Source organism: Agriterribacter sp., from assembly GCF_035445465.1.
In the GTDB taxonomy this organism is placed as follows: domain Bacteria; phylum Bacteroidota; class Bacteroidia; order Chitinophagales; family Chitinophagaceae; genus Agriterribacter.
In genome coordinates, this window is sequence record NZ_DAOMQT010000016.1 from 1 (window position 1) to 57,671 (window position 57,671).

At 42.9% G+C, this 57,671-nt stretch carries 48 protein-coding genes and 1 tRNA gene (1 of these 49 running past the window's edge); 19 read left to right on the plus strand and 30 right to left on the minus strand.

The annotated features are described in order from the left end of the window. Nucleotides 1-13: 13 nt before the first annotated feature. From PLE34_RS10190 to PLE34_RS10225, 8 genes are all read right to left on the minus strand, one after another. Nucleotides 14-733, minus strand: coding sequence for a PRTRC system protein B (locus tag PLE34_RS10190; protein WP_324556485.1), 720 nt, complete (start codon nucleotides 731-733; stop codon nucleotides 14-16). Nucleotides 734-741: 8 nt separating this feature from the next. Beyond that, entirely contained in the window at nucleotides 742-1,896 is a 1,155-nt protein-coding gene (locus PLE34_RS10195) for a hypothetical protein (RefSeq protein WP_324556487.1), read from the minus strand. A 17-nt stretch (nucleotides 1,897-1,913) separates the two neighbouring features. Then, nucleotides 1,914-2,132 carry a PRTRC system protein C gene (locus PLE34_RS10200; protein ID WP_324556489.1) on the minus strand — a complete coding sequence of 73 codons (219 nt, stop codon included), beginning with the start codon at nucleotides 2,130-2,132 and terminating at the stop codon, nucleotides 1,914-1,916. A 26-nt stretch (nucleotides 2,133-2,158) separates the two neighbouring features. After that, nucleotides 2,159-2,797: a PRTRC system protein E gene (locus tag PLE34_RS10205; RefSeq protein WP_324556491.1), complete on the minus strand. Its 639-nt coding sequence runs from the start codon at nucleotides 2,795-2,797 to the stop codon at nucleotides 2,159-2,161. 81 nt (nucleotides 2,798-2,878) lie between these two features. Then, nucleotides 2,879-3,547 carry a DUF8835 domain-containing pootine gene (locus tag PLE34_RS10210; RefSeq protein WP_324556493.1) on the minus strand — a complete coding sequence of 223 codons (669 nt, stop codon included), beginning with the start codon at nucleotides 3,545-3,547 and terminating at the stop codon, nucleotides 2,879-2,881. After that, nucleotides 3,544-4,011 (minus strand): hypothetical protein, encoded by a 468-nt coding sequence (locus PLE34_RS10215; protein ID WP_324556495.1) that lies wholly within the window; start codon nucleotides 4,009-4,011, stop codon nucleotides 3,544-3,546. Before PLE34_RS10215 ends, PLE34_RS10210 begins: the two co-directional genes overlap by 4 nt. A 68-nt stretch (nucleotides 4,012-4,079) precedes the next feature. Next, nucleotides 4,080-5,114, minus strand: coding sequence for a DUF932 domain-containing protein (locus PLE34_RS10220; RefSeq protein ID WP_324556497.1), 1,035 nt, complete (start codon nucleotides 5,112-5,114; stop codon nucleotides 4,080-4,082). Nucleotides 5,115-5,175: 61 nt separating this feature from the next. Beyond that, nucleotides 5,176-5,568 carry a single-stranded DNA-binding protein gene (locus tag PLE34_RS10225; RefSeq protein ID WP_324556500.1) on the minus strand — a complete coding sequence of 131 codons (393 nt, stop codon included), beginning with the start codon at nucleotides 5,566-5,568 and terminating at the stop codon, nucleotides 5,176-5,178. 556 nt (nucleotides 5,569-6,124) lie between these two features. On the opposite strand from PLE34_RS10225, the gene PLE34_RS10230 reads away from it, so the two are divergent. Then, the gene (locus tag PLE34_RS10230; protein WP_324556503.1) at nucleotides 6,125-7,231 is read left to right on the plus strand and encodes an IS110 family RNA-guided transposase; all 1,107 of its coding nucleotides are present in this window, start codon (nucleotides 6,125-6,127) and stop codon (nucleotides 7,229-7,231) included. A gap of 625 nt (nucleotides 7,232-7,856) precedes the next feature. Here the strand turns inward: PLE34_RS10230 and PLE34_RS10235 are convergent. Further along, nucleotides 7,857-7,997 carry a hypothetical protein gene (locus tag PLE34_RS10235; protein WP_324556506.1) on the minus strand — a complete coding sequence of 47 codons (141 nt, stop codon included), beginning with the start codon at nucleotides 7,995-7,997 and terminating at the stop codon, nucleotides 7,857-7,859. A gap of 825 nt (nucleotides 7,998-8,822) precedes the next feature. Here PLE34_RS10235 and PLE34_RS10240 point away from each other — a divergent pair. The 6 genes from PLE34_RS10240 to PLE34_RS10265 all read left to right on the plus strand — a co-directional run bounded on the left by PLE34_RS10240 (nucleotide 8,823) and on the right by PLE34_RS10265 (nucleotide 16,408). Beyond that, on the plus strand, nucleotides 8,823-10,703 hold the full coding sequence (locus PLE34_RS10240) for a hypothetical protein (protein WP_324556509.1): 1,881 nt from the start codon (nucleotides 8,823-8,825) through the stop codon (nucleotides 10,701-10,703). After that, nucleotides 10,700-11,788 (plus strand): phosphoribosyltransferase-like protein, encoded by a 1,089-nt coding sequence (locus PLE34_RS10245; protein ID WP_324556512.1) that lies wholly within the window; start codon nucleotides 10,700-10,702, stop codon nucleotides 11,786-11,788. The genes PLE34_RS10240 and PLE34_RS10245 overlap by 4 nt, the downstream gene beginning before the upstream one ends. After that, on the plus strand, nucleotides 11,778-13,646 hold the full coding sequence (locus tag PLE34_RS10250) for an ORC-CDC6 family AAA ATPase (RefSeq protein ID WP_324556514.1): 1,869 nt from the start codon (nucleotides 11,778-11,780) through the stop codon (nucleotides 13,644-13,646). Before PLE34_RS10245 ends, PLE34_RS10250 begins: the two co-directional genes overlap by 11 nt. Continuing rightward, a complete protein-coding gene (locus PLE34_RS10255; protein ID WP_324556516.1) occupies nucleotides 13,631-14,782 on the plus strand; it encodes a hypothetical protein in 1,152 nt (383 codons plus the stop codon). The genes PLE34_RS10250 and PLE34_RS10255 overlap by 16 nt, the downstream gene beginning before the upstream one ends. Nucleotides 14,783-14,786: 4 nt before the next feature. Further along, on the plus strand, nucleotides 14,787-15,827 hold the full coding sequence (locus tag PLE34_RS10260) for a carbohydrate kinase family protein (RefSeq protein WP_324556519.1): 1,041 nt from the start codon (nucleotides 14,787-14,789) through the stop codon (nucleotides 15,825-15,827). A gap of 311 nt (nucleotides 15,828-16,138) precedes the next feature. Further along, the gene (locus PLE34_RS10265) at nucleotides 16,139-16,408 is read left to right on the plus strand and encodes a helix-turn-helix domain-containing protein (protein ID WP_324556521.1); all 270 of its coding nucleotides are present in this window, start codon (nucleotides 16,139-16,141) and stop codon (nucleotides 16,406-16,408) included. Between the two features lie 342 nt (nucleotides 16,409-16,750). On the opposite strand, the gene PLE34_RS10270 is transcribed toward PLE34_RS10265, so the two are convergent. Beyond that, entirely contained in the window at nucleotides 16,751-18,139 is a 1,389-nt protein-coding gene (locus PLE34_RS10270) for a site-specific integrase (protein ID WP_324556523.1), read from the minus strand. A gap of 272 nt (nucleotides 18,140-18,411) precedes the next feature. Beyond that, nucleotides 18,412-18,496: transfer RNA gene (locus PLE34_RS10275), tRNA-Ser, on the minus strand. Between the two features lie 207 nt (nucleotides 18,497-18,703). Here PLE34_RS10275 and PLE34_RS10280 point away from each other — a divergent pair. After that, on the plus strand, nucleotides 18,704-19,036 hold the full coding sequence (locus tag PLE34_RS10280) for a hypothetical protein (protein WP_324556525.1): 333 nt from the start codon (nucleotides 18,704-18,706) through the stop codon (nucleotides 19,034-19,036). A 236-nt stretch (nucleotides 19,037-19,272) separates the two neighbouring features. Next, nucleotides 19,273-20,748: a catalase gene (locus PLE34_RS10285; protein ID WP_324556527.1), complete on the plus strand. Its 1,476-nt coding sequence runs from the start codon at nucleotides 19,273-19,275 to the stop codon at nucleotides 20,746-20,748. Between the two features lie 156 nt (nucleotides 20,749-20,904). Here PLE34_RS10285 and PLE34_RS10290 read toward each other — a convergent pair whose 3' ends face one another. Further along, nucleotides 20,905-21,324 carry a helix-turn-helix transcriptional regulator gene (locus PLE34_RS10290; protein WP_324556530.1) on the minus strand — a complete coding sequence of 140 codons (420 nt, stop codon included), beginning with the start codon at nucleotides 21,322-21,324 and terminating at the stop codon, nucleotides 20,905-20,907. 40 nt (nucleotides 21,325-21,364) lie between these two features. Here PLE34_RS10290 and PLE34_RS10295 point away from each other — a divergent pair, with 40 nt between their 5' ends. The 4 genes from PLE34_RS10295 to PLE34_RS10310 all read left to right on the plus strand — a co-directional run bounded on the left by PLE34_RS10295 (nucleotide 21,365) and on the right by PLE34_RS10310 (nucleotide 24,960). Beyond that, on the plus strand, nucleotides 21,365-21,694 hold the full coding sequence (locus PLE34_RS10295) for a RagB/SusD family nutrient uptake outer membrane protein (RefSeq protein WP_324556533.1): 330 nt from the start codon (nucleotides 21,365-21,367) through the stop codon (nucleotides 21,692-21,694). A 172-nt stretch (nucleotides 21,695-21,866) separates the two neighbouring features. Beyond that, nucleotides 21,867-22,670: a glycoside hydrolase family 16 protein gene (locus PLE34_RS10300; protein ID WP_324556535.1), complete on the plus strand. Its 804-nt coding sequence runs from the start codon at nucleotides 21,867-21,869 to the stop codon at nucleotides 22,668-22,670. Between the two features lie 173 nt (nucleotides 22,671-22,843). Beyond that, nucleotides 22,844-23,740, plus strand: coding sequence for a phytanoyl-CoA dioxygenase family protein (locus tag PLE34_RS10305; protein ID WP_324556537.1), 897 nt, complete (start codon nucleotides 22,844-22,846; stop codon nucleotides 23,738-23,740). A 32-nt stretch (nucleotides 23,741-23,772) separates the two neighbouring features. Beyond that, nucleotides 23,773-24,960, plus strand: a complete 1,188-nt coding sequence (locus PLE34_RS10310) for a M20 metallopeptidase family protein (RefSeq protein WP_324556540.1) — start codon at nucleotides 23,773-23,775, stop codon at nucleotides 24,958-24,960. 151 nt (nucleotides 24,961-25,111) lie between these two features. Here PLE34_RS10310 and PLE34_RS10315 read toward each other — a convergent pair whose 3' ends face one another. Next, nucleotides 25,112-25,576: a DUF1572 family protein gene (locus tag PLE34_RS10315; protein ID WP_324556543.1), complete on the minus strand. Its 465-nt coding sequence runs from the start codon at nucleotides 25,574-25,576 to the stop codon at nucleotides 25,112-25,114. A gap of 405 nt (nucleotides 25,577-25,981) precedes the next feature. Here PLE34_RS10315 and rpsA point away from each other — a divergent pair, with 405 nt between their 5' ends. From rpsA to PLE34_RS10330, 3 genes are all read left to right on the plus strand, one after another. Further along, complete coding sequence (gene rpsA / locus PLE34_RS10320) at nucleotides 25,982-27,925, plus strand: 30S ribosomal protein S1 (RefSeq protein WP_324556544.1); 1,944 nt, start codon at nucleotides 25,982-25,984, stop codon at nucleotides 27,923-27,925. Between the two features lie 223 nt (nucleotides 27,926-28,148). Beyond that, on the plus strand, nucleotides 28,149-28,382 hold the full coding sequence (locus tag PLE34_RS10325; RefSeq protein WP_324556546.1) for a thioredoxin family protein: 234 nt from the start codon (nucleotides 28,149-28,151) through the stop codon (nucleotides 28,380-28,382). Between the two features lie 126 nt (nucleotides 28,383-28,508). Continuing rightward, entirely contained in the window at nucleotides 28,509-29,123 is a 615-nt protein-coding gene (locus PLE34_RS10330; RefSeq protein WP_324556548.1) for a MarR family winged helix-turn-helix transcriptional regulator, read from the plus strand. A gap of 223 nt (nucleotides 29,124-29,346) precedes the next feature. Here the strand turns inward: PLE34_RS10330 and PLE34_RS10335 are convergent, their stop codons facing one another. The 5 genes from PLE34_RS10335 to PLE34_RS10355 form a co-directional block, all read right to left on the minus strand. After that, complete coding sequence (locus tag PLE34_RS10335; RefSeq protein WP_324556549.1) at nucleotides 29,347-31,305, minus strand: M1 family metallopeptidase; 1,959 nt, start codon at nucleotides 31,303-31,305, stop codon at nucleotides 29,347-29,349. A gap of 45 nt (nucleotides 31,306-31,350) precedes the next feature. Continuing rightward, a complete protein-coding gene (locus PLE34_RS10340) occupies nucleotides 31,351-32,103 on the minus strand; it encodes a hypothetical protein (protein ID WP_324556550.1) in 753 nt (250 codons plus the stop codon). A 39-nt stretch (nucleotides 32,104-32,142) separates the two neighbouring features. Then, on the minus strand, nucleotides 32,143-32,502 hold the full coding sequence (folB, locus tag PLE34_RS10345; protein WP_324556551.1) for a dihydroneopterin aldolase: 360 nt from the start codon (nucleotides 32,500-32,502) through the stop codon (nucleotides 32,143-32,145). Between the two features lie 138 nt (nucleotides 32,503-32,640). Further along, nucleotides 32,641-33,588 (minus strand): thioredoxin-disulfide reductase, encoded by a 948-nt coding sequence (trxB, locus tag PLE34_RS10350; RefSeq protein WP_324556552.1) that lies wholly within the window; start codon nucleotides 33,586-33,588, stop codon nucleotides 32,641-32,643. A gap of 255 nt (nucleotides 33,589-33,843) precedes the next feature. Then, nucleotides 33,844-34,701 carry a sigma-70 family RNA polymerase sigma factor gene (locus tag PLE34_RS10355; protein WP_152266679.1) on the minus strand — a complete coding sequence of 286 codons (858 nt, stop codon included), beginning with the start codon at nucleotides 34,699-34,701 and terminating at the stop codon, nucleotides 33,844-33,846. A 443-nt stretch (nucleotides 34,702-35,144) separates the two neighbouring features. Between PLE34_RS10355 and PLE34_RS10360 the strand changes: the two genes are divergently transcribed. Further along, nucleotides 35,145-36,167, plus strand: a complete 1,023-nt coding sequence (locus tag PLE34_RS10360) for a threonine aldolase family protein (protein WP_324556553.1) — start codon at nucleotides 35,145-35,147, stop codon at nucleotides 36,165-36,167. Between the two features lie 212 nt (nucleotides 36,168-36,379). On the opposite strand, the gene PLE34_RS10365 is transcribed toward PLE34_RS10360, so the two are convergent. From PLE34_RS10365 to PLE34_RS10390, 6 genes are all read right to left on the minus strand, one after another. Beyond that, nucleotides 36,380-36,505 carry a type II toxin-antitoxin system RelE/ParE family toxin gene (locus PLE34_RS10365; RefSeq protein ID WP_324556630.1) on the minus strand — a complete coding sequence of 42 codons (126 nt, stop codon included), beginning with the start codon at nucleotides 36,503-36,505 and terminating at the stop codon, nucleotides 36,380-36,382. Next, the gene (locus tag PLE34_RS10370) at nucleotides 36,484-36,681 is read right to left on the minus strand and encodes a type II toxin-antitoxin system ParD family antitoxin (protein ID WP_324556554.1); all 198 of its coding nucleotides are present in this window, start codon (nucleotides 36,679-36,681) and stop codon (nucleotides 36,484-36,486) included. Before PLE34_RS10370 ends, PLE34_RS10365 begins: the two co-directional genes overlap by 22 nt. Before the next feature lie 209 nt (nucleotides 36,682-36,890). Continuing rightward, nucleotides 36,891-39,281, minus strand: coding sequence for a hypothetical protein (locus PLE34_RS10375; RefSeq protein WP_324556555.1), 2,391 nt, complete (start codon nucleotides 39,279-39,281; stop codon nucleotides 36,891-36,893). Nucleotides 39,282-39,456: 175 nt separating this feature from the next. Next, nucleotides 39,457-40,611, minus strand: coding sequence for a DUF4249 domain-containing protein (locus PLE34_RS10380; protein WP_324556556.1), 1,155 nt, complete (start codon nucleotides 40,609-40,611; stop codon nucleotides 39,457-39,459). Between the two features lie 41 nt (nucleotides 40,612-40,652). Next, nucleotides 40,653-43,430, minus strand: a complete 2,778-nt coding sequence (locus PLE34_RS10385; protein WP_324556558.1) for a TonB-dependent receptor — start codon at nucleotides 43,428-43,430, stop codon at nucleotides 40,653-40,655. Nucleotide 43,431: 1 nt separating this feature from the next. Next, complete coding sequence (locus tag PLE34_RS10390; protein ID WP_324556559.1) at nucleotides 43,432-44,199, minus strand: hypothetical protein; 768 nt, start codon at nucleotides 44,197-44,199, stop codon at nucleotides 43,432-43,434. Nucleotides 44,200-44,389: 190 nt separating this feature from the next. Between PLE34_RS10390 and PLE34_RS10395 the strand changes: the two genes are divergently transcribed. Both PLE34_RS10395 and PLE34_RS10400 read left to right on the plus strand, forming a co-directional pair. After that, the gene (locus PLE34_RS10395; RefSeq protein ID WP_324556560.1) at nucleotides 44,390-45,196 is read left to right on the plus strand and encodes a sulfite exporter TauE/SafE family protein; all 807 of its coding nucleotides are present in this window, start codon (nucleotides 44,390-44,392) and stop codon (nucleotides 45,194-45,196) included. 215 nt (nucleotides 45,197-45,411) lie between these two features. Continuing rightward, nucleotides 45,412-46,827 carry an MBL fold metallo-hydrolase gene (locus PLE34_RS10400; RefSeq protein ID WP_324556561.1) on the plus strand — a complete coding sequence of 472 codons (1,416 nt, stop codon included), beginning with the start codon at nucleotides 45,412-45,414 and terminating at the stop codon, nucleotides 46,825-46,827. A 122-nt stretch (nucleotides 46,828-46,949) separates the two neighbouring features. Here the strand turns inward: PLE34_RS10400 and bshC are convergent, their stop codons facing one another. The 6 genes from bshC to PLE34_RS10430 form a co-directional block, all read right to left on the minus strand. Continuing rightward, nucleotides 46,950-48,545 carry a bacillithiol biosynthesis cysteine-adding enzyme BshC gene (gene bshC / locus PLE34_RS10405; protein ID WP_324556562.1) on the minus strand — a complete coding sequence of 532 codons (1,596 nt, stop codon included), beginning with the start codon at nucleotides 48,543-48,545 and terminating at the stop codon, nucleotides 46,950-46,952. 411 nt (nucleotides 48,546-48,956) lie between these two features. Beyond that, a complete protein-coding gene (gene uxuA / locus PLE34_RS10410; protein WP_324556563.1) occupies nucleotides 48,957-50,156 on the minus strand; it encodes a mannonate dehydratase in 1,200 nt (399 codons plus the stop codon). A 284-nt stretch (nucleotides 50,157-50,440) separates the two neighbouring features. Continuing rightward, on the minus strand, nucleotides 50,441-52,264 hold the full coding sequence (locus tag PLE34_RS10415) for a RagB/SusD family nutrient uptake outer membrane protein (RefSeq protein ID WP_324556564.1): 1,824 nt from the start codon (nucleotides 52,262-52,264) through the stop codon (nucleotides 50,441-50,443). 91 nt (nucleotides 52,265-52,355) lie between these two features. Then, nucleotides 52,356-55,514, minus strand: a complete 3,159-nt coding sequence (locus tag PLE34_RS10420) for a SusC/RagA family TonB-linked outer membrane protein (protein WP_324556565.1) — start codon at nucleotides 55,512-55,514, stop codon at nucleotides 52,356-52,358. 234 nt (nucleotides 55,515-55,748) lie between these two features. Then, on the minus strand, nucleotides 55,749-56,513 hold the full coding sequence (locus PLE34_RS10425; protein ID WP_324556566.1) for an SDR family NAD(P)-dependent oxidoreductase: 765 nt from the start codon (nucleotides 56,511-56,513) through the stop codon (nucleotides 55,749-55,751). 140 nt (nucleotides 56,514-56,653) lie between these two features. Further along, nucleotides 56,654-57,671 carry the 3' portion of a putative oxidoreductase C-terminal domain-containing protein gene (locus PLE34_RS10430; protein ID WP_324556568.1) on the minus strand. The gene runs 371 nt beyond the window's last position, so only the last 1,018 of its 1,389 coding nucleotides appear in the window; its start codon lies off the right edge, out of view; its stop codon occupies nucleotides 56,654-56,656.

Sequence of the window (57,671 nt, forward strand, 5' to 3'; positions counted from 1 at the left end):
ATTCTATCACTATTCATGGCAGTAAGTTTTTAAGTGTCCGGTTTGCCTTTTTCAATACCTCTTTCGGAAAGGTTTTTTCGGTGCAAATAAGTTCTTTCCAAAGACTTACACAGTTGCCCTTAACCGGGTTATGGTTTTGCATCAGGTGACTGAAATAACTATCAAAAAAATAGCTTTCCCATGCTGCCGTAAATTCCTCAACTGATGCGGAGCTTTTAATATTGACGCTTACTGTTCCCATGCATACATTGCCATTTTCATACACGTTAAAAAATGGAGCGTAGTACAATTTTGTTTTTTCTGTTGGTCTCCTGTCAGACAAAAGGGCAAAAACAATAAGTTTGTTCCTATCTGCATACCAAAGCAGGGCGGGTATTTCCGCAATACCGTTGGGTATTTCAAGACTTTCAGTAAAGAACATTTTTATTTTTTTTGATTTGCTGTACCACAATACTGAACCATTTTCCTCCGGATTAATATGCAGGATATTGGTCGCTAAAATACCTTCAGGCTTTAAAAAAGCTTTACGCTTTTCCTTGCCTGTATTGAGTGCCTTTGCTAATATATTAGCTTCTCTTACGGTTAAGGGGTGAGCATTGACAGGATTGCCATTGCTGTCCATGTCAAAATGCTCTACATAAGTATCGCTTCCGGTTCCTTTGGTTTGGTAAACAACCAAAGCCGATACAGGATGATAAAGCGCTGCGAAGCTGTTGGTAATATCGTTCATCATACTTGTGTTTAAAAATTGTTCAGTAAATACGCCAGTTCTTCCAAAAGAGCAAAGAGGCGGTTTTCAAAATCAAGGGTATTGGATGCTATCTCTTTTCCCTTAAATACCTTAGTAATAATCGGCTCCTCCATTTGTCCATATTCCTGTAGTTCGTTGCTCACACACTCCTCAAGGTTCTCATTCAGCCATCCCTTGCCATCTGCACTAAAGGAAACATATTTGTCCATCGTTAACACATAATCTAAATCATCCTCCTCTGCTTCCCCGTTGGGCTTAGCATTCCTAAAGATGGTAGCATCAGGATATTTCTTATACAGGTCAAACGCTTCGGTTGCCAGTTCCCAACAATCATTATCAAAGCCGTCTTTGCCATTAAAGTTTATCAGGCGTTGCCGGAATACTTTTAGGTTGGCAGGATTACATATCTTTTGTTCCATACGGTTTCCTATCCATTCAGCCTGCTGTAGTTCGCTCAGGTAGCTGTTTATTTCATCTGTATAATCATCACTCAAAACCCATTCTTTCAGCATCTCATACTGCCAGTATAGAAAACTATTCTCCTGCCGGTAATAGGGTACATCTGCTATACGATACAGGTAGCTGCAAACAGATAAAAGCAACCCCGCGGCTTTTTTTCGCTGTGGGTTTTTCAGCAACCGGAACAACGGCACTACCGGAATATAATACAGGGTTGTACCTGTGCTATACCGCTCTGTGCTTGTAAGAAAGGTTTTCCTGCTGTCCTGTAACAATTTGATTTCTTCCCAATCTCTCATATTGTCCTTTAACTGTTTGCCTGCATCATCCAAGGCAAGTGCAATATTATAGGGATAACCATACTGTTTTGTCTGCATAGCCTGCAAGCCGTAATGCGCTGCCAGTTGGGAAAGGGACTGGTAAAAATCTCTTTCCGTTTTTGCTGATTTCCCGGCGGACTGTACGGTTTGCGGTTCTTTCAGTTTGGGCAGGAATGAACACCTTAGAAAACCATTGGCAGCATGGCTACCGGCAGGGATTGCTGTTTGTCCTTTTGTGTCTCGCCTGCATCCTTTGGTCTCTGCATCCAGTCTGCGAACTGCCCCAACTGTTTGTGTAACTGGCGTTGTTTTTGTTGTTGGGGTATTTTGATTGTACCTGATATGATATTGCGTTGCATAGTACATTACTTTGGATTTTTGGTTTAGCCTTTAGTACCCATCACACTTTCAAACCTGTACTGTAACCTGTCCTCGCGGATTAGGGGTGCAGATACCTTTGCGGTAGTGAGGATAGGATAAGTATTGGCATAAAAATTCATGACGGCTTCTACGCTCCATTGGGGTTCAGGGTCGGTCAACCGTATTTGTTGTCCTTTATCTTCAAAGAGAAAAACTCTTTCTAACTGTGTTGCAAGTAACATGGCATTCGGTTTAAATGGTGATTAAATTATTCTGCTTCGTTGTCATCGTCCCAATTATCCCGGTCATCATCCGGCGTTTCCTCGTTTTCCTGATTTTCATTGAGATCAGTTTCTTCAGCCTGTGCCTCCTTTGCTGCTACCTTTTCATCTGCGCCAAACAAGTCAGGAACGAACTTGCCAGATAAAAGAGATTTCCGTTTGCGGATAGTTTCAGCCTGTTCAGGAAAAACAGAAGGATCAGGCACTTTCATCCATGCGTCCTTAAACTTACCTTCCTTTTCCAGTTCATCCACTTTTTGCATGGTTTCTTTATACTTTTTCTCTCTTTCTTCTTTTGCCTTTTTTTCCTTATCGGCTTTCTCCTTCACCATTGCGGATTGCTTTTTGGCTTCTTCCAATTGTTTCATAAAGACTTCCATATTGTCCATTAAACCCGAAGCCGTTTGTATGGGATTGGTTATCTTCTCAAAAAAACCTGCGTCCAGTTCCCGGGCTGTTCCCCGAAGATTGAATGGCGGTATCAGGCGTTTTGCGCTATCTGCGCATTGTTCATTTTGAAGCATCACAGAAACAATCATGTTGCTTTCTGCTCCCTTGGAAATAGTCAGATGCAAATCACCTGTAATATTTAGTGCTGCTATCTGATTGAAAAAATTTGCGTTCATTGTTTTAAATTTTAGCTGTTCTTTAATTGCTCTTTCATTTTGCTGTATCTTTTCGTGCATTTCAGTCAGGTATGCGGCGTTTTACCCGTTCTGCCCTGCCAGTTTCTCTATACAGAAGCCGGGATATCCATCTGCGGTAAAACTGTACCCGTTGGCTTTAATTGTTTCTGTTATCGCTGCATCGCTGGTGAGGTATTCATACGCTTTTTGAAGTGCGGTAAATAAAAAGTGATTGAGCTGTTCGCATACGTCGGTTATGTCTTCTTCCAAACGGGATAATTCATCCTCAATACAATTGTAGTTCCCGCACCTGTTGTAAGAAAAGTTCAGGTCTATCGAAACATTGACAGAAGTTTCTCTGTTGGTTGGCTCTACCTTTGCCCATGTATCAATAATATCCCGCTGAATCAAGTCCAGTACTCGCCTGTCAATATTTATTACCGGAAAATCCAGTTCAGCTTTGGGTGCATATGCTTTCCATGCCATCTCTTTTACTCCCTGCAATAGTTTTATGATATTAACGGAAGCTGTGTAGCTGCTGCCCTGTCCCTGATGGTAGAAGCCACAGAAATAGGTTTTTTTCAGGTCAACTGTAACCCCAACATATTCCGCAATGGTTTTAAAATCATCATACACAAAATCCCACCATCTGTAGTCGGTATTTATATCCCTCATTTTATCAAGGGCTGTTTCCTTAGCCTCCTCTTTTAGTTCCGAAAACTGATACAGTTTGATCGTTACCTGTTTCATAATTCCCTATTTTCATCGTTAAATAATTCCTGCTCCTTCTTTATCGCTATTGTTTCAGGGTTGCTGAAAACATAGTTGAATATTTCACAGATTTGTTCGTGGCTTAGTTTAACAGCATACCGTGTTTTATCATAAACAGGAATGCAGACTGTCTCTTTATCGGACTGGTAACACATGGCAACCGGGGTGCCTCCTGTACCTGAATCTACCCAAAGGCTTAGCCACAGGTCATTAGCATACTGGCAACCGATTATCAATGTATCATGTCCTGTATAACCGCCATCTTCCCTGCGTTGGTTTATGCGTTCATCTTCAAACCGTACACGGGCAAGACGGTTGAATTTAAACTCCTGCTGCAGCGCTACTTCATTTGCAAACAACATTGGCGACATTGGCCCGCAAACTGTTCCCTGATCTTTTTGAGAAAGCAGATTCTGTATTGAAAATTTTATCGTCTGTTTCATAACATCATTTTTTAGGAAAGGAAATTGAAGGCGGCGTTTACCGCCCTCAATATTTTCCCGGTAATTGGTTAATTCAATTGGAGCGCATCGCTTCCTGTCTTTGCAAACTCGCCGCACAGGTTAAAGGCTGCCTGCACTCTTTTTTGAGCAACGCCATGAATAATGGCATTAAGCTTCTCCTCGCTATCGGTGTAATTTTTCACATTTTGGAAATAGCCGGTTATGGCATTGTATGCGCCAAACAAAGTACCTTTGGTGGTGTCGAGTTTTTGGCTGTCGGCCATCATTGCATAGCCATAAGCTCCGAATACCTGGTTGCGGTAAGCTCCCGACATCATTTCCAGTTTGCCATCTTTGATACAGTCCAGTGTTTCCTTAGAAGGTGCAAGGGCGATCTGTATAAGGCGCTGCACATCTTTGTCTGTAATTTTCACCTTTGCCCATTGGTTAAATGCCTGTTCCATCAGCGGTGCAATGGTGTTAACCATACCCATAATTTTGTGGGCTTCTTTCAACTGCTCCTGTACATTTTCTGTATGCTTAATCTTTACCATGTTGTTGCAATTAGCCATAGCAGCGTTGAGGGTATTGTTACATACAATTCTGATGGGGGTAAAAGCAGCAGTAATGCTTTCTTTACCGTTATGCGACATAGTGAGGAAAAGGTATTTTTCTATGATATCGTTGTTACCTATCCTGATATAAGAAGGCAGTTTTGCGGTTATGAAAATCCGCTCACCTTTTCCGAGTGCGCCGGCGGTTTCGTACTTGATCCCTTCCTTTTCGGCAATTGCATCGAAAAAAGCAAATGCTTCTGCATTTTGAACTACCTTGTAACCTGCGCCGATGCCTGTTCCTAAAATAACCTCTGTGTCTGCACGAAACGTATGAAAGTCTGTTTCTGATACCTCTTTTTTACCTGAAGGGAAATAGTAGGTGTTAGGGGCTTTGATAACAGGGTAATCCAAATGCGCTTTTTTAATCACTGTTGCGCTTTCTTCATATTGATCTGAAATTTGTCCGCCATTCCACCACGGTTTTTCTTTTACGGAATAAAAAGCAAATTCTCCTGAAGCTGTGTCAAAATGAATGTTAGAGGCCATAATAAAAAATTTAATAGTTAAGAAAATGATTAGAAAAAAGCATTATTGAAAAAAGTTGTTATCAGAATGGCAGGTTGTCAGTTGTTGTTTCTCCTGCAATTACTTGTTCTTCGGGAGTTGTATCAGCTTGAACAGATTGCTCTTTTTTACTCCCGCCATGCAGTTTGATTTGTGATGTATGGAAATTCAGCCCTGCTTTGGGTTCCCCGTCTCTGCCCATCCATGCCCTTGTACTAACCCTTCCGGTGAGTTCTACCAGTGTGCCCTTTTTAAGCACCTTAGCTACGCTTGTGCTAATCCAGTATGAGCAGTCTAAATAGGTGGATTGCTCAACACGTTCACCCTGTTTGTTTTTGTAGCTGTCGTTGATAGCTACCGAAAAGTTTACTACCTGCTTGTCCTGTGGGGTTGTGCGGATTTGTGCATCCCTCGTCAGTCGTCCGATAATGTTCATGATGTTTGATTTAAAAGTTTACAATTTTGTTACGCTTGCTTTTCCTGTTCCGGGTTGTGGCTTTGCTCCGCTTCGCTTCGCAAATCATTTTTCCAAAAGAAAAACCGGAAAAAAGAAAGCAGCAGGAAGGGATGGGCGATTGGTGAAGCCAAAAGGAAACTGAATAAAAGATGGCCTTGTGCGCAAGGGAAAATGCCATGCCTCCTGCAATAGATATGTCATGGCATGTGTTTATGCGGTAGTCTTTTTGCTTTACCAGAGGATTTGTGCGATAGCTTGCCCATCCCAACTTAGCTGCCTTTTTACCGGTTGATTTGGAAAATGAAATCGGTAATAATAATTTGAGGAGTTTAATGATCTGGTTATGAAAGCCAGGAGAAGAAAATATAAAGCTTAATCGAACTTAAAGTAATTATGTAAGAAAAGCATAGTGCAGTTGTTGCGGTCATGCAGCACCAAAAATGCTGCGCCGCCCATCCTGTCTGCGAAAGGCAGGTTAGTTTTATAGTGCGATAACAATAAGTTTCGCCATTTGTAACAACTAAAAACATGCACTATGCCTACAACAAATTTATCAGAAACAATTGACTTTAATGGTCAAGAATTTTTTGTTGGACTTGATGTTCATAAGAAATCCTGGTCTGTAACGGTACGCAGCCTTAACCACCAGGTGGCCCATTTTACCCAACCGCCTTCTGCGAAAGCTTTGCATAAAACATTGCAAACTAAATTTGCAGGCGGTAAATTTTATTCTGCTTATGAAGCAGGCTTTTGCGGAACGGGCTATCATGAGCAACTATGCAAAATGGGGATCACCAACATCATTGTTCATGCAGCAGATATTCCGCAAACAGACAAGCAGAAGAAAAACAAAACTGACTTGCATGACAGCCGCTCCATTGCCGGACATCTGGAAAAAGGTAATCTTCATGGCATTCATGTTTTATCCCGTGAACAACAAGAACTGCGAAGCCTTTTGCGTCTAAGAGAAAGCGCTGTAAAAGATGTGACGCGTTCCAATAACCGGCTCAAAAGCTTTATGCTGTACTATAACATAGAGATACCTAAAACGGCAACCACAAGCTCCTTCCTTTCTAAAAAAGCATTGGAATGGTTGGATAATCTTGAGTTAACCTCCACGGCAGGCACACTTACCAAAGAAAATCTAATACAACAATTGCAACATCAAAGAACGCGGCTGGGTAGTATTACAAAGTTGTTACGCAAAGAAATGCAAACACAACACTCAAAAGCATACGAGCTATTGCTCAGCGTCCCGGGATATGGCGCAATAACTGCGGCTGCATTACTGGCGGAGACAGGCTGTTTTGAACGCTTTGACGACCCCGATGATTATACCGGCTATTTGGGGATAATGCCATGGAACGACAGTTCGGGTGAAACAATAAGAACAAAGGGAATACAGCCAAGATGCAATAAACATTTAAGACCATTGCTGATAGAAGCTGCATGGACTGCCATCAGGACTGCTCCTGAGATATTTGCTTATTACAGCAGGCACGCAGCAAAAGATAACAAACACGCCATTGTGAAAGTAGCACGCAAGTTAGCCTTGATTGGCAGAGGTGTTGTATTGAAGGGGGAAAAATACCAGGCAGATTATTTGCAAAAAAAGCAACAGGGTAAACAAAAGCAGGGGTAATGGTTCACAAAAACCGAATGGGTTTTCTAAGGCATAGGCGGAAAAGCATTGCAAAAATTAAAAAGCCCGGCAATGCAAATATTTGCTCAATCACCGGGCAGAAGCAATATGCTCATCCGGCTGTAATATCCCTGACGGGTTGCACCCCTGCAGAGCCCGTTTACGTTTCTTACAGCCACTTAAAATTACATTAAATCATTGTTCAGTATACGATATATAAATCTCAGAACTATTAAAGAGGAAAACGCAAGTCAGAGACGGTTATTAAATAACAATTCGAAGTAGGCGTACCTCTTTTACCAACTCATACAATTATTGGCGGCTTTCAATACTATTGTTGAAATGACCGCATATAGCAGTCGGAGATTATTTTGATTACTGAATATTAAAACCTAATTTCATGTGAAGTTCTTCGCACATATCACGCCTCACTATGCTTTTCTACATAGCAGTCTCTTAAGTAAGCACAAAGGAGATAAGCAAGAATATCTTAGTATAACTTTGACTACTTTTTGCCCTTGCTTGGAGCATAATAGGATTACAGAAAGTCAAACGGAGCGTCACAAGGGACGATAAGATAAGTGGAGCTATGGAGTTGGTCTCTTGCGCGTATTTGTTTTGCCTATCAGGCATGAGCTTGGTGTGCATCATTAGCGTATAACGGAACAATTTTCTCTTTTTGGTATTTGATATTGATAAGGTCGTGGCCCGTCGTTTCGTCTACGGCCTCAAGTTTGCCTCCAATAATATCACCGATATTCTCCATTGTATTGAATTTTGTTTTCCTCGCAAGATTTTCTTTGCCATTTTTTTAGAGTTTTTGTTGTAAAAAAGAGATATTCTCCATCATTGTTGCCATGTTTTGTATGTATCTTTTATAAATTCCATCAGGTTGATATAACTGGTTAAATGTAACCGTATCACGGTAATCATATTAGTAAACGACTTTTTTGTAGCCGCTTTTTTTCTAATAACTACCATTAGCAACCGAGCTATTAACATACAATAAGCCTGCATCTTAATGGCATTGGAGCTGGCCCTCCAAAAGTAACGTAGTGGAAAGTTTTGTTTGATCTGCTTGAAAAGTAGTTCTATCATTCACCTGTTTTTGTAGTTGGTTGCAATTAGGTAGCCGGTAAAGTAAGATTGTTGGTGATAAAAAAGGTATAGCTTTCCATCATCTGCTTTATAAGTAATCCTTCTAAGGTTTAAACACTCTATGACTTTTCCTTGCTGTTTTACACCTACAGTACTCTTGTTGCTCATTTTAGCAAGTACAACTAATAAAATCTTAGGCAGAATATTTTATGATACGCAGCAAAAAAACTTTCGTATTTCAGTTTACAATTACAAGTATTATTACATACCAGTCTTCCAGAAAAAGCATACGATCAAAATTTATTGAACAATGCTCCTTTCTTTGGCAGCTAACACCTATAAAGAGGCATTTCATGCCAAAGCTCTATAGAGTAATGCAATGAAGTTGAGAAAGAAAGTCAGATAAAGCCCCATTTTTCTTAACTTTGAAATCCAATATACTAAAATATTTAGTATATTGCGGGCGACATAACTGAATTTTATATTAGCAATTATGGGCAGACCTTTCGAAACGGAACTTAATCAGTTGCATGAAACAATAGACTGGGCTAATTCTATTAATGTGGAAGCTATATCGAAGTTGATCAGCAAATACCATGACCCTGTTTATATAGTAGGTTCCGGAGGGTCTTTCAGTACTTGTATCTATGCTGCCGACTTGCTCACTTCTAAGGGAGTTTTTGCCAAAGCGGTTACACCTCTGGAATTATTCTATGCGAATGCCACGTTACGAAAAAGCAATATCATCTTTATCAGTGCCAGTGGAAATAATACCGATATTTTATTCGCCTATAAGAAGGCAATTGAAAGTGAACCGCTTTCCATCTTAAGCATCTGTATGCGTAAGAACTCTAAACTGGCTACACTTTCTTCTATATACTCAGGTTGTACTACTGTTGGGTTTGATCCACCTGCGGGTAAAGATGGGTTTCTGGCCACTAATTCCCTCGCGGCCTACTTTGTTTTGCTATACAGGGCCATAGGAGGCAGCAATTTAACTAAGAAAGTCCCCCAATTCTACGACAGGGTTTATGAGTCTTTTATTAAAAAGACCGACCCCGGCACTAGTTTTATAATACTATATGGCTCCTATCATCACGCCATTGCAGTTGATCTGGAATCAAAATTTTCCGAAGCAGGACTTGCGCCATCACTCTTAAGCGATTACCGACATTTTGCACATGGTCGTCATAACTGGTTTGATAAGCAAAAGAATTCGGCAGTTATTGCTCTTTCCTGTCCCGCAGATGAAAAGCTTTGTCAAAAGACACTCGGATTGCTGCCAGCCATTATCCCTCGTATCATTATTTCGACTCCGCTCAACGGTTTCGAAGGAACTATTCATTTGCTACTGCGGGCTATGAACCTGATAAAGCAATATGGCAAAGTAGTGAAGATCGATCCGGGAAGACCCGGGGTACCGCCGTATGGGTCGAAGATATATCACCTGAAATACGATCGGCTGGTAAGCGGGCCAGCGCTGAAAATGGATGATTTGGCGATTATAAGAAAAGCAAAAGTTAATCGTATTGCAGACCTGCAAGCAGCAGATCAGAAGAAATGGATCAATTCATATGAAGCGTTTAAAAAAAAACTGGAATCTGCGAAGTTTGGCAGCCTTATTTTTGATTATGATGGGACTCTCTGTTCACCCCTCAACCGTTTTAACGGCCCGGATGCTGAGATAAAAAAAATGCTGGTCAATTTTGTAAAAAAGGGATTTGTTCTTGGTATTATCTCAGGCAGAGGCAAGTCACTTAGAACCGATCTTGAAAAAATATTCAAAGGTCATGAAAAGCTAATGAAGAACATAATCGTTGGCTATTATAACGGCAGCGACATTGGTAGTTTGGCTGACAACAAAAGACCGAATAAGTCACTACCCATGCATCCGGCACTTAAAGTAGTAGTGGAACATCTCTCCAAGGTAGGTATTATTGCAGATACTAGTCCGAATCAGCTAACATTCAAATCAGGCACTTCCCTGGAATGGAATCGAGTACGTGATATTCTTCTCAATGAGATCATGTTGCTGGATAAGGACGGAATCACTATCGTAGAATCCAGCCATTCCTTAGATGTTATTCCAAGAAAGCTTGCTTCCAAGAACCATGTCCTTGACCATTGCAAAAAATTATGCAGGGAATCCGGTGTAGCAGAAGAAGTACTCTGCATTGGAGACAAGGGACAATGGCCGGGAAACGATTATGCGTTACTGGCAAATGAATTTGCGCTTAGCGTAGGCGAAGTTTCGTCTATCCATGCTACGGGATGGAACCTCTGCCCACCAGGACTCCGGGATGAAAAGGCTGTGACCTATTTGTTTGGAAAAATTAAGACTTTTAAAGGCTATTTTGCAGTTTCCGAGTTATGAGAACGTTACTTGCCGATAAACTATTAGCCAAAATAATGGAGTGGACACCAGAAGAGATTGATCGGGAACGTCCTTTGCTGCAAGCAATGGCTGATCTTAAGTGGAATGAGTACCAACAATTTTCTCCCGGCACACGGTTTTTGGAAAGCCTTATAAAGTGGCTCCAGCAATTTGAAAACCTTGAAGACAGAAAAACGGGATACCGGTTAGTAAGGGATCATCTGATATTCATTTCCAGCGAGCAATTAGCACACCTTGTTGATATTATTTTTTCAGAAAAAGTCAACCCGATCCTGATAAAGAAAACAGCATGTGAAAAGGGCCTTTCTCCGCATCTGGTGACCAAAATTCTAAATGACAACTCGTATTCACAGAATCTTCGGATGTCTCTTTTTGTCGGACTTAGTGACGGGTCACGCATCGACCAATTCAGAAGAGGAGCTTTTTTAAATAACGAGCAGGTTATAGCAACATATTCGATCTCAGGCGGAAAAGTTGGTGATATGGTCGAAAAACTCCGGCAAGAAATCCCTGATTCCAAGTTCAAGACTTTATTCCTGATCGATGATTTTACTGCAAGTGGCAAAACTTATTGCCGAGCGGATGGTGGTGGAAAACTGGGTAAGATATTTACTTCCATATTTGAGCCAGGCGGAACATTTCATCCTGCTGTTGATCACATTAACCTTGAAGTACACATCCTCTTTTATGTCGCGACCACAGATGCTTTAGAAAACATCCGACAGGGTGTGGAAGGGTGGAAAAAGAAAAACAAAAAGGAGTTTTCATGCACAGTTGAGTGCCTGCTTCCAATCGATGATTCTGTAAAGATGAAGATTGTATCGGACAACGAGTTAATGGCGTTTATGGAGAAATATTTTGACCCTTCTATCGTTGATAAGCATTACAAAGAAGGCAAACACGATTTGCCGTATCTCGGGTTCAATGAGTGCTGCTTGCCGATTGTATTAAACCATAATTCGCCCAATAATTCAGTTGCTATCTTATGGTTGCCGACTGATAAAAAATATAAGGGTCTTTTCCCAAGAATATCAAGACATAGAGAGAATAAATATGAAGATTAGAAACCCGTTTTTACTTAGAGCTTCTGAACGGATTGAGTCCGATGCGGGATTCTTGCGTCTTTATAGTCCATTGATATTGGATTATTTTATTGATAATATGGACGGGGGCGAACTTTGGAATACTTTTTTGTTTATCCGAAGTTCACCGGGTGCCGGAAAAAGTTCACTGCTGCGATTATTTGAACCCACTTCACTGTTAACCTTGTTAAACAGGAAATCAGGAGACGAGTTCAAAGAGGTATTCAAAAAACTGAAGAAACTGAATGCTGTTTCTGATGACCGCATCAATGTGCTTGGCGTTAATCTAACGTTTACCCGTAACTATGAATTGCTTGAAAGTTTTTCGAACCTTCCACCGGGCACCAGGGACCGGTTATTCTATTCACTACTGAATAGCCGGATAATTACTGCAACCTTACGTGCTGCTCTTTCGATTACAAGACTTCGCTTTCCTGAAGATCTTCACAAAATAGAATTTAAGTATAAAGATGAGAATCTTTACTTTAAAAAAATAAACATTCCTTGTAACGGACATGAACTTTATAACTGGGCTGCAGGCATAGAGAAAGCTATATATGAGCTTCTTGACAGTTTTCTACCTGTGAATCCTACGTCTATAGAAGGTCACAGCGAATTATTTTCATTGGAGGCACTCCGGCCCGACTCCCTTTTGGTGGAAGGCCGAAGCTTATTTGATCGCATATTGTTTATGCTTGACGATGTTCACAAGCTTTCTGCAAAGCAAAGAGAAGGCCTGATCACCCATTTACTTGAGAAGCGCACTAATGCTTCTATCTGGCTCTCCGAAAGATTAGAGGTACTGAATAATCTGAAGACTAACCGAGGGAGAGATTATGAAGAATTGAATCTTGAGAATTACTGGAAAGACAGGGAATCCAAATTTGAAAAGCTCCTTACTAGCATCGCAGTAAAACGAGCTGCTGAATCAAGGGAAGATGTGGAATTTGCACTGGATGCTCAGCAAAGCGAATTGGAGCTTGCGGAAGTCTACAAGGAAGCAAAAAAAACACTTTCGAACACCATTAACACCCTTTCGGCGGGGACTACACGCTTTAATGAATGGAAAAACCATTTGTTTCAATTTGAAGGTACTGACCAAGAAACTTGCGAATTAGCTAAGCAGATCGAAATACTCATCCACAGAAATTTGGCAAAAAGTGAACTGGCGCTTGATTATTCCTTAAGTATTTTGGAACTTCAGGAGAAAACGGATGAGAAAGTCGTTCAGGCGGCACGATTGTTTTTAAGCAGGCAATTTAATTTGCCATACTTTTTTGGCATGACAGTACTGGCTAAGATTTCTACTAATAATGTAGAGCAATTTCTGGGTTTCAGTGCACCCTTGTATGAAAGAATGTTATCGCTCAATCTTAACCAAACAAGTGTTTCTATCTCTGCGCGTGACCAGGACCGGGAGATTAGAAAGCTGGCCAATGAAAAATGGAAAGACCTGAATAAAATGATTCCCGACAGTGTGCTGGTAACAAGATTTCTTGAAAATTTTTGTACTTTCTGTATTAATGAGACCTTTCGGCCAACTGCACCCTATGCACCAGGAGTTAATGGCTTTTATATAGACGCTACCCGGACCATAAAGCTAATCAATGAAGATGAATGGCTCTCTAACGATATTTTTACCGATCTTCAGATCGTTCTTAATACTTGTCTTGCTTTTAATCTCTTGCATGTTAAGGAAGTAATGCAAGGTAAAAAGGGGCAGAAAAAAAACATCTACTATCTCAACCGTTGGCTTTGCGTTAAGTTTGGCCTTCCTCTGAGTTATGGTGGGTGGCGAACCAAAAAACCTGACGACTTGCTAAGATGGACAAAAAGATAAAAAATAAACTGCGATGGGATCCTTATGTATTATTACGAAATAGTGAGGTTGCGTCATTTACAACAGATCATTTTGCAAAGGATGCTGGAAGAAAATTGTTATATATCATGGGAGTGGGGTTTGACTATCGCATGAATACAGGTATTCGATCATTAAAAACTTCTTGTCCGGACCTGGATATTGAATGTTTGTTAATTCAGTATGACGAAGGCAAGAGCTCTTCTTCAAAAAAATACAAACTGTTAGTAGATGCAAACCTAACCAGTTTACAAACAATTGTTCCGCTTGAAAAAACCCAGGTACGAAATATTGATTTGTGGACTGCTTCGGGGAAAAAGAAACAAAGAGTTGGAGACAAAAATGTCGCTGACGTGTTTAACGATGCAACCATTTTTGAAGCATATACAGATGTCATAGTTGACATTAGTGCATTGCCCCGAGGGATTTATTTTTCGCTGATTGGTAAAGTGCAGGCTATTCTGGATGAATACTATGCAGATAAGGACATAAATTTCTTTGTTAGTATTTCAGAGAATGCTCAATTGGATTCGCACATAAAGGAATTTGAACCTGATTCAGAACTGAGCTATGTATTCGGATTTCGGGGAGGTTCTGAACTTACTTCAGATGAAAAGGAAATTATTTGGCTGCCGATTCTTGGAGAAGGAAGCCGTAAGCAGATACTGGCTGCCCATGAAAAGATTGACCCGGATGAAATTTGCCCGGTTCTTCCTTTTCCATCACGTAACCCAAGGCGCTCTGATGCCTTACTGACAGAATACCATCAATTATTATTTGATGAGTTGGCCGTCGAAGGCCAAAATATTATTTATGTGCCAGAACAAAACCCTTTTGAGGTATATCGTACTCTGTCAGTGACAGTACAAGACTATAATGATACATTGGCTATCTTAAACGGCTGCGATATTGTTATATCGACGTTTTCAAGTAAGCTATTGTCAATTGGCGCATTATTATGTGCCTATGAATTTAAAGTTTTGAACAATATCAAGGTTGGCATATTAAATGTTGATTCTTCAGGATATGAGATTGATGACGAGCCCGCGGCGAAAAAAATGAGTGAGAAATCGGAACTTTTCTTAATTTGGCTCGCAGGAGAACCATACAAACCTTAAGAAGTTGAAAAAACCAGTATGTTTTGGTGTTGGACTAGTGGCTCTTGATGTAATTCTAAACGGGAGTCCTGCGTCCTTGCCGAAGCTATCGGCCGGGGGATCCTGCGGGAATGTCCTTTCAGTGCTCGGGTTTCTTGGCTGGAACTCATACCCCATTGCCAGATTGGCGAATAACAGGGCAGGTGATGAACTTGTGAAAGATCTCAAAAGATGGCATATTCATACAGATCATTTACACCTGAATGAGGACGGGAGGACACCTATCATCATACATCGAATCAAGAGGGATAAGCAGGACAAACCTATCCACCGCTTCGAGTTCAAAGACCCTGAAACAGGGGCTTGGCTTCCTCAATTGAAACCTATAACTAAAAATGTAGCTGCTGAAGTACTAGAAGGAAATGTTAGCCCAGAAGTATTTTATTTTGACAGACTTAATCCCGGCACTTTTGAACTTGCGAAAAATCTCAAAGATCGTGGAACTATTATATTCTTTGAACCTTCTTCTATCAAGGATAGATCCCAGTTTGATCAATTCCTTGAAGTGACAGATATTCTCAAATATTCGCATGAACGCCTACCAGACTATAGAACTCATTTTCGTTCTTCCAGATGCTTTCTTGAAGTTGAGACAAGAGGTAAAGAAGGTCTGTTATACCGGAACAAAAATCATGCTGACCCCACTCATTGGCATGCTATTCCAGGATTTGTTTTGGACGAGATTCAAGATGCCGCCGGAGCCGGAGACTGGTGCACGGCTGGCATTATTCATTTACTTTGTATAGGGGGGCGGCAGAAATTATTTAAAACTGAAATAGCAAGCCTTCATAATGCACTTATGTTCGGTTCTGCTCTCGGTGCTATGAATTGTTTTTATGATGGCGCACGTGGTCTAATGTATCATTATAGCCGAGAGAAACTTCTTTCGAACGTTGAGCACTTTCTCACCAATGATGGCATCGGTGCAAAAGAAATGGTCAAATCACCCCGAATAGATATTTCCACTCATTTGAGATTTTCCGACCTCTACAAAGTAATGAAATAATAATATTCTTCACTTTTTGACATTTATACTTTCATTTTTAAATCTCCCTTAAGCGATCGTTTCTGCCGTCTATGAATTTTAAGAGTAGCCAAATGGGGGATTACACTTACGTGTTGTGCGTTCAAAAACTATTCCTAACGCATTTCGGGCGCCGGCAATATTTTGCTTGCAATGTCTTGTTCTGTTGTGGAATTCCTTATGATAATTTAAAAAGATAAGAGGACATCACTGCCAAATTAAGCCAATGGAGGAAGGATATTAATTCTGCTATTGCATGGCTGGTACCTTTACAAAACACAAAAATGGCCGGTATGGAGCAGCTTACCAAAGATGACCTTCTTCAACTGAGGATAGTATTACTAAGTGATATTGAAAAGCTCATTGAAAGAAAAATTAAGGCTTCCGATAAGGAGCCACAGGAATGGCTTAGGAGTAAGTCTATCCGAAATATATTGGGCATTTCTCCGGGTACGCTCCAAAACTTACGCATTACCGGAAAAATTCGCTATAAAAAAGTTATGGGGTCCTACTATTACAACAGGGTTGATCTGGAAAAACTATTTGGTGATGGAGAAGGGTAATGATGGATGCTGGAAACAGTTTTTAGGCGTTATCGCAAATGATCAGCGGTTGAATGTTTGGCATCTGGCACTCCTGCATTCGCTGATCCAATTGGCCTATTTGCAAAAGGAACGAAAAATAGTCCATGTAAGCCGGAGCCGCTTAATGGAATTATCACATATAAATACACCGCCAACATACCATAAGTATTTTAAACAACTTCAATACTTCGGATATATAAAATATACACCTTCCTATCATCCGGGCTATCGGAGTACGGTTGAATTCTTAATGCTTTGAAAGAACAAAACCAGAGTAACAAGCACTGATTTTGTTCAATAGGAGCCTTATTTTTAGTGCCGTTAACTAATTGTTCCTTTCAGTTCATTCAGGTTTTTTTCAATTTCAACAAGCTTTTCCTTTAAATCTATCATTTTTGCAGTGCCGTGTTGGGCTTTTATAGTATTCAGCTCATTTTCAAGCCTCAAAGGGAATGACATAACCTCTGCTTTGTCTTCAATGCCAGCTTTTTGTGAAAGTTTTTCGCTTAAAGCCGTCATTTCCTTGCTAACAGTTTCCTGAACAGTTATCGCGTAATCTTCTGTTTGTTTGACGGTAGAATGACCTAACAGCTCTTTAACGATATGAATGGGAACTCCATTTTTAAGCGCTACCGTACTTGCAAACGTTCGTCTTAATCTGTGCGTATCAAGTTTGTACTTGAGATTAATATTACATAATGCTTGAATCTCTTTAAGATACGCGTTCATCTTTTGATTTGATCTGACAGGAAGTATGCTTCCCCGTTTGATACAGATGGGATCATCCTTGTATTTTTCCATAATTTCTAAAGCTTTAGGCAGCAATGGAATATCGCATGTAGCATTGGTTTTTTTCCTGCTAATGAAAATCCAGTATTTTTTATCTTCGCCCAACCCAATATCTTCAGGTTTTAGGTCGTATACATCGCAGTAAGCCAAACCCGTATAACATTGAAAGACACTAACGTCACGCACTATACATAACCTTTCATTCGGAAGTGCTTTAGTTTCAAGTGAGTAAAGCTCAGCGCTTGTTAAAGGTTTCTTTTTGATCTTTGTCTTCTTCCTTGAGAATAATGTAAAGGGATCTTTGGGAATGATTTCCTTTTTGACGGCCCGCAGTATAATTTTTTTGAAATTGCTGATATACTTCAATGCTGTATTGTTAGCACAATCTCTAACTGTTCGCAGGTAAATGTCATAAGACTGCACAAATTCATAATTCAATTCCCGGAACTCAAGATCATCCTTCCCATACTTGAACCGAATAAATTCTTTAACATGTGAACGGGCTGTGACGTACCGTTCATGTGTTCCTTCGGCATATTGACCTTTTTTTACCAGGGCTGCCAATTCATCATTATGAGTTTGAAACTCCTCCAGTACTTTGGCCTTTGATATTGTTTTACCTCCAATGTAATCTGCGATAAGTTGTGATGCGATGGTGATGTCTTGGTTGAGCAGGTCAGTTTTATACTGATTGATTTTGGTTGTAAGCGAGTCCAAAAAATAGTTAAGTGCTCTCGCATCTTCTTTTGTTCCTATTGCTCTTTCTGTTTCTTGGTCCCATCGGCCAACATCCCACTTTCTTTTAGTGGATTTATCTTTCGGTACGCCATCAACCGTTACTCTAACGTATACAAACCTGATTTTAGTTTGGTTTTCTGGTGTCTTCAAAAAGAAGTTTAGACCAAAACTTTGCTCTAGCATAATTCAACATTTTAAAGGTTAATAAATGTAGAATCAAAGCGCTTTTGAGTCAAGTCGTTAAGGAGGTTTACAGGTTGATATTCAACTTATTATGAGGCAGTTTGTGGCAGTTTTTTTTGAAAACTCAAACTGCCACGATTCTGCCACAACTTTTTTGGGTGTTTTTGAAAATTTTGGTGACATACCCCAAAAAGAAAAACCTGCAATCCTTTGGAAATGCAGGTTTTATCAGCTTTTGAAAGATTTGCTATGTGATTAGTAAAGCTTTGCGGCGGAGAGTGAGGGATTCGAACCCCCGGACCTGTTACAGTCAACGGTTTTCAAGACCGCCGCGTTCGACCGCTCTGCCAACTCTCCGGCGCAAAAATAGCCTTGCAGCGCTAATCGGCAAAAACTTATTCTATATAATTTTTTTATGGCTTTGATTCCGGTACAGTTTCTCTTTTTTCATTGCTTACGTTAACATTAATGGGGAAATAATATATTGTTAACAGGTGGTTTTTGCATTGCCGCAGATTTTATGCCGGGTGAATTTACTGTAGCTTTGTATGCTAAAGCCTGTATATGCAACCCTTTGATATTTCCCTTCCGGGCAAAAAGCTTGGCCATGTTATTAATAAACGCATTGGCATACGGCGTCCTGCCAAGTTTCTCTTCTTTAAATATAAAAACAAGGAACGAATAATTGCCTATACGGTAATTGTGGAAGGTTCCGGCGGAAAAAACGAATTTATGGTATTTAAAACCCAAAAAAAGGGAGCGTGGCTTAAAGGTGCAAGGAAGAATGGCGAGAACATTTCCGTGGAAAACGAAAGAATGGTTTCCAGCGCTTTAAAAAACGCTATAGACGAATTTGAAAGGAAGCAGGGGGGAAAAGCATACCAGGAGCTGTTTTAACCTGATCGGGAATGTAAGCGGGAAATATATGGGTCTTGCCAAAGCCGGCTAACAACTGCTCCTCCACTTCCCCGGCCTGCATTATAGAAGGCAGCCCATGCGAATGAATGATAGGATTGCTATGAAATATAGACAATATCTATTGGTCTATAGATATATAAAATAGCCCGTAAACGCTTTTCTATCCTGCTAAAAGAGTAATATTGTCTTCCGGTCATCGTAATAAAACATATGCCATGGAAAATAAAAAAAAATTAACCACTACAACAGGTAATCCTGTTCCCGACAATCAAAACATTCAGACCGCCGGGCCACGCGGACCAGCCTTATTACAGGACTTCTGGTTCTTAGAAAAAATGGCTCATTTCGACCGCGAGGTCATTCCCGAAAGACGTATGCACGCCAAAGGTTCGGGAGCTTACGGAACCTTTACGGTAACCCACGACATTACTCAATACACCAAAGCGGATATCTTTAGTGCCATTGGTAAAAAAACAGACATGTTCGTGCGTTTTTCCACGGTTGCCGGAGAACGCGGCGCGGCCGATGCGGAACGCGACATCCGGGGCTTTGCCATGAAGTTCTATACCCAACAGGGCAACTGGGACCTGGTAGGTAACAATACGCCGGTGTTCTTTTTCAGGGATCCCCTGAAATTCCCCGATTTAAATCATGCGGTTAAAAGAGATCCTAAAACCAATTTAAGAAGCGCAGATAATAACTGGGATTTCTGGACCTTGCTTCCCGAAGCCCTGCACCAGGTAACCATTGTAATGAGCGACAGGGGCATCCCCAAATCGTACCGTCACATGCATGGATTTGGCAGTCATACTTTCAGCTTTATTAATGCGGCCAATACGAGGCATTGGGTAAAGTTCCATTTCAGAACACAGCAGGGCATCGAAAACCTGTCTGACCAGGAAGCGGCAGCGCTGGTAGGAAACGACAGGGAAACACATCAAAGAGATCTGTTTGATGCTATTGAAAGGGGCGATTTCCCCAAATGGAAGATGTTTATCCAGATCATGACGGAAGCGGAAGCCAACAGCTCATCCTTTCATCCTTTTGACTTAACAAAAATATGGCCGAAAGGCGATTACCCCTTGATCCCCGTTGGCGAATTTGAGCTAAACCGCAACCCGGAGAACTACTTTGCAGAAGTGGAGCAGGCAGCCTTTAACCCGGCAAATATTGTTCCTGGTATAGGGTTTTCACCCGACAAGATGCTGCAGGGCAGGATATTTTCGTACGGCGACGCGCAACGCTACCGCTTAGGCGTAAATAATTACCAGATACCCGTAAATGCTTCCAAATGCCCGTATCACAGCTTTCACAGGGATGGCGCTATGCGGGTAGACGGTAACTATGGTGGCACCAGGCACTACGAGCCCAACAGCTTTAATGAATGGCAGGAGCAGCCCGAATACAAAGAGCCGCCGCTGGCACTTCACGGCGATGCTACCGCATGGGATTACAGGGCAGACGATGATGATTATTATTCGCAGCCCGGTAACCTGTTCCGGCTAATGACCGATGATAAAAAAGAGCTGCTATTTAAGAATACCGCGGCACAGGTTGGCGGCGCTCAAAAATTTATACAGATCCGCCACATCAGGAATTGCTATAAAGCCGACCCTGCTTACGGAGAAGGCGTGGCTAAGGCACTGGGACTAACGATGGAGGAAGTGAACGCCTTTGAATTAGTGAGGTGAGTGGTGAGTAGTAAGGGGTAGTTGTTAGTGGTTAGTTGTTAGTGGTCACTGCTGATTGCTGACAGCTAATTGCTGACAGCTTCCTTCTGGCTTCGGATTGGTAATTATTTGCTTCTTATTTTGTTATTTGATGCGTTGTATTTCCCCGGACTTTAATCAACGTGAAAAATCAAGTAAATAAGTAAATAAATTGATTTCAGTTGGGATTTGAAGTTTTTTCCGGAGCCGGTAGCGGCTTATTTCAACGCCTCTTACGGAAATATTCATGAGTTGAGCCATTTCCTTGGTACTGAGGTTCATACGAAGATAGGCGCACAATTTCAGCTCGTTGGGGGTAAGAGTGCTGTGTTTTTCCTTTAACGCAACAAAAAAATCATTGTGCGCTTTATCAAAATGGATGGTAAAATGTTCCCAATCCGCGTCCATTTTGTCTTCTTCACCCAGGGTTTTTGTCATTCTTTTCAGCGATTCCAGCGACTTATCATCTTCTGTATTTTTCATCAGTTTCTGCAATTCATCGCGCAGGCGGGTAATGAGCTCTCCCTTTTTTACCAGGTGCATCGTGGCAGAAGCCATTTCCTTGTTTTTGTGTTGTATCTCTGCCTCCAGCTTTTCATTGCGGAGATTTACAATTTCTTTTTCATTCTTTTCCAGTTCAAGCTGGTGCCTGATCCGAAGGGAAAGGAGGATAGAGCTGGCTTTTGAAGGCAAACGTTATTTCGACCTTATCCGCTGGGAACTGGCAGAAATAAACCTGAATAAAGTAATGCATGGCATGAAGATCACTCCTTCCGGTGGCGGATATACGTATGAAAGGATTAATGCGGTTCCGGATGGAGCGCCACAATGGTCGTTCGATAAAAATAAAAACTACCTGCTGCCAATACCGCTGAATGCGCTGGGACAAAATCCTATGCTGAAGGATCATCAGAACCCGGGGTATTGATCTGATATTCAGATTTACTACCGGGAGAAATACATTGATCAATCTGTTTTTTTAAAACTTCGCCTTGTCTTGCTGTTGTTGCCTCATTTGGCAACAACGGCAACAAGGGAAGCATTTGAGTAGTTGTAGCTTGCATATAAAACAAATTGTTTTACAACCAAAAATTAATGTGGTGAAAAAGATTACAATACTTCTTATCCTGCCATGCTTTTGCTTTTGTATGCTGGCATGCGCTCAAAAAAAAGAAACGGGGAGGCCCGCACACAAACTGGTTTGGAGTGATGAATTTAATTATACGGGCTTGCCCGATAGCACCAAATGGAGCTATGATACTGGTGGCCATGGTTGGGGTAATAATGAAAAGCAATATTACACTCAAAAAAAACCGGAGAATGCTTCAGTAGAAAATGGTGTATTAACTATTACCGCTGTTAAAGAAAATGTTGGTGGTGCAAACTATACATCTGCCAGGCTGCTAAGTAAAAACAAAGGCGACTGGAAATACGGACGGGTTGAGATAAGGGCTAAAATGCCTAAGGGGCGTGGCTTATGGCCAGCCATCTGGATGTTACCTACCGACTGGCAATACGGCGACTGGCCGGTAAGCGGCGAGATAGATATAATGGAACATGTGGGTTATTTACCCGATTCTATTTTTGGTACCGTGCATACGGGAGCCTATAATCATAGCATAGGTACACACAAAGGAGCAAGAACTTTTCGTTCTGATTTATCGGATGCTTTTCATGTCTATATCCTGGATTGGGATGAAAATGGGATTAAAATTTTTATAGATGAGGAGTTGTACTTTACTTACGCAAATGAAAAGAAAACATACCGGGAATGGCCTTTTGATCAGCGTTTTCACTTGTTGATGAACATTGCTGTTGGGGGTGATTGGGGTGGTAAAATGGGAATTGATGATACTGTTTTTCCCCAGGCAATGGAGGTAGATTATGTGAGGGTTTACCAGTAAGCAGCTTAAAGAAGCCTGTTGTTAGGGATTCTTAACTGGTTTGCGATTAGTGGCAAAATCAAGATCGAAAAGGTAAAAAAATACCAGGTCTCTTTTAGCGGATGGTATAAAACTCAAATCGGAAACTTCAAATCCAGGCGATAAACCTTAAATTTACTTCAAATCCGCAAAATATGAGTCATACAATCATAGAAGACCTGTCTGCAGTTGCTTCGCCCGTTTCAGATTTTGCAAAATGGCCGTCTGATCCTTCCGGATGGGAGCAATACAGGCTTACACAGGAACAGGTAGCCTTTTTTAATGAATATGGCTATATCAGCGGTATTAAATTGCTTGAACCCGAACAGGTGGAACAATTGAATAAGGAGTTGGCTGAAATAACAGATCCCGGTCACCCGGGCAACCGGCTTTTTCATGAATTTCATTCCAATGAATCTGCAGATCCCGATACGGTATTGTTTCATGCGCTGGGGCATTGGCGCATAACGCCGGGCTTTCATGATGTGCTCTGGAACCCGGCTTTTGTAATGGCCGCCAGCCAGTTGTTTGGCGGTGCCGCTGTAAGATTCTGGCACGACCAGCTTTTTTGCAAACCCGCTCACCACGGCGGCGTAGTGGCCTGGCATCAGGATTATTCTTACTGGACACGAACCGGTCCTATACAGCACCTTACCTGCTGGACAGCTTTAGATGACGCCACTACTGAAAACGGGTGTTTATATTACATACCGGGCAGCCATAAATGGGGTTTGCTCAAAAAACCTGAACTGGCGGGAGAAATGAACGGGCTGATGCAGTTTTTAACGGAAGCGCAAAAAGCGGAATTTAAACCTGTGCCCGTTGAATTAAAAGCAGGCTATGCCACATTTCATCACCCGCTGATGGTGCACGGATCGCATGAAAACCGCTCTAACCGTTCACGAAGGGCCTTTGTGCTTAATGTATTTAAGGAAGGCACCCTGTCTAACACAGATGAAGAGCTGCTGCAGGGCGTACCTGTTGTGGGCAAAGGCAAAAAAATGGAGGGCCGCTTCTTTCCCCTGCTGTTTGACCCGGCGGATATTGGTTAATTTATTTCGTTTGATCATTACTGTAAGTAAGTATGTTAAAGGAAGCAATAGCGCAACTGGCGAAAGATATGCATCAAACGGTAATCAGTAACCGCAGATATTTGCATGCGCATCCCGAATTGTCATTTCACGAATATCACACCGCGGCTTTTGTAAAAGCACGGCTCAGCGAACTGGGTATACCCTGGAACGCCATGGCCAATACGGGTGTGGTGGCTATTATAAAAGGAGCATTGCCTTCAGACCGGGTGGTTGCCCTGCGGGCAGATATGGATGCCCTGCCTATTACGGAGGCTAATACTGTAGATTACATCTCACAACACAAAGGCGTTATGCACGCCTGCGGACATGACGCGCATACTTCATCCCTTCTCGGCACTGCGGCTATACTCCATGCCCTGAGCGGCAAATTTGGCGGAACGGTAAAGCTCATCTTCCAGCCCGGCGAGGAAAAGCTTCCGGGTGGCGCCAGCCTGATGATCAGGGAAGGGGTACTCGATAATCCTAAACCGCACGCGGTTATCGCGCAGCATGTTATGCCTTCTATTGAATGCGGTAAAATAGGCATACGCAAAGGAAAGCTCATGGCTTCCATGGATGAGCTGATGGTAACGGTAAAGGGTAGGGGAGGGCATGGGGCGCAGCCGCACCAGAATATTGATCCTGTTTTGATTGCTTCGCATATTATTATTGCCCTGCAGCAAATTGTAAGTCGTATAGCCAATCCTAACAATCCAACGGTGCTGTCATTTGGAAAAGTTGTGGCCGATGGCGCTGTTAATATCATTCCCGGTACCGTGCATATGGAAGGTACGTTCCGCACATTAAATGAGCAGTGGCGCAGCGCAGCGCATGTGCAGATGAAAAAAATGGCGGAAGGCATTGCGGAAAGTATGGGCGGGAGTTGTGAATTCATAATTAACCGCGGTTACCCCTTTCTTATTAATGAAGAAAAACTAACGGAAGAGGTAAGGCTGTTTGCCGGCGCCTACCTGGGGGAGGAAAATATTATTGACCTTGATATATGGATGGCTTCGGAAGACTTTGCCTATTACTCCCAGTTAGCGGATAGCTGCTTTTATTTTCTGGGAGTAGGCAATGCGCAAAAGCAAATCCATTCTGCCCTTCACACCCCTACCTTTGATATTGACGAAAACGCGCTGGCATTCAGCACCGGGCTCATGGCTTATATTGCAGTACGGCAATTGGGCTTTGCATAATAAAAGCCATAGTGAATGGGCAGATAAAATATACAAACCTGCGGCACAAACGCCACCCACAGATTCGGTTGAGAAGCAAAATGCACTTGCTAATCCTTGGTCATATCAGGGCTGTTTTCAGAGAAGGCTATAAAATGCGTTACAATTAATTTCAAACAGTTGAAATGGAAGCTCCGGTTATGATCCGGCGGTGGTAATTAATTTGTCCGATATGATAATTTAAGTGGGAAAGGAGATAGATGAGAAAGTAGCTGGTATTTGTTTTTTCATCTAATACCGGCAGTATATAATCTTTTTGTAAATCAATTTTAGAAAGTTGCTCCAGGGTATCTGTTACAACAGAACGGGTAGTATCTATATCTTCTAACAGTTTGCTGCGCGGAATGTTTTTTACCCTGAACTCGGCGTCCCTGTTGCGTACGTAACCGGAATCACCTAATACCGACCCTATGTAATGCTGGAGATTACCGGTGAGATGCAGGCAGAGATTTCCTCCGCTGTTACTGATGCCTTCCTTTATCTGCCATAGCTGTTCGTCTTTCGGATAAAGGCTGATTTCTTCCTTTAGCTTGTCGAGATCTTTCTGAAAAAGCGGGATAAGATGTTTGGTGATCATACTTGATTATGTTGTGAGATACAAACGTTGCTGGTTTAAAAAAATTTTATTTCGGCGTGTTTCGCTATCAAATCCTGTACCATGTCTTTGGGCAAACGGGCTTTAGCTTAAAAAATTATAGTACATTTCATATTGTTCAATCAGCGTCCGGAAACTGCCCTAATATCGTAAGTACAGGATGTTCCCTTTTGCTCAAAAGCCCTTACCTCCATTGATATGGCCGTGCAAATTTGAATTTTCTTTTTTAAAATCCGGTAACAAATTTTAATTAATCTTTTGATAAAGCGCTGCATACCTGTTATTCGTATTTCAGCATACGAGGAAAAAAAAGGTGAAATCCTTGCCTGTTGCAGCATTATGTACTAACTTTGCCGACCCAATTTAAAACCGTTGGGTTTATTTATCATGTCTGAAGAAAATCAAATTATTAACCAGCCTGCCGGCGAAGCAGGCACAAACGCTGATATACAGGAGGTTGCCCATGAGCCTGCAGCGACAACAAATGAACCTGTAAAAGCAGAAACCGTAGCCGAAGAGCCGGTAACTGCGCATGACGATTTTGACTGGAGCATAGACAAACGGAATGTTTCTTCTTATAGTAAAGAAGAAAAAGAAAAGTATGATACCGTTTATGAAGGCACTTTCAAAGCTATTTCGGATAATGAAATGGTGGAAGGCATTGTGGTTGGCGTTACCAAAACCGATGTTGTAATCAATATTGGTTTTAAAAGTGACGGCTTGGTCTCTTTAAATGAATTCCGCGATTTAGCCGGATTAAAAGTGGGCGATGTAGTGGAAGTAATGGTTGTGGAAAAGGAAGACAGGGAAGGACATCTGCACCTTAGCCGTAAGCAGGCACGTATTACACGCGCATGGGAACGTATTGTAGAAATACATAAAACAGGAGAAGTGGTAACCGGCATTGTTACCAGCAAAACCAAAGGTGGCCTGATCGTAGACGTATTTGGCATGGAAACCTTCCTGCCCGGTTCGCAGATAGACGTGAAACCCGTTACGGATTATGATCAGTTTGTGGGTAAAACCATGGAATTTAAAGTGGTTAAGATCAACGAAACCATTAAAAACGCTGTTGTATCTCATAAAGCGCTTATTGAAAGTGATATTGAAGCGCAACGTGCAGAAATTATCAGCAAGCTGGAAAAAGGCCAGGTGCTGGAAGGAACAATTAAAAACATTACAGACTTTGGCGCGTTCCTGGATCTTGGCGGGCTGGATGGATTGTTGTACATCACCGACATCAGTTGGGGACGTATCAGCCATCCCAGCGAAGTGCTGAAAATGGACCAGAAGCTGAATGTGGTTGTGCTTGATTTTGATGACGACAAAAAGCGTATCAGCCTGGGACTGAAACAACTTACGCCGCATCCGTGGGATACACTGCCTGAAGCGGTAGGTGAAGGCAAAGTGGTGAAAGGCAAAGTAGTGAATATTGAAGATTATGGCGCTTTCCTTGAAATATTACCTGGCGTGGAAGGCCTGGTGCATGTAAGTGAAATTACATGGGCTAATACACCTATAAATGCCAAGGAATTCTTTAAGCTGGGCGATGAACATGAAGCTAAAATTGTAACGCTTGATAAAGATTCCAGGAAGATGAGCCTGTCTATTAAGCAGCTTACGCCCGATCCCTGGAATGAAATTGAAAACAAGTACCCGGTTGACAGCCGTCATAAAGGACTGGTAAAGAACATCACACCTTACGGCGTATTTGTTGAGCTGGAACCCGGTATTGGCGGAATGATCCATATCAGCGACCTGAGCTGGCTGAAACGCTTTAACCATCCGGGAGAGTATACTAAAGTAGGGGCGGATATTGATGTAATGATCCTGGGTATTGACAAAGATAACCGTAAGCTTCAGTTAGGACATAAGCAACTGGAAGAAGATCCATGGAATGCGCTGCAGGATACTTTCGCGGTAGGTTCTGTTCACGAAGGTGCTGTAACCCGCAAAGATGAAAAAGGCGCTATCGTTCAATTGCCTTACGGGCTGGAAGGTTTTGCCCCCAACCGTCACCTGTTTAAAGAAGATGGTAAGACGGTTGTTGCCGATGAAACCAGCCAGTTTGTAGTGATTGAATTCGACAGGAACGAGAAACGCATTGTGCTCAGCCACACCCGCATTTGGGAACAGGCAAAAGCCGATGAAAAAGAAGCGGAGAATAAAGAAAAGAAAGTAGAGGCCGCTAAAACTAAGAAAGCCGTAAAAGATATACAGGGTAAAGTTGAAAAAACAACCTTAGGTGATCTTGGCGTACTGGCAGAGCTGAAGAAAAAGATGGAGCAGGGCGGAAGTGAAGCCCCCGGAGAAACACCGGCGGCAGAGTAATTGCCCCGTTAGGAAATAACATAAATCCGTCATGTTAAAAGCATGACGGATTTTTTTATGGGAACACCTGGCATAATGTGCGGTCTGACCCTCCTTTCGCCGGGTACCGGTTACATTATTAAAAAGGGAATTCAAAAAATGTTAGTTTAAATTTTATATAGTTAGGAATCCTAACTATATTTGATCTGGCGATATTGCCATAATTAATATAATATGAAAAAAAATGAACAAACCCATTTTTTATCACGCAGGATGCCCTGTTTGTGTAAGCGCGGAATACGACATTATTAACCTTATCGGCAAAGACAATGTGGAAGTGGTTCATATTGGCGAAGACAGGAGCCGGATTGAGGAAGCTGAAAAAGCAGGTATACAATCCGTTCCCGCTTTGCTAACACCCGGCGGAAATGTGCTCCACATCAACTTTGGGGCTTCTATAGCTGACGTTAAAGGCTAAAATTTTTACCTTGAATGGTTAGGATCTCTTATTATGATCCTGGCCATTCTTGTTTTTTTAATGAAAGTAGCGCCCCGGATATTTAAGAATAAGATATTACATTTATGAAATGGAAAATGGTAACGGATGAAAGAATCAGATTTTGATCTGGAACACCAGAACCAGAGCATGGAAAGCAGGATAGTGGCTTCTCTGGAAAAAATATCACAGGCTTTCCGTGTTTTGCTCTGGCAGGAAAGCAGGGAATTTTCATTAAGCCCGATACAGGTGCAGGTATTGATTTTTTTGCTGCATCACAGCGAAGAAAAAAGAAAAGTAAGCTACCTGGCAGGCGAATTTAACATGACGAAAGCCACTATCAGCGACACGGTAAAAGCGCTTGACCAAAAAGGCCTGATAGCGAAAGCCTATGAACCGGAAGACACCAGGAGCTATATCATTCACTTAACGGAAAGGGGCAGGGAAATAGCCACTGAAACCTCACTTTTCACACGGGAGATCCATGCTCCAATTGATAAATTACACGCTGATGATAAAGAGAACCTGCTGCTGAGCCTGCTCAATATCATCAGGCATTTAAACAAGGCCGGCATTATTACCATTCCGCGCATGTGTATGACCTGCACCTATTATGAGTCGTCCGGCAACGGGCAAAAGCATTTTTGTAAATTACTAAATCAAAATTTGCATGTTACAGACCTCCGGATAGACTGCCCCGAACACGAGCTGAAAGCAGATTGAAACGACATGCTTCATCTGTTCTATAGCAAAGCCCTTTTCGTACTTATTGTGTGTAGGTTCCTTTTCTTCTGCCGTGTTTCTGCTATGCCTATGTTTTTTGAACACATAGGAGCATAGGCACATAGGTACACACAGGTTTGTATCCTATTGTGCTTCTATTGTGTCTATGTGTTTTCTTTGAACAAACAGGCTCCTATTTACAAACATCCCAAATTCACACTAATCATTTTGTCCAGGTATTATTGGAGCTATCAACATCCGGAAAGACATGATCAGGGTCAATAACCACTTTATTTAAAGCTTCATTAGAATTTACTTTAAATGTCCATGCATTGTTATTCTGCCAGATTTCAACGGGGAGTGTTTTCCGGGCTGTTTTGCCGGTAACAGTAGTATATTCTACTATAACAGGCATTGCCATTTGTGCCGCGTTCTCTATGCTTATCAATGCTCCCTGCTTAGGATCGCCATTTATATATTCCACGTTCGTGACGACCTGATCTAATGCATAATTGCTAAGGATCATACCCTTCCAGAACCAGGCTAAATCTTCACCGGCGCTGTTTTCCATACTGCGGAAAAAATCCCAGGGTGTGGGATGCTTATATGCCCAGTCGCTGATATAGTTTTTAAATGCATAGTCAAACCTGTCCTGTCCCAAAATCTGGTTGCGCAATAGCTCCAGCGCGTAACCGGGTTTATAGTAGAGCAGATTACCGATATTTCTTTCTTTCATGGCATCGGGGGTATTGTAAACGGCTTCCGACTGCGGGCCAAACATATAGCCGGTCTGGTGCGGATCTCTTTTTCGCGACTGATATTCGCCGTTATTAAATTCAGACGTAGATATACCATTGATAAAAGTGGTGAAGCCTTCATCCATCCAGCCGTACCTTCTTTCATTACTGCCCACGATCATTGGGAACCAGGTATGGCCGAACTCATGATCAGTTACCCCCCACAACCCGGAGGCGGTGGCTCTTGCCCCGCAAAAAACAATAGCAGGATATTCCATGCCGCCTACATTGCTGGCCACATTTACCGCTGAATAATAAGGGTAAGGGAACCAGCGCCTGGAATAGTTTTCTACAGCGGCTTTGGTATATTCTGTAGATCTGCCCCAGGCATTCTTTCCGTCTGATTCGGCAGGATATACCGACATGGCCAATCCTTTTTTACCGCCGGGAAGATTCATTTTTGCCCCGTCCCATATAAATGACCGGGAGGCAGCCCATGCAAAATCACGTGCATTGCTGATCTTAAAATTCCAGGTAAGCATTGCTTTTTGCGGTTGTGCTTTGGGGTTAGTAACGTCATCTTTTCCGCGAATGATCACCGTTTTGTCGCTTTCCTTTGCACGGTTATAGCGTTCTAATTGTTGTGCTGTCAGCACTTCTTTAGGGTTCTGTAATTCACCCGAGCCTGCTACGATCATGCCGGAAGGAGCAGTGATGTTTACATCAAAATCGCCATATTCCAGGTAAAATTCACCTGCGCCAAGATAAGGATCGGTGTTCCATCCTCTTATATCGTCGAATACGCACATGCGGGGGTACCATTGGGCTACAGAAAAAATAGCCCCGTTGCGTGTGGGTAAAATACCGGTTCTGTCTGCACCATATTGCGGTATGGTATACGTGTAGGTCATTTTCAGCTTCAGCTCGCCGCCCTTTGCAGCAACAGGTTTGTTTAACCGTACCTGCATACGCGTATCCGTTATCATATAGTTTGCGTTGGTTTCTGTTTGTCCGTTAACAAGTGTAACAGATTGAAACCTGAAACCGCCTTTAAAGTCACTGTTCGCGTCTCCATAACGGCTATGCCCGGTTGCCGGCATTTTCGCATGTCCTCTGGAACTGTCGTTAAACAAATTCTGATCTAGCTGCAGCCATATATAGGAAAGCTGTTGCGGACTGTTATTTTCATAGTCGAGTATAACCGTGGCCGTTACTTCATTTTTACTGTCGTTTAACTGGGCGTTAATCTGGTAGTTGGGCCTGTTTTGCCAGTAGGCGGGACCCGGCGCCCCGTTTGCCGCACGGTATTCGTTACCGTTATAGGTATAAAAGAGCGGCGAAAAAAGGCTATGATAGTCAAAGCCAGGGCCTGTGCCGGGCGCTACCTGGGCAATTAGCCCTGTAAATGCTAACATTACGGTTACTGTCAATATAGTTTTCTTCATTATCAACTTTTTGTTTTGCTTGATTTAACAATAGTATATGGTATATTATTGTAACGACGCCAGCAGGGACCTCCCCTCTGCTTTCAGCGATTCGTCATCGCCGGTGCGGGGTGGCATCTTTACCATTTTATTGAGCACTTCTATGGCCTTACCGGTGCTGCGATTTTGTACATAGGTATTCGCCAGGTCTAAGTAATTAACCAGCATCCACGGATTGGCAGTACGGGCTTTTTCAAAATCCAGGATGGCGGTTTCAAGAGAAGCCTTAGGCATTCCTCCAAATAATACTTTAACGGCGGCTTTTTCTCCTGCATTTAAATTATAAATTTCGGTATTCCATTTACCGGAAATATATAACGCACCGGCATGTGCGGGATTGAAGAGGAGGGCAGAATCAGCGTAATACTTCATATCTCTTAGGTTTGCTGCTCTCTCTTTGCCTTTTGTTACCGTAGCGAGCTTCATAGTGGTGTAGGCCATCACATAATAGGCATCTGCGTAATTTTGTTTTTGTTTCAACGCTGTTTCGGCGTAAGCCTTTGCGGTAGTAAACCAGGTGGTTTTCTGGCCATTATCTTTAAGCCTGCTGCCAAGTCTTCCTGTTAGCTCTGCCGCTTTACATAAGGCGGTAATATTACCGGGCTGTATCTTCAATACCGATTGATAAGTATCTAATGCTTCCGTTTCTTTTAAATTCTTTTCCAGCTTTGCGGCCTCCTCTATAAGCGGCCCCATATCCTGCGTATATACAATACAGGCAAACAGCAATGCCATTACAGATAAAACGCCGTATTTCATAAACAAACTTCTTTTTGGATGATGTGCATAGATATTATATTAGTTGAAATACTGTTTGTGATAGGTAACGCTGGTTTCACCCTGAAAATTAAGGATGGGCGGGTTAATTTTGCTTACAGAAACGTTAATTTCACATACTACAGGGAATTGCTTTTTAACCTGGTGCGCAATATCCATTGCAATGGTTTCCAGCAGCGGCTCGGGAATATTCATCCTCTCTTTTACCAATTGGTATAATACGGCATAATTGATGGTATCCTGCAGCTTAATGATCATATCCACCGGCTCAGTAAAATATACGTCTAAATTTACTTCGAAATCGTTTCCGGTAGCCTTTTCTTCTTTATACAAGCCGTGAAAAGCATGAAATTTCAGGTGATGGAGGGAAATCTTTAGCATAGAGGTATGAGGTGTAAGGTGTAAGGTGTAAGGTGTGGGGTGTAAGGTGTGGGGTGGTACAGTTAAAATTGTTAATGATGGGCATGGTACGTCTTCTTTATTCACCATCACTTTTCACCATTCACTTATTCACCATTCTCAGTGCAATCCTTTTTCGCCCAGCCATCGTTCTGCATCTAATGCAGCCATACAACCGGTGCCTGCGGCTGTTACGGCCTGCCGGTATACTTTATCCTGCACGTCTCCGGCGGCAAACACGCCCGCTACATTGGTTTTGGTGGTACCCGGTATGGTTTTCAGGTAACCTGCTTCATCCATTTCGAGCCATCCCTTAAATATAGCGGAATTGGGTTCATGTCCTATGGCCACAAAAAATCCGCTAACGGGGATAGTCTGTGTTTCTCCGGTTTTTGTATTCCTGATACGCACGGCTTCTGTTTTGTGCTCTCCCACTATTTCCTCCGTTTCGGTATTCCAGTATATTTTAATGTTAGGTGTTTTAAAAACCCTTTCCTGCATTACTTTTGAGGCACGCATCTCATTACGCCGAACAAACATATGTACAGCCGAGCATAGCTTGGAAAGGTACAGGGCTTCTTCAGCTGCGGTATCGCCGGCGCCTACTATCGCCACTTCTTTCCCGCGGAAGAAAAACCCGTCACATACTGCACAGGCGCTTACACCAAAGCCATTCAGGCGTTCTTCACTTTTTAACCCCAGCCATTTGGCGGAGGCCCCCGTAGCGATGATCACTGCATCGGCTTCTATTAATTTTTCATCATCTATCCATACTTTATGCGGATGTGCTGAAAAATCAACTTTAGTTGCCAGTCCAAAACGAATATCCGCGCCCATGCGTGTGGCCTGTTTCTCAAAATCAACCATCATTTCAGGTCCCTGCACACCATCGGCATAGCCGGGGTAGTTTTCTACTTCAGTGGTAATGGTAAGCTGTCCGCCAGGCTGAATGCCCTGGTAAAGAACGGGTTTCAGATTAGCGCGCGCCGCGTAAATAGCTGCTGTATATCCGGCCGGGCCTGAACCTATAATTAAACAATGTACTTTTTCCGTTGCTGTATTCTCCATAATGCTTCCTTTTAACCATTTTGCTATGTGTTATAAACCACATGTCTTTTATTAGCAATAAATCCTGCAAAATTAACTGTATTTATCCAATTGATGGCAGCGCTTGTAATAAGCATTGAATATCATGTGAATAACCAGCGTATTGCTCCGGTAATGTTATTGTTATGATGAGGCTTAATAAAAAAAGTCCCGGCATCTGAATTTTCAGATGCCGGGAATATTTTCTCGCTTATTCTTATAATCTGTAATCAATCTTTATCCTAAGTATGCTTTCAGCGAGCTGCTGTAGCGCGCTTTTTGCAGGCGTTTGATCGCTCTTTCTTTGATCTGGCGGATGCGTTCCTTGGTGAGGTCGTATTTTTGACCTATCTGCTCAATGGTTACGCCATTTTCGCCATCCAGGCCAAAATAGGCATTTACAATTTCAGCTTCGCGTGGACTCAATGACTTCAGCACCCTGCGAATTTCATTGCGCAAAGAGTCTTTCATTACATCATCATCTGTTTCTGAGCCACCTTCCAGCAAATCGCCCATGGCTACATCTTCCGCCTCATGCACAGGTGCATCCAAAGAGGTATGGCGGGTGTTGCTTTGGAAAATATTGTTGATCTCTGTTTCGCTCATTTCCAGCAGCTCGGCCAGTTCTTCAGTGCTTGGTTCACGTTCGTGCTCCTGCTCAAATGCCATATAGGCCTTATTGGCCTTATTGTAGGTGCCAATTTTATTTTGAGGTAAACGTACCAAACGACCCTGCTCTGCCAATGCCTGTAAAATAGACTGCCGGATCCACCATACAGCGTAAGAAATAAATTTAAAGCCCTTGGTTTCATCAAACCGTTGTGCGGCTTTAATTAAGCCCAGGTTTCCTTCATTGATCAGATCACTCAGCGATAATCCCTGGTGCTGGTATTGTTTTGCAACGGAAACAACAAACCTGAGGTTAGCCTGCACTAATTTATCCAAAGCTCTCTGATCACCCATTTTAATACGCTGGGCCAGCACGGTTTCTTCCTCCGGTGTGATCATAGAAATTTTAGATATTTCCTGCAGATACTTTTCCACCGCCTGTGAATCGCGGTTGGTGATTTGTGTTGCAATTTTTAGTTGTCTCATATCCTTTTAATTAATATATAATTATTTTTACAAGTATTTTACGTATTGAAAACGAAATAGCTAAATTGCCAGTGCGTCTGGATAGAGACAGGTTTGCGGGCTAAAGAGTTGCAATATGGGTGCAAACGATATGTTATTTATTCCCGAGACTGTGCCTGAGACGATTGGTAAAGGTAATACGCAAAATTTTCATCTCATAATGATTTATACGAAAAGAACATAAAAAAAGCAAAATAAAATGTATAATTAACATTTTTGTTGAATGCAAACGATTGTGTAGCTGCCCGCATCCTGTAGCATCTTGGTTGGCTTATCGGGGCAGAGCCGGTATTTAACTTTTCTTTAGCAATACAGTTGAGGGGGCTTTCTTCTTACTATGCAATCATTATTTGCTATTGGGGTTTATACGCCACAAAAGCTAACAGTCATTGTATATTCGTGATATGATTATAGATTTTCGTTCAGATACGGTTACCCGGCCAACGCCGGGTATGCTGGAAGCCATGATAAAGGCAGATGTTGGAGACGATGTTTTTGGAGAAGATGAAGCGGTGAACGCGCTGGAGGCTTTTGCAGCGGGTATGTTTGGCATGGAAGCCGGTATTTTTTGTGCCAGCGGTACCATGACCAACCAAATTGCGATAAAATGTCATACACAACCGGCTGATGAAGTGATTTGTGAAAGCCAGTCGCATATCTACCAGTATGAAGGCGGCGGTATAGCTTTTAATTCGGGATGCCAGGTAAAGCTGGTTGATGGCAACCGGGGACGGATAACTGCAGATGAGATCAGCGCTGTTGTCAACCCCCAGGATATACACAAGGCGCCCAGCAGGCTGATAAGCCTTGAAAACACCTCTAACCGGGGCGGGGGAAGCTGTTATGACATAAGGGAGATAGAAAAGATCAGGGAATTATGCAACCGCGAAAAACTGCAATTGCATTTAGATGGCGCCAGGTTGTTTAATGCATTAATTGCCCGCAATGAAACGCCGGAGGCATACGGGAGGTTATTTGACAGTATTTCCATTTGCCTGAGCAAAGGTTTGGGCGCACCGGTGGGCAGTGTTTTGCTGGGTAAAAAGGAATTTATATATAAAGCACGGCGTATAAGAAAGATCTTAGGCGGGGGTATGCGCCAGGCGGGGTATCTCGCTGCCGGTGGCCTGTATGCATTGCAGCATCATGTGAGCAGGCTGAGCGAAGACCATGCGCATGCGCGGCAAATAGCAAAAACGTTGCAGGAAAGGGATTTTGTAAAAAGCATTATGCCTGTGGAAACCAATATCATCATTTTTGAAGTAAACCCTCCCTATACCGCCCTGCAGCTTACCCAAAAATTAAAAGAGCGCAATATGCTGGTATACGCTATTTCGCCTACGCGTATACGTATGGTGCTGCATCTGGATGTTACGCCGGCTATGGTAAACACCGCCTGTGCTGTTGTGGCGGGGGTGGAGGTATAAGGTATAAGGTGTAAGGTGTAGGGTATAAGGTGTAGGGTGTAAGGCTTTGGTGTCTAAAATAATTAAAGTGAGTTTTGGGTATCCCGTCCTGGTTTCGTGTTTTTACGAGCCAGTAAATGCGACATGGCAAAAACTATTGAATGGATATTGAATGAGGCAGGGTTTATTATTCACTACCTCACGTTATTGCACTATTGGGTGTAGCCAAACCATTAGTCATTCAGGCGGTTTTCAATATCCATCCTTTGATGTAAAATTCTGATGATTTCGATCTCGTTTTGTTTTTCTATAAGGCGATAGAAAATTAAGTGAGATTTTACTTTAGAACAAATCCTGATTTTTCACCTTTTTTAAGTTCTTTGATGAGTTCACTTTTTTGCCTTTCTTCCTGCTCAAAAAGCCGTAAAGCGGCTCTTATCACTTCACTGGCGGAAGAGAAGCGTCCGCTTTGAATTTGGTGTTGGATGAAATTGTCAAAATATGCTCCCAGAAGTATAGATGTATTTTTAGCCATCGCCCTTACAATTTCCTTCAAAAATACCAATTCCTGGTATAATTTCAAAAAAGGTTGATGGATGCTGTGCAATAGTGGGTGTCAAAAAGGAGATAGTCCGCCATGGTTTCGTGTCTTTACGAGCCAGTAAATGCAAAGCCGCAAAATACTATGAAGCACTGCCCTGGTATCGTGTCTTCACGAACCAGTAAAATGGATATGGAGCGCTTTTATTGATCACTATCTTTTACTTCAAAACTAAAGGAACCGCTGCCTGTTTTACCATCGGCACTCATCCCTTCTATAATGCCTATGTATTTTCCTTTTATATCCCCGGTAAAGAACGTTACTGCCGCACCTCCGTCTTTACCTGTTATTACATCGGGCGACCAGTATAAAAGGTTCCTGAAATCGGGCAAACGGCTGGCCACCTGCTCTTTCGTTTCATATAGCGGTGAATAAAAAGTTCGCTGCCATTGCATGCCTTCGTAATCAAGGATCACGGCGCGGTCGTCCATTTCAAATGCTTCTAAGTTTCCCTTGTAGGTAGTAAAATTAAGTATGCCGTCTACCACCAGCGGGCCATAATAATATCTTCTTTTTACCAGTTCAAGCTTTCTTATTTTCAGCGGATCATAACCCATGATACGATCTATATCTTCCACGGGCACACCATCTAACAAAACAAGAGGATTTTCCCTAAACAGGCGGTTATTCGTCATGTCAAATACATTTAAGTGAAATTTTCCCCTGGCCCTGCCTACCAGCACACCCAATACATATTCCCGTAATACTTCTTCCATCGTAGTAAAACGGGTATAATCGTCAAGGAGGTATTTTTCATCCGGCTTACCATAAAATGCTGTGCTGTCAGTTTGGGGAAGGCGGTAGGTTTTTAGCTGATCTGCCAAAAAATTTCGTTGTACCTGTGCGTTGATGCTGTTTTGCTCAATCGCGTTTTTGAGGTGGTCTGAAAGTTGCAGGCCGGGTAATGGCTTTGCCGGGAAGGGATCCTGGAACGGGGTATTGATCTCAATGTTATAACCGCTTATATCAAACCCTTCCGGCTGAAGAATGATTTCACCGGGGCCATATACTTCGCGGGTATAAAAAAGGATATTCCCTTGAGCATCCGATTTGGAGGCATAGTATTGCGTGTGATCGCCGGGTACGGACAGGTATACAACTACCGAGGGCAAAGGTTTTCGGGTAGCCGAATCCGTTATTTTACCGGTAATGATATGCCCGGTATATTCGGGAAGAAAGGTATGGGAAGGCAACCGGTTTTGTTGTATGTGGCCCCATTCAAATTTTCGCCATCCGTGGGTAAGCATCAGGTTGTCCATAGCCTCTGCCGTGCCGTTGGCGCCACTAAAATACCAGGCAGGCGATTCAACCGTTCCTTTCAGATCGGCGCTTAGCCACAGGTAGCTGAAAATATCAGCCTGTTCGGGTGTTTGAAGTGAGTCGAGCCTGTAAACGGCAAGCGACATGTTTGCTGCAACAGACCGGTTATCCGTATCCGTACTGTTCACGCTAACCGTTACCTTTTTTCTCATTTCATAAGCAGGTGCGTTTGCTTTTGCGTTAACCGACAAATGTGCTGAGGGCATTTTGAAATATAGCCTTTCGCATACCGGCTGCCCGGCACTGTTAAACACCGTGAAATGTGTAATACCATCTCCCAATATCTTTTCAGCAATGGCGAAAACCACGCTGTCATTTTGTATCGTTTTGGTTTGTGCGGTTTTTACCGAACCCCTGGTGTGGACAAAAAGCTGTACTGCAGGCGCAGCATTTCCTTTCATGCGTGAATAAACAGTTATTGTGATCTGCCCGTTTGTTTTATGGAGCTTCATCGTGTAGCCTTCTTCCAGTACAGCCGGCATGCTCTTTACTATTGTGCTGCCTGTGGGGAGAGTAATGCAGGCTTTGTAAATACCTGTGCCGCGGGGCGTAAAATTAAAATATCCAATACCGAATTGCGAAGGGCTGAACAGGGCGACCGTATCATGGGTTTCATTTACTACAACGCCTGTAAATGCGGGTATGCCTTTGCCGTTTTTATCCGTCATGCGGAAAGCTATTTTGCTTTCCGTGTTTTTTACGAGGTTTCCACCTTCCGGGAAAAATTGTATATCATATTGAGTGGTAGTATCGGTATTCGTTAGCCCGGCGGTTGACTGTGCATTTACCACAGTAAAAGCCTTCTCAAAATAGAACGCGGCGCCGGCGTTTTTCATCCAGTTGGTGTAGCTTCTTATTTTATAATTACCCGATGGCATGTTTACCGGCAGGTACAGTGAACCGTTACCATTCCCGTTATTGATTTCAATTTTAGTTTGAAGAAAGATCCTATTGTGGCTGTCAATAACATCTGCATACGCTACCCTGCTTATGCCGGAAGGGTAATTAACCATTCCATCCGTTACATAGGCTTTAAACCAGAGGATCTCGCCGGCGGTATAAAAATTCCTGTCGGTATGTAAATATACCTTCTCGGAAAAGGCGTTTTGCGTATATCGGCCGAATTGCTGCTGCAGGCTGTCATTTACAGCATTTTGCCCATGCGTTTGCAGCAGGATGAAAAGGAAAAAAAAGGTAAGCTTATATTTGTTCATGTTGGCTGGTATCCTGTTTACCGTTTCCCGGTTATGTATTTTATTATTTCACTAAACAGATGCTTATTGGTCACTTATATTCCTGTGTCTGCCTGTTGCTTAATCCCGTATATACTTATCTTTCTCTTCCCCATACCTTATACCCCACACCTCATACCTTATACCTGAATTGTTATCATGGCCAAAAGTCCGGTCTTACATTGGTTCCCCTGCGGGTACAGTCTATACACAAACCGGTAGAGCCCGTGTATCCTACTACAGCCCTTCCTTCCCGTACTTCATCTATAACAAGATTAGCATTGCCTCCAAAGGCAGCATCAAGACTGTCTTTAATATTAGGTATGGTAATCATTTCGCAATAAAGTCGGTACCGCCAGCCGGGCACTTCTGCCCGGTTAATGAATATTCTTTTCTCAACAACAGAACTGGCATACATATAGCCAATGACCATTTCATTGGGGTCGGCGGAGCAGTATATATTACCGGAGCTCGTGGAAGGCTGGGGGTCAAAAATGCTACCCAACTGTTCCGAGTTTTTTTTCATTTTTTCTAAATATTCAAAAGCGCCCCTGCTCAGTGCTCTCTGTTTTACGTTGATGCTGTATTTTACGCCCAGTTTCCAGGAATCATCAGGTATAAAAATAAGCGGCGCCCGGTGAATAACATCTCCGGTGAGTTTTGCGGATGAGCCAATCAGGATACTGGTAGACGCTGCAGATTGCCAGCAGGTATACAAACTGGAAGTATTATTCCTGCTAACCATACTGTCATCTATATATTCCCACAAGGATGGATAATTGGAATGAAATTCCCAGGTTTCCATAAACTGCCAGGCATAATAGCGGGTGTTGTTTTGCGGGTCGTGGGTATTGGCATATACGTCAATACCATTCTCTGCTCTTACCCAGCTAATGCTGTCAATAGGCGGTGTTGTTTTTACATCTACAAATTCAGAAAAGTAAGATTTACCATTGGTTGTTTGTATGCTGATCCTGTATTTTTCCGCGGGGTTCAGGTTAACCGGCGCTCCGGAATAGGTACCTGCCGCAGTTTCAGCAAGCGGGTAATGCAATCCATCTTCGCTTTCTATAAAAACGAGGGCAGAGCGTTCGGGTTTAACAGGCACGCTGTCGTTTGGCTTAAGCGTGCGGCTAAGCTTTATGTGGGTACTGTCGCTGCCGCTATTGATAAATCCTTCCACTACAAGGTAGTTTTTGTCAACCGCCGATTGAGGAAATGGAAATTTTTCTTTGCAGCCGGGCACAGTTATAGCAGCGGCAATGATTATTGCATAACAAGCCTTTTTTATGGACAATATTTTTCTATTCACGCATTATTTATTTTGGCTTCAATAATCATGAGCAATAAAAATTAAAACCTGATATTAAAATTGGCATAAATAATAGCGGCGCCAAAAATGGATAGCTTATACCCGTTAATCACGCCGTTCTCCGATACAAAATATACCGAGTAGGGATTTTTTCGGCCTAACAAATTATATACGCCAAACGTCCACGAATTATGTATTTTTTGCTTCACCTTGTGATTGCCCTCTATGTTCAGGGAAATATCCGTCCTGAAGTAATCCGGAATGCGGTAAGCATTTCTGTCTGAATATAAGGCCCTCATGCTTCCTTCGTAATAATACCTGCCTATGGGTATCGTAATCGGCCGGCCGGTGCTGTAGGTAGTATTGAGTGAGAAGCTGTAGCGGTGTGAGAACCTGTAATTACCTATGAAAGTCAGCTCATGCGGCTTGTCGTAATTAGCCGGGTAAAATGCCCCGTCATTAATAACCTCTCCTATGGAAGGGTCATTCATTTTAAGCAGGGTTCTGGACCATGTGTAGCTGATCCAGCCATTGAGCTTTCCTGTTAGCTTTTTGACCATCAGCTCCACTCCATATGCTTTACCCGAAGTATTAAACATATCTGTTTCAATATGCTCATTTAATACCAGCACCGCGCCACTCTTATAATCCAGGTAATCCTTTATGCTTTTGTAATATACTTCCGCCGAAGTTTCAATGGTATTGGATTTAAAATTCTTATACAGCCCCACCGAAACCTGCTCGCCGTACTGGGGTTTAATGTTGGGATCGCTGAGCTTCCATATATCTGTTGGCGCCATAGCGGTGGTATTGGAAAGCATGTGAATATACTGGCGAAGGGAATTGTACCCGGCCTTAACGGAAAAGTTATCTGTAAAAGCATACCTCAGGGAAAGCCTGTATTCCGGCCCCTTATAATTATTGATAAATTTTCCTTTGGCATAGGATAGGGTATCTGTTATATTGCTTAATTCTTTCGGCAGCCCCGGTGCATAGTGATATACGGTGTTGGGTCCAACATAATTGTATAAAGAAAACCGTAAGCCTGCCTGCAGGGAAAGGGCAGATGTAATATTGTATTTCTCAGTTACGTATACAGCGCTTTCCAGTGCATGTTCTGCATTAACCTTCTCCGGCGCTACCAGTGATTTTTCATTGCGTGGGCCAAATGACCCCGGGTGCAGGGTATAGTAGATGGAATTTAATCCAAAATCGAGGGTATGTTTGGAGTTTACAAAGTAATTGAAATGCAGCTTGAAATTGGTTTGATTGATGTCAAACTTCATGGTATACGCGTTTACGGGATTTTCCTCGCTGTAAATTTTATAACCATAAGCATCGTAGCCTGCTGTAACTAAGCTTTGCAGCTTGTTGTTGTATACATGCTTCCATTTCAGCGAAATATTTTTATTACCGTATCCATATACCGTATCACTGTTCAGGTTAAAGCGGTCGTTGCTTAAATAACCCGTTAGGTACAGGTCATTTTTATCGTTTATTTTGTGGCTGATCAGCAGGTTCACATCATTAAAAGAGGCTTTACTGTGTTTGTATTCATTGGGTAAATACTGTAACAGCCAGTTGGCGTAGGTTGTACGTCCGCCAATAATAAAGGAGGTTCTGTCTTTTTGAAGAGGTCCCTCAACATTGATGCGGCTGGTTAAAAGTCCTATCCCCGCTGAGCCGGTTATTTTTTTCTTATTGCCTTCGCGGCTAACCACATCCAGCACCGACGACAGCCGCCCGCCGTATTTAGCGGGAATGCTGCTTTTGTATAATTCAACGCTGCTAACCACATCAGGATTAAAAGCCGAGAAAAAACCGAAGAAATGCGAAGGATTATAAATAGTGGCATCATTAAAAAGAATAAGGTTCTGATCGGCAGACCCGCCTCTTACATTAAACCCGGTGCTGGCTTCGCCTACCGTTTTTACACCCGGCAGCGTTTGCACCACTTTTAATATATCGGCTTCTCCAAATGCTACCGGAATTTGTTTGATGGTTCTGATATCTACTTTTTCGAGCCCCATTTGCAGGCTGTTGATATTAGCCGCTTTTTTAGCGGAGATCACCACAGCCTTAAGCGACAGGATGTGATCGCGCATATCTATATTCAGGTTGCCATCTGCGTATAGCATCACCTGCCGCCAGGTATCTTTTTTGCCGAGGCTTTGTATATTAATCATGTGCCGCCCTTTGGGCAGCGTTATAGAATAATAGCCAAACTGGTCGCTGGTTACGGAAATTTTAAGCTTGTCGGAAAATACGGCGGCCCCGGGCACAGGTTCTCCTGTTGTGATATCACGAACATAGCCCGCTAATTTTGCGGTGCCTTGTAGTGTGCCCTGTGTTTTAATACCAATTTCATATAATTTGTTTTCCAAAGCGGCAATTTGAGGTTTAGTGTCTTCTTCAAAATCGGTAAGGAGGTCACCCGGTGTGGCCGCAGTGTCGGGCGTTTTACTTTTACGGGCAAAAAAATCATCGGGCAATGTGGTGGCAATGGTTGTTCCTTTGGTAATAAAAACCGCTTTATTATATAGGGTATGCTTATACTCCGTATGGGCAAAAGCGAGGTTCAGCACCTCCGGCAGCGGCTGGTCTTTTATGATCAGATCTACTGTAAGGCTGTCGAACCCCGTAGTGTCATAATAAAAATGATAACCGGTTTGTATTTCCAGCTCGTTGATGAACCGGCTGGCCGCCAGGTTTTTAAACTCCCCGTTTATAACGGGCCATTGGCTTTGCTGGGCATGAACGACCGGGCACAGCAGTATGAAAAAAGAAAATAATAGGATAAGGAGAGAAATGTGCTTCATATCACCTGTTTAATACATCGTATTGTTCTGCCATCAGCTTCATCGCATATTCACGGTTTTTCCTGAATTTGATCTTCTGATTTTTCAATGCCTGCTTTAATGCCGCTCTTTCATCTTTAAGCAATTTTAATATAGATGATTCCGTATAAACATCATGGTATGTGCCATCCCTGAAAAGAAAATACCTGTCTTTCTGGTATACTTTTCTTACTACCGCCATATCCGGAATAGATTCCTGGATGAACTTATTTCTTTTAGCATATAGTTTTATTTTTCCATCGTACAACCTGTCGTAAAAACCTTCCTGTATATTTCCTTCCGTAATACTGTCTCTTCCCAGGTGTAAAAAGTAATGCCCGTGTATATAAAAGGAATCAATTTTACTGCGGATAAGCTGCACCAAAAATACTTTATTATAATGCTGGATAATGAGTTCATCTTTAATGATATCGTACAACATGGGAACGTTGCTGTATACCATCCTGTCGTAATATACCCTGCCGTTGGTTAAAACGGAAGTATCAAAATAGGGGTGGCCTTCTTTTAAAAGGTGGGTGTATTGCACATATTCACTGCCGTTATACAAGCCGGACTGTTGCTGCAGTGCCTGGTAATATATGTTTACAGCATTGGTTTTTTGAAGCCGTAGCATAGCGGTATCAGCCATGTGTTGCGCATTGGAGGGCGTGGAGATAAAAAATAATAAAGCAAAAAAAACAGATGCCGGGCCGCGCAACCCATTGTTTTTTCCGGGAAGGCTATACTTCATATTTAAAAAAGGATTCAATGTTAATGCTAATTTCTGTTTTACCCAAATCATTTATGCGTGGCGGCAAATCATTTTATGCTTTAATGGAAGTGTGTCATTGCGTATCGTTAAAAAATTTTTTGCCTCATACTTCATACCTGAAACCTCATACCTGATCATCTTAAAACCCTACTTTTGCAACAACTTAAAGATGGAACTCATTGGATATATTACGGCTGTTTTAATTGGTGTATCACTTGGACTCATAGGTGGTGGCGGTTCTATTTTAACGGTGCCGCTATTGGTATATGTGTTCAGGTTGCCGCCTGTTATCGCCGTTTCCTATTCCCTTTTTATTGTTGGAACTACCAGTCTTCTCGGAGCATTCGATAGTTTTAGAAAAGGACAGGCAAGCCTTAACCTTGCTTTGCCGCTGGGTATCGTATCACCTGCAACGGTGTTCTTTGTACGAAGGTACGTTGTGCCGCATATTCCTGAACAGCTTTGGACTGCCGGAAGGCTGGAGATCACCAAATCGGTGCTTACCATGATATTATTTGCAGTGCTGATGCTGGCTGCCGCGGTGTCAATGCTTAAGAAAACGGCTGCGCCTTCAGCTAAAACCCCCACAGTCCGGAGCAGTAAGGATTATTTTCATCTGGGGTTATTTGGACTGGGTATTGGATGTGTAACCGGTTTTTTAGGTGCAGGCGGAGGCTTCCTTATTATACCGGCTTTGGTATTGCTGTTAAAGCTCCCTATGAAGGAAGCCGTTGGCACTTCTTTATTTATTATAGCTATCAATTCGCTTGTAGGCTTTACCGGCGACCTGGGGCATTACGTCATTGACTGGTTCTTTTTATTATGCATAACGGCAATTGCTTCTGTTGGCATCCTCATCGGCGCTCAGTTAGCCAAAAAGATACCTTCGGAAAAATTAAAAAGAGGGTTCGGATGGTTTGTGCTTGTGATGGGCATGTATATTATTGTGCAGGAAGTAATGATATTGTGGGGGTAAGATAGCTGTCAGGTGTCAGGAGCGTAACCGCTAACCACAGAATGAACGCTCCTTCTTTCACTTCTTTAGTTTTTAGTTTATCGTTTGTGGTTTACTGTTGCATTTCGCTTCGGATTTCGAAGTTCCGGCTTCCGGCTTTGTCTTTTACCTGATTCTTGGCCTTCCTCCGGGCTTGGTATTTTGAAGTATCTTTGCAGCAATATAAAATTTAAGGCATGAGAGTAGAACAAATATATACAGGCTGTTTGGCACAGGGCGCATACTATATTGAAAGCAAGGGTGAAGTGGCTATTATTGATCCCCTGCGTGAAGTGAAACCTTATATCAGGAAGGCGGAAGCTGATAATGCCAAGATCAAATACGTTTTTGAAACACATTTTCATGCCGATTTTGTATCCGGTCATATAGACCTGGCCGCCCAAACGGGAGCAACTATCGTATATGGTCCAACGGCGCAGCCCGAATTTGACGCTTATATAGCCAAAGACGGCGAAATTTTTACATTGGGCAATGCCACTATTAAAGTAATACATACGCCGGGGCATACCATGGAGAGCGCCTGTTATTTGCTGATGGATGAAAAAGGTAAAGCAAAAGCCCTGTTCAGCGGTGATACGCTGTTTATTGGAGATGTAGGACGACCTGACCTGGCACAAAAAATAAACAAAGAGCTTACCCAGGAAAAGTTAGCAGGTTATTTGTACAACTCGCTGCATGAAAAGATTCTTCCTTTACCGGATGATATTGTTATATATCCCGCACATGGCGCCGGTTCGGCCTGTGGTAAAAATATGAGCACGGAAACTACGGATACGCTGGGTAATCAAAAGAAGTATAACTATGCGCTTCAGCCTATGGATAAAGAAGCCTTTATTACCGCGGTAACGGAAGGGTTAACGCCCCCGCCTGCTTATTTTCCCAAGAACGTGATGATGAATGTGCAGGGCTATGAAAGTATAGATAGTGTGCTGAAGCAAGGCACACAGGCGCTGAGCCCGGAGGCTTTTGAAGCGGCGGCTAATGAAACAGGCGCGTTAATGCTGGACACCCGTTCACCGCAGGATTTTGCAAAATGCTTTATACCCAATTCTGTAAATATAGGCATTGACGGAAACTTCGCTCCCTGGGTAGGCGCCCTCATTACTGATATTAAGCAGAATATACTGCTGGTAACTGATGAAGGCCGGGAAGAAGAGGTGGTAACCCGTTTGGCAAGGGTTGGCTATGATAACGCGATCGGTTACTTAGAAGGAGGTATAGCAGCATGGCAAAAAGCGGGTAAGGAAACGGATAGCATAGAAAGTATTTCCGTTGATGAACTCGCCGGTCGCATGAAAGCTCAACCAGGACTAAATATTATTGATGTGCGCCGGGAAGAGGAATATAACGCGGGGCATTTCCCCGGCTCAAAAAACCTGGCGCTTGACTATATCAATGATCATATCAGCGAGGTAGATAAAAATAAAACCGCTTATGTGCATTGTGCCGGTGGATACAGGAGCATGATCTTTAATTCTATTCTCCGCTCCAGGGGATACCACAACCTTGTAGATATACAGGGCGGGTTTAATGCGATAGCCGCATCCGGCAATTTTAATTTATCCGGAAAAGCTGCTCCTGTTTCAGAATAAGATATATCAGAATAAGATATAGAAGTGAGAAGTGAGAGGTGGGAAGGTTGCATGTTACAAGGTTGAAGGTTGCAGGGAATTCCTTCAACCTTCAACCTTGAAACCTGTAACTTGCAACCTGTCTACGCTTCTCTTAATACGCCAAATTTTTTATCGAAGGTGGGAGCATGCGCATACAACATATCAATGAACGATGGTCCGTAACGGGCATAATAAGGCAGTATATTTTCAACCCTTTCCTGCAGGGTGTTACGCGGAAACAAAGCCGATTTTAATGTATGCAGTTGAACACTTTGCACGGTATACCTTTTCTTTTCGGCCCTGAGCATTTTCTTTTCTAAGCTTTTCAGTGCTTTTACCGCTTTTGTTTCCAGCGCGTTCACATGCTGTGTAAGGGTTGTATCAACCCGCTGTGAAACCGTTCCGATATGCTTATACAATGCTGCTAACTGATGTGTTTCCTTTTCAAGCGTTAACTGCAGGCTGCTCCGGGATCTGACGATATTATTCAGCAGCAGGGCTTCCTCTTTAAAAAGCGCTTCGGCAGCAATGTTGAGCTTATCCATGAGCTGCCCCATTTTTTTTTCTGCTATCAAAAAAGAATTGCGCAGCAGCAGCACAGGGTAGGGCACTCCATAATGCGTGAACATATCTTTTAGCTCAAGCCAGTAAGCGATTTCGGAACCTCCTCCTATAAATGCCACATTGGGTAAAATGGTTTCCTGGTATAAGCCACGCAATACCACATTAGGACTGAACCTTTCGGGATGCGCATGCAATTCATCTGAGATGGCTGCAGAAGAAAAGCAGATGTCTGTATTATTAACTGTAAAACCATCGCCGGTTTTAATGATCCTTTCCCTGGTACTGCCTTTCATATAGAACAGGTTAATGTCTCTGGGATTAACCTGGGCATGATAGGCAGCGGCGAGCTGTTGCGCTGTTTGTGTAACAATGGTTGCGGGTGTATGCCTGAAAAGATCGTCTTCAAATACCCCTGTCATTGCTTTTTTTAAGGCCGCGTCATCGGCAATCAGCACTACCAGTCCATACGATTCAAACAAGGTGTTCACTAACTTTAATGTAGCCTCCTGCACGGTGGAAGACTGGCAGTAACAGCTTTTTAGCAGTGCAACCAGTTGCTGTCCATGCTCCAGTACGCCCAGTTCCCCGCTGATGCGATGGATCAAAGCATCCAACCCCTTTGTATGCATTTTGCCCACTGCGCCTGTTTGACGGGTTTCCCATACCAGCTTTTCATTGTTTAAAAAAATATGGTTGAGCTCTTCCTGGTCATTGTCTTCACTGCCCATATAATATACCGGAACAAAATGATTTTGCGGGAACGCGGTATTCAGTTCATCGGCCAGCTTAATAGCGTGCACAATTTTGTATATAAAATAAAGATAGCCGGTAAACAGGTTGGGCTGGTGCGCAGTGCATACGGTAAACGTATTGGAGAATGCTAATTTTTCTATATTGGCTTTTACTTTTGCCGAAGCGGCTATTCCTTCATATTGCGTTTTAAGAGCCGCAACCAGGATTGTGCGATCGGTACTGAATGCCTTTCTTGCGTCAATAGCTCCTGCAATTCCCTGCAGGTCGGGTGTATATTGATAGAAGGGTTGTAATGATGTATGCTGGTGCAGGTAATCAATAGCCAAAGCAGAAAAAGCGTTGGTGCTGTCGTAACTGATCCATTCGGCGGTAAAATTCATATCATTCACGGTAAAATATGGGGCAAATTAGCTAATTCGTATAAATGGATGGGGAATTTACATTTTTATTAAGAGAAAGCGCGCATACGATAGCTGTAAAAAGCTACAACCTCCTGTGTAAGGAGGTTGTACTTGAAGTTGATTGACACTAACCCACCATATATGTTGAATAGCTTACCTCAGGAGAGGCATACTGCATGGGTTCAATTTTAAAATCCTTTGCTGCAGCGAGAACCTGTTCCGGGCACACCGCTTACTGTCATTGTAACTATGAAGATACGGCCATTTTTAGCCGGTATCAATACCGTAAAGTGGGTATAAAATGTTAATTTTTTTTACGAAGAAGAATCATGCTGTTCCTGCAAAAACTTTAAAATCAAACAATTGCAATACTTTTGTATATGTTTTTTTCTAATTAAAATGCACACCTTTTATGATGCCCAGCTCCAGTCCGCGCAATTCTGCCAGTCCGCGCAAACGGCCAATGGCAGAATAGCCGGGGTTAGTGGTTTTATCCAGGTCATCCAGCATTTGATGACCATGATCCGGACGGAAGGGTATGGGGTGGGTAGCCTGTTGCTGAATGGTGAGCAGGGCTTTCATTACAGCATACATATCCGTATCACCATCAAGATGATCTGCTTCATAAAAGTTTCCCTCCCCGTCTCTTTGTGTATTGCGTAAATGCGCAAAGTGGATGCGGGTGCCCAGCGCTTTGATCATTGCCGGCAGGTCATTGGCGGGGTTGGCGCCCAGCGACCCTGTACAGAAGCAGATACCGTTGGACGGAGCTTCTGAATACGAAACAATATCTTCCAGGTCTTTTTGAGAACAAACAATCCGTGGCAGGCCCAGTATATCAAAAGGAGGATCGTCCGGATGGATAGCTAACTGAATACCCAGCTCAGCCGCCGGCGGCGCTACCTGCTGTAAAAACCAGGCGAGGTTGCTTTTCAGTGCCACACGGTTTATATCCTTATACTTTTCCAGCTCTTTTTTCATTCCTTCCGTTGTACGTCTTTCTTCCCCGGGGATGCCGAATAAAATAGTATTTACCAGTTCTTCTTTTTCGGCTGAAGTGTAGGTATTGTTTTTTTGGGCTGCTTTTTCAATGATAGCGGCCGGATACGTTTTTTCGGCGTCTTTTCTTTGCAGAATGTGCACATCAAAAAGCGCCAGGTCGCTCCAGTTAAAATAAAGCGCTTTTGAGCCATCAGGCATGGTATAATTAATATCTGTTCTTGTCCAGTCGTTTACCGGCATGAAATTATAGGTAATGATCTTTACGCCGCAGGCAGCGAGGTTGGCGAGCGATTGCTTATATTTTTCAATCAGCTCCACATAATTGCCGCTGCGTGTTTTGATGTTTTCGTGCACGGTAAGGCTTTCCACTACACTCCATTCAAAGCCCCCCGCTTTCAATTCATCAATTCTTTTATTGATCTCTTCTTTCGTCCATACCTCCCCGTGAGGAATGTGGTGCAGCGCGGTAACAATGCCCTGTACACCTGCCTGCTTAATATCGCGGAGACTTACAGGATCATTAGGACCAAACCAGCGCCATGTTTGTTGTAATTGTTTGATATGCATATTATTGTTGTTTATAGCCATATATTAAATTTAATCAGCATCCCGGTTTGTGTTACCGCGAAACGGAAGATAGAAGAAGCTGGTTCGTGCAGACACGAACGAAGACATTGATATTTTGCCACGAAGTCACAAAGGCACGAAGAAAATAAAATCTGAAGATCAGGACTTTGTGTCTTAGTGGCATATCTTCTGTAACCGGCCCTTTTGAGACAGCCCCTTCGATACCTTATGCGGAAATATACGTTAAAAAGTGAAAAGCGAAAGATTTGATCTTCCGCTTTTCAGTATAATCAGGAGTCCTGGAATTATTCCGTTGGTATTTCCGTTAATGGCGCCACATTATTCTGGAAGCCATCATATCCTTCGTTTTGATTTAAAGTGCCTTCTACATTACTGTTTATAGCGTTCTGGGGTATCGGCCAAAGTACATGGTAAGGGCTCATCGTATACCTGTCGCCGTGATTGGTTACCACGCCTTTATTGTAAAAATTATTCTTCTCCATGATCCTGTCATAAAAGAAATTATCGGTAGAGAAGTTTTGCAGGTTATAGGTTTTACCGTTATAGGCCGTTTTTCCTGTTTGGGCAAACAAATACGATATCCGTGTAAGCTCAACCTTGCGTGGTTCTTCGTAATACAATTCCCTGCCGCGTTCATCTAATATGGTGCCGATATTTACATCTGCTGCCGTTATGGGTTCTGCGCCTGCGCGTACCCGTATCTTATTGATATCTTCCGCGGCAAGATCGTTTTGTCCTTTCCAGAAATATGCTTCAGCTCTCAGCAAATAGGTTTCTGCCAGGCGAAAAACATACCAGTCCGTATGTCCGCCGCTGGGGGTTGCGTTTTCAATATCCGGAATATATAGCTTGTAATGCGGCCAGTCGAACCAGCTTCTGATGGTATCAGCACAAAGAATACCTCCGGAAGAATTGTAGAGCTGCAATGGTTTTCCGTAATACGGATCTGGGGTGGTTGTTTTTAATGCCGGGTTGTTGTATACCAGGTCTTCCATCCGCATCCAGTTACCCGGCGCATGGCGCAGATCGTTCGGATCGTCCCATAAGGTATGTGTACTGTACCAGGTAGCCCGGCAACGTCCTATAGCCCTGCCGAAATCAGTAGCCTGGTCATAGTCAATAGCCGCGTTGTTCTTCTTTAATGCATCCGTTGTTCCCCTGTTGCCGTTGGGCGTTATTATGTTATTGGAAAACCAATAAGGTACGGCCTGCCGCATGGTAGAACCGCCACCGGCGAAATCGCCATTGTCTTTATACCCGTTCCTGTCTATAACCAGCATTAAGGCTTCAGTGTTTTCTGCCCTTGCTTTATTAAGCGGACGATGAAGATCCCATACTACATTTTTAGAAGCATCATCCTTATCCACGCCAAATCGTTGCGTCATCAGGGCATGTACACCACCATCTATAACACGGCTGGCCGATACAATGGCGTCATCGAAGTTTCCTAATGCAAGGTTCACTTTGGTGAGTAAATGGCTTACGGCTCCTTTTGTAACTTCTCCTCCATTGGTTTTTGCAGGAACCCATTGTTCCGCGAATTCCAGGTCTTGCTTCATTCTTTGAAGGATCACTTCGCGTTTAACAGAGTAAAAATCAAGTTTGGGCGCTGTTACTTCCTTCATTATGGCAGGAATATCACCAAATTCATTGGTGAGCATATAATACCTGTAAGCCCTGTGAAAATAAGCCGCTCCCAATACCGCGTTTTTTTCTTCTTCCGATTTCCATGTGGGCTGATCAATATAAGATATGGCCGTATTGGCGTATTTGATGCCCTTATAACCCTCATGCCAGTACCATCCGATCCGGTTATAATCTACATGGTTTAACTGTGTGGTGGGCGTGATCTGTAAATTCAGATCCTGTGCCGGTCCCGATTTGTCTGTTGTGCCTTCAACGGCCATTTCCGAAAAGATCAGTTGGGTAATAATGGGAGCGCCATCGCCAAACCATTCATAACGCAAATTGCGTTCGCAGGCTATTATCGAACTTTTTAACCCTTCGGGCGTGTTGAAGGTATTTTCGGGAGTATAAAAAGATTGTGGTTTGGGTATTAAAAAGTCTTTCTTGCACGAAGCCGTCAATGCAATTGTTGCAATTGCCATTATGGATAGTGCAGGTTTATATAAAATTTTCATTTTTCTGATATTTATGTAGTGATTGGATATGGTGCTCACTGCTACTTTGAGCTTTGTTCTATAAAGTAAGATTCAAGCCCAATGTATATATCCGCGGTGTGGGTCCACTGTTTTCCGGATCCCAGTAGGTCCATTGCTGTGCATACATTGCTGCATTTTTGATTGTGAAAAAGAACTTCAGATCCTCAGTGCTGATCCTTCTCAGCAGGTTTTTAGGAACCGAATAAGCGAGTGCCACATTGTCTAAGCGGATGAATGATTTTTTGCGGTACACGCTGTAACTCGCACTGCCGTCATTAGAAGCCAGTCGTGCGTAATCGTTTGTTGGATTGTCGGCTGTCCAGAATGGAAATGCATATGAGTTCACACGATCTGGGAATGCATTGCTCCTGTTCTTTGCCTGGTTATAGGTGGCCATATGGCCCCAGTAGGAATACATCATAAATGAGAAACTAAAATTCTCAAAAAAAGTAAATTCATTGCGTAGTGTCCACCGGAAGCGTGGCTCGGTATAGCCCAGGAACTCCCTGTCGGCATCGGTATACTTACCGTCATTGTTTACATCTTTGATCTTAAAATCGCCCGGATAAACACCATATGCACGTGCCTGGTCAAATTCAGCGGTTTGCCAGATGCCTAATGCGTTTTGATCCCATACAACGTCTAAGGGTTGTCCAATAAACCATTTATTTGTCTCGTCGTCCGATTCTTTCTCTCCAATAATATTTCCGTTGGCATCTTTTATATCTGTTTTAGAGCCATACAGATGCACAATTTTATTGCGGTTCAAAGAAAAGTTCAATGACGTGTTCCAGGTAAAATTATTTCTTTGAATATTCCTGGAATTGAGCCCTATTTCTATTCCTTTATTATCAACCTGACCAAGATTATCCCAAACGATATCAAAGCCCGTGACATCGGTAAGAGTTCGCTTTACAAGCAGATCATTTGTTTTGCTCTTGTACACATCAATGCTCCCGTCTATCCTGTTGTTGAGCAGGGCAAAATCAAGTCCTACATTAAAGGCGGTAGTGGTTTCCCATTTCAGTAGTTTGTTCTGCATATTGTTTACATATAACTGTGAAACCTGCTGGATAGTTCCGTCAGGTAGCACATGCAAATATTTACCGGTTTGTAAATCTGCGAGTGCGACATACCTGCCGATATCTCTGTTGCCGTTAAGCCCGTAGCTTATTCTTAATTTGCCATAGTTCAGCCATCCCGATTTCAGGAAGGGCTCATCACTAAAAACCCAGCCTATTGCTGCCGAAGGGAAAGTAGCTCTTGGGTTGCTTTGCCCAAATGCCGAGTAACCATCGCGCCTTGCTGTTAAGGTTAGCATGTAGCGGTCTTTATACGAGTAAAATAAACGTGCCATTAATGCATCTGCAGTGCTCACCTCATCTCCAAACTGGGTGCCATCGCCCTCGTCGCTGTATACGCAGGTATTGCAGGGAACAGTAATGGTTGCGGCTCCCATATTGTGGTAACCCAGTACATCACTGGGCTGAAAACCCGTGCCCACTACTTTATTACGCCATACCTGGTATTTTTCTGCATTGGCCAGTAAGGTTACATCTACATGATGATCCCGTCCAATGTTTTTACTCCATGTTAACAGGTTATCTACCTGCCATTGATAAATGTTACGGTTTTCCCTTGTTGCAATACCTCCAACATTTGTCCAGTCCTGGTACTTTGAAGATTGCCCGTTAAAATAATTGTACCATTCAAACCGTGGTGTAAAGTTCACCTGGTATTTTATATCAAATGGCAATGAAACTTTTGCATAGATACTGGAATTGAGGGTATAATATTTTTTCAGGCGGTCGGTGTATTTTGGAACGGCGAAGGGGTTTGCTCCGCCGCTGGCTTCATCGTTGGGTCTGTAGCGATAATCGGTTGAATCGTTGTTCCAGAAAGAACCCCATGGTGAATTGGCTGTAATCAATGCCCAGTCTACAGGTACGGCGCTTTCGTCTCTTACGCTAAACTGTGTATTGGTACCCACACTTAAAAAATCCGTTACTTTAGCATCTATATTGATGCGGGTACGCACTACATTATAATCATCACCCACTACAACGCCTTCGTTTTTCATATAGCCCATAGACCAGTAATAGCTTATCCTGTCCTGCCTTCCGGAAAGGCTTATATTATAATCCTGGCGTTGCCCATTGTGGAACATCATGTCGTACCAGTTTTGGGTACGCCCGGCTTTGTAGTTGGCAATTTCAACCGGCTGCAGGTTTAACCTTTGCAGCCAAACGGTAAGAGGGTCGGCAGTGGGATTAGAATTATCGTAAGCCAGCCAGTCGGCTACAGGTATGTTCGATGGTAGTTGTCGGGGATCATCGAACTGGTAAGGCTTTGCATTAATGTTTGTACTGTATTGCGCATTTCTTCTCCAGGTATATAAAAACTCCTCGGCGTTGTATACTCTTTCATTAACGCTCATGGTGGCAAGACCTGTGCTGGCATTAAAGTTAATAACAGGTTTGCCTGTTTTACCTTTTTTAGTGGTAACCTGAATTACGCCACTTGCCGCTTTAGCGCCATATACGGCTGCAGAGCTTGCATCTTTCAATACGTCAATGGTTTCAATATCATTGGGGTTAATGTCGGCCAGGGCGCCATAATAAATAATTCCATCTAATACAATAAGTGGGCTGGAGCCTGCATTCAAAGTGTTTTTACCTCTTACCTCCAGTGATGCATCCCCTTTTGGAGAAGCGGTGAAGCCAATATTCAAACCCGGGATATTTCCACGTAAAATATCCTGGATGGATGCGGGCCGTTCATTTTCCAGCTGGGTAGCTTTTACTGAAGACACAGCTCCTGTAAGGTCTTTCTTTTTGGTAGTGCCGTAGCCGATCACTACGATCTGGTCTAACTGGGAAGCTTCTGCTGCTTCCAGTTCAACGTCAATGGTTGATTGTCTTTTTACCGCTATGGTTTGCGTTTTGAAACCTATGGATGAAAATACAAGGCTCCCGGAGCCGGGTACTCCCGTTAAGCGGAATCTGCCTTCATCATTGGTGGTAGTACCATTGGTGGTACCCTGAACGGTAACAGAAATTCCGGAAACGCCATTGGGCCGGTCGGCCGTGGTTACCCTGCCCTGCACCGTAATGTTCTGTGCGAGCGTGGTTTGCCACTGGCAAAGCAGGAGGATGCATAAAAGCACCGGTAACCTGCGAAGTTTTCTCTCCTTCATAATAGCAAGTTTTGTTAGTTATTAATAATCTGTTTCGGTTTGGTGCTTTTCTCAGTTAACAGTATTCCTATTGTTTTTTATTTGAATGAATATGTATTTACTATGGTCGTATTTCCCTGTAACCTGAATCAATTTCAAATCCGAAGGTTTTAATTTCGAAATCCGAAAGAATACAAACCTGCAACTTGTAACCTGCATCTTCAATCTGAAAGCCCAGGGCTGAAAGCCGATAGCTCAAAACCCAATAGCATTACCCCCGTCTACGGGCAGCACGATGCCGGTAATGTATCCTGCCGCATCAGATGATAAATACACGGCCGCATGTGCTATGTCTTCCGGTGTTCCCAGTTTGCCCATTGGTGTGCGTGATAATACCCGTTGCTTTCTTTCTTTATCGCCATTGAGCGCTTTGGACGACATATCCGTTTCTATAAAGCCCGGCGCTATACAGTTTACTCTTATGCCCAACGGAGAAAGCTCTACCGCTAAGCCACGTGTCATTCCTTCTACTGCTGATTTTGCCGCCGTGTAGGCAATTACTTTTGGTATGCCATATTGCGATGCCATGGAACTCACCATAATGATCACACCCTTTTTTCGTTTCACCATTTTTTTTGCGCACTCCCGGCTCAGGGCAAATACCGCCTGCTGGTTAATGCGGATCACTTCTTCATATGCTTCATCACTCACTTCCAGCGCATCCTTTTTAAGATGGATACCGGCATTGTTTACCAGTATGTCAATGTCACCATGTTCTTTTTCTACGGTTGAAACAAATGTTCCTATGCGTCCTAAGTCTTTAAGATCGAAAATCAGCCCTATACACTTTTCTCCCAGTGCCTTACATGCTTTATTCATGTGAGCTTTATTTCTTCCTGTAATGATCACTTCGGCGCCGTATTCAATAAATGCTTTTGCAATAGCAAATCCCAGCCCCCTGCTGCCGCCGGTGATCAATGCTTTTTTGCCAGTTAGATTAAACTTATTGGTTGTTGTCATAAAAAGTAGTTAGATCAATATTATTCGTCTTTTACTTAACCTGTTTTTATGGGCAATGCTCCGCCCTGCGGCACGTTAAATTGTTTTTTTCGGGCCGTCCTTTAAAGTTGCTATTGTTATTTATGCCAGGCTAAAAGCAGTTAATTTTTCGTTGCTATTTCCAGTGCTTTAGTTGTAGTGTAATATTTAGTTATCATATTGGGCACTTCCCATTCCGGAAGCTTTTCTTCTTTGATGTATTGTAAATACCTTTCCATCACCTGTCCAAAATGGGCTTCGTGCCCTACATCGTATGACGCGGGTATGATCACTTTCCATTCATTTCCCTGCTTTTCGGCTGTTACACCCGGGTATTTTGCGGCAATGGTTGTTATAGCCTGTTGCACTGCTGCGCCAAAATCTTCCTGCGTGCTGCCGGAAGGCATAATGTAGAGAACGGGTTTGTAATTTTCTGCCTTCCCCTGTCTTATTTCCAGCGTGGCTTTCGTACCTTTTATGATCTCATGATGGGTATCGCCGCCTTCTGCGGCTTTATAATCCCAACGGGCAATGATCTTAACATGAATATCTTTTAACGTATAATTCATTTCGCCGTTGGCGTGCGTGTTTAAAATGGAATCCTTAACGATATCCGGTTTCAAATACTCCGGGTAAGCATCCTTACCTGTAATGGATGCGTACTGCGATAAGGTTAAAGGCGTTGGCCAAACACGGGCGGTGTGGATCTGAATATCTTTCGTATAATCGAGTGATATGCCGGGAAAGCATTGCCACTGCACCAGGTCAACCAAGTGCGTGCCTACGTCTGCTATGGCATCGCCCTGTTGTGCTGCATCAAAAAACCATTCGGGCCTCACCAGGGGTTTACCTGAAACGTTTTTATAAAAGTAATGCACGCTTTCAATCATTACAGCCGGGTCTTTTTCCGTTCCTTTTGTTAGTTCGCCGAACAGTCCCGGCTGGTGTATCAGCTCCTGTTGCAGGATGTTGGTAATTTCCGAACGCTCGGTCATAATATCATAAAGGAGCACATTTTTCTTTCCCGCGCCGTCAAATGCCTCTACCAGTTTGGTAAAATTAGTACTGTTAATGGCCATGGGTTTGTCTGCCAGCACATTCAACCCTGCCGCCACAGCTCTTTGTATATAATCTGTTTTT

Bases quoted from the DNA above. Each gene is read 5' to 3' on its own strand.
- PLE34_RS10255 (WP_324556516.1), top strand. From the start codon at position 13,631: ATGGACAAAAAGATAAAAAATAAACTGCGATGGGATCCTTATGTATTA.
- PLE34_RS10340 (WP_324556550.1), bottom strand. From the start codon at position 32,103: ATGAAATACGGCGTTTTATCTGTAATGGCATTGCTGTTTGCCTGTATT.
- PLE34_RS10235 (WP_324556506.1), bottom strand. From the start codon at position 7,997: ATGGAGAATATCGGTGATATTATTGGAGGCAAACTTGAGGCCGTAGAC.
- PLE34_RS10425 (WP_324556566.1), bottom strand. From the start codon at position 56,513: ATGACAACAACCAATAAGTTTAATCTAACTGGCAAAAAAGCATTGATC.
- PLE34_RS10310 (WP_324556540.1), top strand. From the start codon at position 23,773: ATGTTAAAGGAAGCAATAGCGCAACTGGCGAAAGATATGCATCAAACG.
- PLE34_RS10280 (WP_324556525.1), top strand. From the start codon at position 18,704: ATGCAACCCTTTGATATTTCCCTTCCGGGCAAAAAGCTTGGCCATGTT.
- trxB (WP_324556552.1), bottom strand. From the start codon at position 33,588: ATGGAGAATACAGCAACGGAAAAAGTACATTGTTTAATTATAGGTTCA.
- PLE34_RS10290 (WP_324556530.1), bottom strand. From the start codon at position 21,324: ATGGCTTCTGCCACGATGCACCTGGTAAAAAAGGGAGAGCTCATTACC.
- PLE34_RS10400 (WP_324556561.1), top strand. From the start codon at position 45,412: ATGAGAGTAGAACAAATATATACAGGCTGTTTGGCACAGGGCGCATAC.
- PLE34_RS10250 (WP_324556514.1), top strand. From the start codon at position 11,778: ATGAAGATTAGAAACCCGTTTTTACTTAGAGCTTCTGAACGGATTGAG.
- PLE34_RS10395 (WP_324556560.1), top strand. From the start codon at position 44,390: ATGGAACTCATTGGATATATTACGGCTGTTTTAATTGGTGTATCACTT.
- PLE34_RS10195 (WP_324556487.1), bottom strand. From the start codon at position 1,896: ATGTACTATGCAACGCAATATCATATCAGGTACAATCAAAATACCCCA.
- folB (WP_324556551.1), bottom strand. From the start codon at position 32,502: ATGCTAAAGATTTCCCTCCATCACCTGAAATTTCATGCTTTTCACGGC.
- PLE34_RS10215 (WP_324556495.1), bottom strand. From the start codon at position 4,011: ATGAAACAGACGATAAAATTTTCAATACAGAATCTGCTTTCTCAAAAA.
- PLE34_RS10270 (WP_324556523.1), bottom strand. From the start codon at position 18,139: ATGCTAGAGCAAAGTTTTGGTCTAAACTTCTTTTTGAAGACACCAGAA.
- PLE34_RS10420 (WP_324556565.1), bottom strand. From the start codon at position 55,514: ATGAAGGAGAGAAAACTTCGCAGGTTACCGGTGCTTTTATGCATCCTC.
- PLE34_RS10385 (WP_324556558.1), bottom strand. From the start codon at position 43,430: ATGAAGCACATTTCTCTCCTTATCCTATTATTTTCTTTTTTCATACTG.
- PLE34_RS10200 (WP_324556489.1), bottom strand. From the start codon at position 2,132: ATGTTACTTGCAACACAGTTAGAAAGAGTTTTTCTCTTTGAAGATAAA.
- PLE34_RS10230 (WP_324556503.1), top strand. From the start codon at position 6,125: ATGCCTACAACAAATTTATCAGAAACAATTGACTTTAATGGTCAAGAA.
- PLE34_RS10240 (WP_324556509.1), top strand. From the start codon at position 8,823: ATGGGCAGACCTTTCGAAACGGAACTTAATCAGTTGCATGAAACAATA.
- PLE34_RS10375 (WP_324556555.1), bottom strand. From the start codon at position 39,281: ATGAACAAATATAAGCTTACCTTTTTTTTCCTTTTCATCCTGCTGCAA.
- PLE34_RS10265 (WP_324556521.1), top strand. From the start codon at position 16,139: ATGGAGCAGCTTACCAAAGATGACCTTCTTCAACTGAGGATAGTATTA.
- PLE34_RS10370 (WP_324556554.1), bottom strand. From the start codon at position 36,681: ATGGCTAAAAATACATCTATACTTCTGGGAGCATATTTTGACAATTTC.
- PLE34_RS10220 (WP_324556497.1), bottom strand. From the start codon at position 5,114: ATGGCCTCTAACATTCATTTTGACACAGCTTCAGGAGAATTTGCTTTT.
- uxuA (WP_324556563.1), bottom strand. From the start codon at position 50,156: ATGGCTATAAACAACAATAATATGCATATCAAACAATTACAACAAACA.
- PLE34_RS10330 (WP_324556548.1), top strand. From the start codon at position 28,509: ATGAAAGAATCAGATTTTGATCTGGAACACCAGAACCAGAGCATGGAA.
- PLE34_RS10285 (WP_324556527.1), top strand. From the start codon at position 19,273: ATGGAAAATAAAAAAAAATTAACCACTACAACAGGTAATCCTGTTCCC.
- PLE34_RS10225 (WP_324556500.1), bottom strand. From the start codon at position 5,568: ATGAACATTATCGGACGACTGACGAGGGATGCACAAATCCGCACAACC.
- bshC (WP_324556562.1), bottom strand. From the start codon at position 48,545: ATGAATTTTACCGCCGAATGGATCAGTTACGACAGCACCAACGCTTTT.
- PLE34_RS10190 (WP_324556485.1), bottom strand. From the start codon at position 733: ATGATGAACGATATTACCAACAGCTTCGCAGCGCTTTATCATCCTGTA.
- rpsA (WP_324556544.1), top strand. From the start codon at position 25,982: ATGTCTGAAGAAAATCAAATTATTAACCAGCCTGCCGGCGAAGCAGGC.
- PLE34_RS10305 (WP_324556537.1), top strand. From the start codon at position 22,844: ATGAGTCATACAATCATAGAAGACCTGTCTGCAGTTGCTTCGCCCGTT.
- PLE34_RS10390 (WP_324556559.1), bottom strand. From the start codon at position 44,199: ATGAAGTATAGCCTTCCCGGAAAAAACAATGGGTTGCGCGGCCCGGCA.
- PLE34_RS10355 (WP_152266679.1), bottom strand. From the start codon at position 34,701: ATGAGACAACTAAAAATTGCAACACAAATCACCAACCGCGATTCACAG.
- PLE34_RS10205 (WP_324556491.1), bottom strand. From the start codon at position 2,797: ATGAACGCAAATTTTTTCAATCAGATAGCAGCACTAAATATTACAGGT.
- PLE34_RS10245 (WP_324556512.1), top strand. From the start codon at position 10,700: ATGAGAACGTTACTTGCCGATAAACTATTAGCCAAAATAATGGAGTGG.
- PLE34_RS10415 (WP_324556564.1), bottom strand. From the start codon at position 52,264: ATGGCAATTGCAACAATTGCATTGACGGCTTCGTGCAAGAAAGACTTT.
- PLE34_RS10335 (WP_324556549.1), bottom strand. From the start codon at position 31,305: ATGAAGAAAACTATATTGACAGTAACCGTAATGTTAGCATTTACAGGG.
- PLE34_RS10325 (WP_324556546.1), top strand. From the start codon at position 28,149: ATGAACAAACCCATTTTTTATCACGCAGGATGCCCTGTTTGTGTAAGC.
- PLE34_RS10360 (WP_324556553.1), top strand. From the start codon at position 35,145: ATGATTATAGATTTTCGTTCAGATACGGTTACCCGGCCAACGCCGGGT.
- PLE34_RS10315 (WP_324556543.1), bottom strand. From the start codon at position 25,576: ATGATCACCAAACATCTTATCCCGCTTTTTCAGAAAGATCTCGACAAG.
- PLE34_RS10210 (WP_324556493.1), bottom strand. From the start codon at position 3,547: ATGAAACAGGTAACGATCAAACTGTATCAGTTTTCGGAACTAAAAGAG.